This is a genomic window from Nitrosomonas sp. Nm58 (assembly GCF_900107335.1).
Lineage (GTDB): Bacteria > Pseudomonadota > Gammaproteobacteria > Burkholderiales > Nitrosomonadaceae > Nitrosomonas.
Genome location: NZ_FNPQ01000020.1, coordinates 1 through 57487 on the forward strand (window position 1 = coordinate 1; position 57487 = coordinate 57487).

At 46.6% G+C, this 57487-nt stretch carries 49 protein-coding genes, 2 tRNA genes, 1 pseudogene and 1 riboswitch; of the genes and pseudogenes, 28 read left to right on the plus strand and 24 right to left on the minus strand.

The window, feature by feature from the left end:
* The 6 genes from BLW34_RS17380 to BLW34_RS09050 all read left to right on the plus strand — a co-directional run.
* A partial coding sequence (locus BLW34_RS17380; RefSeq protein WP_143037899.1) for a transposase occupies nt 1–283 on the plus strand: 283 nt, incomplete at its 5' end.
* 211 nt (nt 284–494) lie between these two features.
* Complete coding sequence (locus BLW34_RS09030; RefSeq protein WP_177165999.1) at nt 495–1136, plus strand: DUF2459 domain-containing protein; 642 nt, start codon at nt 495–497, stop codon at nt 1134–1136.
* Nucleotides 1137–1673: 537 nt separating this feature from the next.
* Nucleotides 1674–2777, plus strand: coding sequence for a calcium-binding protein (locus BLW34_RS09035; RefSeq protein ID WP_090578507.1), 1104 nt, complete (start codon nt 1674–1676; stop codon nt 2775–2777).
* A gap of 457 nt (nt 2778–3234) precedes the next feature.
* Nucleotides 3235–4347 (plus strand): DUF4214 domain-containing protein, encoded by a 1113-nt coding sequence (locus BLW34_RS09040; RefSeq protein ID WP_090578509.1) that lies wholly within the window; start codon nt 3235–3237, stop codon nt 4345–4347.
* A gap of 128 nt (nt 4348–4475) precedes the next feature.
* Nucleotides 4476–4655 (plus strand): TMEM165/GDT1 family protein, encoded by a 180-nt coding sequence (locus tag BLW34_RS09045; protein WP_218138823.1) that lies wholly within the window; start codon nt 4476–4478, stop codon nt 4653–4655.
* Nucleotides 4656–4798: 143 nt separating this feature from the next.
* Entirely contained in the window at nt 4799–5263 is a 465-nt protein-coding gene (locus tag BLW34_RS09050) for a sodium:proline symporter (protein ID WP_090578512.1), read from the plus strand.
* Nucleotides 5264–5304: 41 nt separating this feature from the next.
* Here BLW34_RS09050 and BLW34_RS09055 read toward each other — a convergent pair whose 3' ends face one another.
* A complete protein-coding gene (locus BLW34_RS09055) occupies nt 5305–6243 on the minus strand; it encodes a LysR family transcriptional regulator (RefSeq protein ID WP_177166000.1) in 939 nt (312 codons plus the stop codon).
* 107 nt (nt 6244–6350) lie between these two features.
* Between BLW34_RS09055 and BLW34_RS09060 the strand changes: the two genes are divergently transcribed.
* The 5 genes from BLW34_RS09060 to BLW34_RS09080 all read left to right on the plus strand — a co-directional run bounded on the left by BLW34_RS09060 (nt 6351) and on the right by BLW34_RS09080 (nt 12002).
* A complete protein-coding gene (locus BLW34_RS09060) occupies nt 6351–6791 on the plus strand; it encodes a DoxX family protein (protein WP_090578518.1) in 441 nt (146 codons plus the stop codon).
* Nucleotides 6792–6817: 26 nt separating this feature from the next.
* Nucleotides 6818–7540, plus strand: coding sequence for a pirin family protein (locus BLW34_RS09065; protein ID WP_090578522.1), 723 nt, complete (start codon nt 6818–6820; stop codon nt 7538–7540).
* Between the two features lie 35 nt (nt 7541–7575).
* Nucleotides 7576–7965 carry an OsmC family protein gene (locus BLW34_RS09070; RefSeq protein ID WP_090578525.1) on the plus strand — a complete coding sequence of 130 codons (390 nt, stop codon included), beginning with the start codon at nt 7576–7578 and terminating at the stop codon, nt 7963–7965.
* Nucleotides 7966–8052: 87 nt separating this feature from the next.
* On the plus strand, nt 8053–8604 hold the full coding sequence (locus BLW34_RS09075) for a RipA family octameric membrane protein (RefSeq protein ID WP_090542726.1): 552 nt from the start codon (nt 8053–8055) through the stop codon (nt 8602–8604).
* Between the two features lie 182 nt (nt 8605–8786).
* Entirely contained in the window at nt 8787–12002 is a 3216-nt protein-coding gene (locus BLW34_RS09080; protein ID WP_090578528.1) for a hypothetical protein, read from the plus strand.
* Between the two features lie 301 nt (nt 12003–12303).
* Here the strand turns inward: BLW34_RS09080 and BLW34_RS09090 are convergent, their stop codons facing one another.
* From BLW34_RS09090 to pyrE, 7 genes are all read right to left on the minus strand, one after another.
* Nucleotides 12304–13170: a YicC/YloC family endoribonuclease gene (locus BLW34_RS09090; protein WP_090578534.1), complete on the minus strand. Its 867-nt coding sequence runs from the start codon at nt 13168–13170 to the stop codon at nt 12304–12306.
* A 172-nt stretch (nt 13171–13342) separates the two neighbouring features.
* Entirely contained in the window at nt 13343–15160 is a 1818-nt protein-coding gene (atzF, locus tag BLW34_RS09095) for an allophanate hydrolase (RefSeq protein ID WP_090578536.1), read from the minus strand.
* 9 nt (nt 15161–15169) lie between these two features.
* On the minus strand, nt 15170–18796 hold the full coding sequence (uca, locus tag BLW34_RS09100) for an urea carboxylase (protein ID WP_090578539.1): 3627 nt from the start codon (nt 18794–18796) through the stop codon (nt 15170–15172).
* Between the two features lie 57 nt (nt 18797–18853).
* On the minus strand, nt 18854–19522 hold the full coding sequence (locus tag BLW34_RS09105; RefSeq protein WP_090541413.1) for an urea amidolyase associated protein UAAP2: 669 nt from the start codon (nt 19520–19522) through the stop codon (nt 18854–18856).
* A complete protein-coding gene (locus tag BLW34_RS09110; RefSeq protein ID WP_090578542.1) occupies nt 19519–20250 on the minus strand; it encodes an urea amidolyase associated protein UAAP1 in 732 nt (243 codons plus the stop codon). The genes BLW34_RS09105 and BLW34_RS09110 overlap by 4 nt, the downstream gene beginning before the upstream one ends.
* Nucleotides 20247–21638 carry an APC family permease gene (locus BLW34_RS09115; RefSeq protein WP_256203711.1) on the minus strand — a complete coding sequence of 464 codons (1392 nt, stop codon included), beginning with the start codon at nt 21636–21638 and terminating at the stop codon, nt 20247–20249. Before BLW34_RS09115 ends, BLW34_RS09110 begins: the two co-directional genes overlap by 4 nt.
* Before the next feature lie 386 nt (nt 21639–22024).
* A riboswitch (guanidine-I (ykkC/yxkD leader) is annotated at nt 22025–22131 on the minus strand.
* A gap of 345 nt (nt 22132–22476) precedes the next feature.
* Nucleotides 22477–23118, minus strand: coding sequence for an orotate phosphoribosyltransferase (gene pyrE, locus BLW34_RS09120; protein WP_090578549.1), 642 nt, complete (start codon nt 23116–23118; stop codon nt 22477–22479).
* A gap of 20 nt (nt 23119–23138) precedes the next feature.
* On the opposite strand from pyrE, the gene BLW34_RS09125 reads away from it, so the two are divergent.
* Both BLW34_RS09125 and BLW34_RS09130 read left to right on the plus strand, forming a co-directional pair.
* Nucleotides 23139–23912, plus strand: a complete 774-nt coding sequence (locus BLW34_RS09125) for an exodeoxyribonuclease III (RefSeq protein ID WP_090578552.1) — start codon at nt 23139–23141, stop codon at nt 23910–23912.
* Complete coding sequence (locus BLW34_RS09130; RefSeq protein ID WP_090578555.1) at nt 23909–25288, plus strand: AmpG family muropeptide MFS transporter; 1380 nt, start codon at nt 23909–23911, stop codon at nt 25286–25288. The genes BLW34_RS09125 and BLW34_RS09130 overlap by 4 nt, the downstream gene beginning before the upstream one ends.
* 28 nt (nt 25289–25316) lie before the next feature.
* On the opposite strand, the gene metW is transcribed toward BLW34_RS09130, so the two are convergent.
* From metW to BLW34_RS09155, 5 genes are all read right to left on the minus strand, one after another.
* Nucleotides 25317–25925 carry a methionine biosynthesis protein MetW gene (metW, locus tag BLW34_RS09135; protein ID WP_090541394.1) on the minus strand — a complete coding sequence of 203 codons (609 nt, stop codon included), beginning with the start codon at nt 25923–25925 and terminating at the stop codon, nt 25317–25319.
* 20 nt (nt 25926–25945) lie between these two features.
* The gene (locus BLW34_RS09140) at nt 25946–27073 is read right to left on the minus strand and encodes a homoserine O-succinyltransferase MetX (RefSeq protein ID WP_177166001.1); all 1128 of its coding nucleotides are present in this window, start codon (nt 27071–27073) and stop codon (nt 25946–25948) included.
* Nucleotides 27074–27202: 129 nt separating this feature from the next.
* Nucleotides 27203–28930, minus strand: a complete 1728-nt coding sequence (ptsP, locus tag BLW34_RS09145; protein WP_090578562.1) for a phosphoenolpyruvate--protein phosphotransferase — start codon at nt 28928–28930, stop codon at nt 27203–27205.
* Complete coding sequence (locus BLW34_RS09150; protein WP_090578565.1) at nt 28927–29196, minus strand: HPr family phosphocarrier protein; 270 nt, start codon at nt 29194–29196, stop codon at nt 28927–28929. Before BLW34_RS09150 ends, ptsP begins: the two co-directional genes overlap by 4 nt.
* A gap of 1 nt (nt 29197) precedes the next feature.
* Nucleotides 29198–29590 (minus strand): PTS sugar transporter subunit IIA, encoded by a 393-nt coding sequence (locus BLW34_RS09155; protein WP_090578569.1) that lies wholly within the window; start codon nt 29588–29590, stop codon nt 29198–29200.
* Between the two features lie 854 nt (nt 29591–30444).
* Here BLW34_RS09155 and BLW34_RS09160 point away from each other — a divergent pair.
* Nucleotides 30445–30720, plus strand: coding sequence for a hypothetical protein (locus BLW34_RS09160; protein WP_090578572.1), 276 nt, complete (start codon nt 30445–30447; stop codon nt 30718–30720).
* Nucleotides 30721–30822: 102 nt separating this feature from the next.
* Here the strand turns inward: BLW34_RS09160 and BLW34_RS09165 are convergent.
* From BLW34_RS09165 to BLW34_RS09175, 3 genes are all read right to left on the minus strand, one after another.
* Nucleotides 30823–30898 (minus strand) — tRNA-Phe (locus tag BLW34_RS09165).
* An 80-nt stretch (nt 30899–30978) separates the two neighbouring features.
* A tRNA-Arg gene (locus BLW34_RS09170) sits at nt 30979–31055 on the minus strand.
* A 317-nt stretch (nt 31056–31372) separates the two neighbouring features.
* Complete coding sequence (locus tag BLW34_RS09175) at nt 31373–31642, minus strand: hypothetical protein (RefSeq protein ID WP_090578575.1); 270 nt, start codon at nt 31640–31642, stop codon at nt 31373–31375.
* Nucleotides 31643–31892: 250 nt separating this feature from the next.
* On the opposite strand from BLW34_RS09175, the gene BLW34_RS09180 reads away from it, so the two are divergent.
* Nucleotides 31893–32561 (plus strand): hypothetical protein, encoded by a 669-nt coding sequence (locus tag BLW34_RS09180; protein WP_090578578.1) that lies wholly within the window; start codon nt 31893–31895, stop codon nt 32559–32561.
* Nucleotides 32562–32618: 57 nt separating this feature from the next.
* On the opposite strand, the gene murA is transcribed toward BLW34_RS09180, so the two are convergent.
* Nucleotides 32619–33872, minus strand: a complete 1254-nt coding sequence (murA, locus tag BLW34_RS09185) for a UDP-N-acetylglucosamine 1-carboxyvinyltransferase (protein WP_090578582.1) — start codon at nt 33870–33872, stop codon at nt 32619–32621.
* Nucleotides 33873–33990: 118 nt separating this feature from the next.
* On the opposite strand from murA, the gene BLW34_RS09190 reads away from it, so the two are divergent.
* Nucleotides 33991–34380 (plus strand): RidA family protein, encoded by a 390-nt coding sequence (locus BLW34_RS09190; RefSeq protein ID WP_090578585.1) that lies wholly within the window; start codon nt 33991–33993, stop codon nt 34378–34380.
* 62 nt (nt 34381–34442) lie between these two features.
* Nucleotides 34443–36509 (plus strand): ATP-dependent DNA helicase RecG, encoded by a 2067-nt coding sequence (recG, locus tag BLW34_RS09195; RefSeq protein WP_090578588.1) that lies wholly within the window; start codon nt 34443–34445, stop codon nt 36507–36509.
* A gap of 143 nt (nt 36510–36652) precedes the next feature.
* Here the strand turns inward: recG and BLW34_RS09200 are convergent, their stop codons facing one another.
* Entirely contained in the window at nt 36653–37432 is a 780-nt protein-coding gene (locus tag BLW34_RS09200; RefSeq protein WP_256203709.1) for a DUF5995 family protein, read from the minus strand.
* Between the two features lie 409 nt (nt 37433–37841).
* Between BLW34_RS09200 and BLW34_RS09205 the strand changes: the two genes are divergently transcribed.
* The 6 genes from BLW34_RS09205 to BLW34_RS17385 all read left to right on the plus strand — a co-directional run bounded on the left by BLW34_RS09205 (nt 37842) and on the right by BLW34_RS17385 (nt 44894).
* Nucleotides 37842–38066, plus strand: coding sequence for an SRPBCC family protein (locus tag BLW34_RS09205; RefSeq protein ID WP_090578591.1), 225 nt, complete (start codon nt 37842–37844; stop codon nt 38064–38066).
* A 15-nt stretch (nt 38067–38081) separates the two neighbouring features.
* Nucleotides 38082–38510: a VOC family protein gene (locus tag BLW34_RS09210; RefSeq protein ID WP_090578593.1), complete on the plus strand. Its 429-nt coding sequence runs from the start codon at nt 38082–38084 to the stop codon at nt 38508–38510.
* A 67-nt stretch (nt 38511–38577) separates the two neighbouring features.
* Nucleotides 38578–40104, plus strand: coding sequence for an efflux transporter outer membrane subunit (locus BLW34_RS09215; RefSeq protein ID WP_256203710.1), 1527 nt, complete (start codon nt 38578–38580; stop codon nt 40102–40104).
* Nucleotides 40105–40225: 121 nt separating this feature from the next.
* Nucleotides 40226–41467: an efflux RND transporter periplasmic adaptor subunit gene (locus BLW34_RS09220; protein WP_090578596.1), complete on the plus strand. Its 1242-nt coding sequence runs from the start codon at nt 40226–40228 to the stop codon at nt 41465–41467.
* Nucleotides 41464–44655 carry a multidrug efflux RND transporter permease subunit gene (locus BLW34_RS09225; protein WP_090578599.1) on the plus strand — a complete coding sequence of 1064 codons (3192 nt, stop codon included), beginning with the start codon at nt 41464–41466 and terminating at the stop codon, nt 44653–44655. Before BLW34_RS09220 ends, BLW34_RS09225 begins: the two co-directional genes overlap by 4 nt.
* A gap of 20 nt (nt 44656–44675) precedes the next feature.
* Entirely contained in the window at nt 44676–44894 is a 219-nt protein-coding gene (locus BLW34_RS17385; RefSeq protein WP_371263928.1) for an MliC family protein, read from the plus strand.
* Nucleotides 44895–44991: 97 nt separating this feature from the next.
* Here BLW34_RS17385 and BLW34_RS09235 read toward each other — a convergent pair whose 3' ends face one another.
* From BLW34_RS09235 to efp, 3 genes are all read right to left on the minus strand, one after another.
* Nucleotides 44992–48966: a translocation/assembly module TamB domain-containing protein gene (locus tag BLW34_RS09235; protein WP_090578605.1), complete on the minus strand. Its 3975-nt coding sequence runs from the start codon at nt 48964–48966 to the stop codon at nt 44992–44994.
* A 12-nt stretch (nt 48967–48978) separates the two neighbouring features.
* Entirely contained in the window at nt 48979–50802 is a 1824-nt protein-coding gene (locus BLW34_RS09240; protein WP_090578608.1) for an autotransporter assembly complex protein TamA, read from the minus strand.
* Between the two features lie 93 nt (nt 50803–50895).
* Nucleotides 50896–51462, minus strand: a complete 567-nt coding sequence (gene efp / locus BLW34_RS09245) for an elongation factor P (protein ID WP_090541344.1) — start codon at nt 51460–51462, stop codon at nt 50896–50898.
* 18 nt (nt 51463–51480) lie between these two features.
* Here efp and BLW34_RS09250 point away from each other — a divergent pair, with 18 nt between their 5' ends.
* The 4 genes from BLW34_RS09250 (at nt 51481) to pgsA (ending at nt 54855) form a co-directional block, all read left to right on the plus strand.
* Complete coding sequence (locus tag BLW34_RS09250) at nt 51481–52161, plus strand: uracil-DNA glycosylase (RefSeq protein WP_090578610.1); 681 nt, start codon at nt 51481–51483, stop codon at nt 52159–52161.
* 24 nt (nt 52162–52185) lie between these two features.
* Nucleotides 52186–52374 carry a tautomerase family protein gene (locus BLW34_RS09255; RefSeq protein WP_090541341.1) on the plus strand — a complete coding sequence of 63 codons (189 nt, stop codon included), beginning with the start codon at nt 52186–52188 and terminating at the stop codon, nt 52372–52374.
* Nucleotides 52375–52389: 15 nt separating this feature from the next.
* Complete coding sequence (gene uvrC, locus BLW34_RS09260; protein WP_090578612.1) at nt 52390–54207, plus strand: excinuclease ABC subunit UvrC; 1818 nt, start codon at nt 52390–52392, stop codon at nt 54205–54207.
* Nucleotides 54208–54279: 72 nt separating this feature from the next.
* Nucleotides 54280–54855, plus strand: coding sequence for a CDP-diacylglycerol--glycerol-3-phosphate 3-phosphatidyltransferase (gene pgsA / locus BLW34_RS09265; protein ID WP_090578615.1), 576 nt, complete (start codon nt 54280–54282; stop codon nt 54853–54855).
* Nucleotides 54856–54877: 22 nt separating this feature from the next.
* On the opposite strand, the gene BLW34_RS09270 is transcribed toward pgsA, so the two are convergent.
* From BLW34_RS09270 to BLW34_RS09280, 3 genes are all read right to left on the minus strand, one after another.
* Nucleotides 54878–55681 carry a carbonic anhydrase gene (locus BLW34_RS09270; RefSeq protein ID WP_090578618.1) on the minus strand — a complete coding sequence of 268 codons (804 nt, stop codon included), beginning with the start codon at nt 55679–55681 and terminating at the stop codon, nt 54878–54880.
* A gap of 122 nt (nt 55682–55803) precedes the next feature.
* On the minus strand, nt 55804–56721 hold the full coding sequence (locus BLW34_RS09275; RefSeq protein WP_090578621.1) for a restriction endonuclease: 918 nt from the start codon (nt 56719–56721) through the stop codon (nt 55804–55806).
* A gap of 159 nt (nt 56722–56880) precedes the next feature.
* On the minus strand, nt 56881–57183 hold the full coding sequence (locus tag BLW34_RS09280) for a hypothetical protein (RefSeq protein ID WP_090578624.1): 303 nt from the start codon (nt 57181–57183) through the stop codon (nt 56881–56883).
* Between the two features lie 221 nt (nt 57184–57404).
* Between BLW34_RS09280 and BLW34_RS15605 the strand changes: the two are divergent.
* Nucleotides 57405–57487: pseudogene (locus BLW34_RS15605) on the plus strand (IS5/IS1182 family transposase); the annotation flags it as partial.

Consider the following 57487-nt stretch of genomic DNA (forward strand, 5'->3'; position numbering starts at 1 on the left):
TGTTGCTGATAAATACCCTTCACTCAGAGCGTTCTCAGGAGATGCCGGCTATCGAGGCACAGCGGTTGATTTTGCAACTAATGGACTAGGCCTGGCCTTGCACATTTCAGAAAAAATCGAAGGTAAATGGGCCGTTTTGCCGAAGCGGTGGGTGGTCGAACGCACGTTCTCCTGGCTAGGCAATTTTCGCCGTTTATCCAAGGACTTCGAGATCCTGCCCGGCACTGCCGAAAATATGATTCGAATCGCCATGATGAAAATAACACTTGCAAAATGCGTCTAATGTTTTACCAGACAGCTTCTAAATTGTGCGCAGTGATGGCTGGTTGCAGTCTTATTTTTGATTATTTTTCAACATCTTGGAATTTGACTTAGATCAGGCTCCGAGTAAGCGCTTTGTTCGCGCTATCGCAATGTGCTTCTCGGTTAACATGCTGCTCTCGGCCTGTGTCTCGCCAGTTGAGGGCTTATGGCCGCCGCCTCCTGATTCTACTATGCGAACCATCTATGTATCGCTCGATGCATGGCATGCAATGATCGCTTTTCCACAGAGTAAGGGACTGGCGACAAATAGCGGACAATCAGAAGGATACCCTCTTCCTCGGGCCTCCTCTTTCCTTAATTATTCACTGCTATCTGCTCCTAATCAGCACTTCGAAGAGTGGGGTTATGCTGAGCGTGCCTGGTATCTGGAAGGTCGCAGAGGAGTAACGGGTGTCATACGGGCACTTTTCTGGCCGACTGAGGGAGTGGTCGAGATTGGGTGGTACGATCAGGTATGGGCAGAGCGCACGCACCAGCCTCCTTCTGATCTTTTTATCTTTCATGTGAGTGAAGAGGGCTATCGGCGGCTGCGTGGTCATCTTCAGGCCACGATAATGCACCATAACCCCGTCGCTGTTTCCGATTCGTCTCTGTTTTATTCCGCAAAACATTCTTACCACGCTTTTCATACCTGCCATCAGTATGCAGCGCAGGCTTTGAGAAAAGCAGGCCTGCCCCTTTCGCCGTTTTGGGCTTTCAACAGATCTTCATTTGCCTGGCAATTGCGCCACGCCGCACAGATCGCAGAGAAACAACCGGCAAACATGCTACTTGAACAGAAGGACGGGACAAGGCAGACAGGGTTGTTTTAAGAATCAACTAAAGAAGTAACCCGGAAAGTGAGGTAAATAACTCACTGGGTTAGCCTGAATATTTCATGAATTCGCGTGATGATCACGCAGGATTTTGATTAATAGGGAAGTTTTGAGAAAGAGTGGTGTAGTGATTCATACACCTGACTGAGCAAAATCTTTCTTATTAATCAAAAGGCAAGTGAGGACACGTGCCAATTTATGAAATATTCGGGCTAGGTGGGAATATAAACATCGTGATTTCAAATCTTGTTTATTCGCCAGCGTTGGGAAAGCCTTGGGATATTTTTGAAGCATCGGGAATAAGCATTATCCTTCCGCGACATAAAGCAGTTACCCACAGCCTTATCCACGGAAATTGTGGATAATAAGGTTTAGCTCATAAAATTTATGCTTATGGTCAGGTCGAGCCTAATTGATGGAACCTTCAAGGCCTGGTATTGCCTTTTGTCAATTTTAGCTTGGCAAGTTTTAGCGGAGTATGTGCGATAGAATTTCTATCGAATTTATGTCCATTCCATTGGCTGGGAGAGTCCTATGTCATTTCATCTATACCGTATTAACGAGCTTTATTCCGACGCTAATGGCGTCATCCAGTTTATAGAAATGTCGGTCGGCGCCGATAATGGGGAATCGTTCTGGATCAATCAGACCATTTTGGTCACGCAAGGCAGCGTTACGCATGCTTTCAGGTTTCCCGTCAATCTTCCCAATACATTCACAGCCAACACGACGGTGCTCATTGCCACACAAGGTTTTGCCAATCTTGGAGTGGTAACGCCGGATTTCATTGTTCCTGATGGATTTTTGTTCACCAGTGGTGGCGCGACTGTCGATTTTGCCAATGTCGACGAGGTGACTTATCCTTCGCTACCGCTCGATGGTATCCACTCGATCGACCACAATGGCACGATCGGAGTTAATTCGCCCAAGAATTTTGCTGGCGTGACTGCAACCATCCATAGTCATTCGATTGCGGGGAGCGATAACGCAGACAATCTCATTGGAACCGCTGGCGATGATACGATTCAGGCTAGGGCGGGTAACGACTTTTTGAACGGACAAGCGGGCAATGATTTACTGGATGGAGGCGCTGACACAGATACCGCGGTCTATAGCGGCAACAGGGCAGAATATGCGATCAACGCAACGGCATCCGGTTTCAGTGTAACCGGCCCGGAGGGCAATGACACGCTGCCTGGCATTGAGCGATTCGATTTTCTGGATAAAAATCTCGCATTTGATCTGGCACAGGGCCAGGCAGCCGGAAATACCGTGCGCCTCATCGGTGCGGCTTTTGATGCCCACAACATCACCCCTGAATTTGTGGCAATCGGGCTGCAATTATTCGATAATGGCCAGTCGATGCTGCAAGTCAGTCAACTGGTCGTCAATACGCCGCTGTTCATTTCGCTAGCAGGCTCATCGAATAATGTCGATTTCGTCAATCTGGTCTACCAAAACGTAGCAGGCGAACCGCCTTCGCCAGCAGAGCGAGATTTCTACGCTGGATTGTTGCAAGGGAGCGGAGGCACCATGATTCAGGCTGAGCTGTTGGTGCTGGCTGCAAACACCAGTGTGAACGAGACCAACATCAATCTCGTCGGGTTATATCAGAGCGGCGTTGAGTACGGTGGTTGAACCGTTCTGCTGCACCCCGCCAACGATTTGTTATCGATTTTGTTAGCAAGGCTGCAAATGATTACTCACACCGTTTGTATCGCTATGTTTAATCTGCACCATACAGCGAGTCTAGGATTTATCGCGATTGGCCGCAGCTCAACAAAATCGTCGCGGTGTTGGTTTGTTTATTCGCCAGTGTTGAGAAAAAGCCTTGGGATCTTTTTAAAGCAGCGGGAATAAGCATTATCCTTCCGCGACATAAAGCAGTTACTCACAGCCTTATCCACGGAAATTGTGGATAATAAGGTTTTGGCTGTATCGCCATCATTCCGCAATCCGGTAAACTGTTGTTCTACATTAACTACATATCATATTGGGTCTTTTTATTCATTAAATTACTATCACTCTCGGAGAATGTGCGATAGAATTTTTTCCCGGTCATTGTTTATCCACTTCATTGGTAAGGAGGGTTTCCATGTCATACCGCATCAACGAGCTTTATACGGACATTAGTGGTAAGATTCAGTTTATAGAAATATCACTTGATCCCGTTAATGGGGAAACATTTCGCATAGATCAGACAATTAGAGTCACTCAAGATGGTTCAACTACAGCTATCAGATTACTCAAAGATCTTCCCAATCCTAATACTGCTGGTGCAACAATACTCGTCGCAACACAAAGCTTCGCTAATCTTGGCATTGTGACTCCGGATTTTATTATTTCTGATGATTTTTTATTTAATTGTGACAGTGCGACCGTCAGTTTAATAAATTCCGACCATTCGACTTCAGACGCAATGACCTATTCCTCGTTGCCGATCGATGGCATGAATGCGATCAATCATGATGGCGTGGTCGGGATCAATTCACCCAAGAATCTCGCTGGCGCGACCGGGACCGTCCCCGGCAATGAAACGGCAGGTGCTACCGATGGCGCAGATAATCTCGTTGGGACCGCTGGGGACGACATTATTCTGGCTAAGGCTGGTAATGATATTTTGAACGGGCTTGCGGGTAATGATAAATTGGATGGTGGTGCCGGTGCGGATACCGTAATCTTTAGTGGTAACAGCTCGGATTATGTGATCAGCGCGCATGGATCCTGTTTTAATGTGAGCGGGCCAGATGGCAACGACGATCTGTACAATATAGAGCGGGGCCACTTTCTCGATAAAAATCTCGCAGCTGATCTTGCCCAGGGCCAGGCTGCAGGAAATACCGTGCGCCTTATCGGTGCGGCCTTTGATGCGAACAATATCATTCCTGAATACGTAGCGATCGGGCTACAGCTATTCGATAGCGGTCAATCGATGCTGCAAGTCAGCCAGATGGTCGTCGATACGCCGTTGTTCATTTCGCTGGCAGGCTCATCGAGTAATGTCGATTTTGTCAACTTTGTCTACCAAAACGTAGTAGGCGAGCAGCCTTCGTCAGCAGTGCGAGATTCTTATGTTGAGATGCTGCAAGGCAGCGGAGGTACCATGACTCAGGCTGAGCTGTTGATACTGGCTGCAAATTCTAGTGTAAACGAGGCCAACATCAATCTCGTCGGATTATATCAGAGCGGCGTTGAGTACAGCGGCTGAAATGCCCAGTCTGTACCCCATTAACGAACAATTTGTGATCCATTTTAAAATGGATCACAAATAATTATTTACCGTTTTTATCACTATAACTTGTCGCAGAGTCAGGAAATAAAAACCGGCTAGCAACCATGCTGTTTGCGGCAGACAAGGGGGAAGCAAGCAAATTGCCCGTATTTATCGGTGCATTGCTGGCATTGATATTGGCTTCGGCCATTGATGTTCTGTTGAGTGATGTGATTTCTCATATATCAGCGCAAAACATTTACCGCTCTATTGCGGGCTTAGGATTGATCGCGATTAGCATGTAGGCCGTGTTGAAAGCTATACTCATCACACTTCAAAATTCGGCAGCTATATCTTCTCCCGCTGGGAGAAGATCGGATGAGAGATTATAAAAACCGAATTTTGAAGTGTGATGAGTATAAAAGAATATCCATTGGGCTAACTTTTTATGGTGACTCAGCCATCAAAATTCTGGTCTGCCGCGCTTTATGCAGGCATTGCTGCGGGGGTATTCTCGACCGTTGTGCAGATCCTGCTCTGGTGGGTATTCTGGGATGCACTGCCTTCGATTTTATATCGGGATGCCCGTTTTGCTGCAGCGATCATATTGGGGCAGGGGGTGTTACCACCGCCAGCGACACTGGATTGGCAGGTTATGTTCATTGCGACAGGGATCCACTCTGGCCTTTCAATCATCTACGCGATAGCCCTCTCCTGGCTGATTCGCCACCTTGACTTAAAAACCTCGCTGATCGCTGGCAGCTTATATGGTTTGGGAGTATTCGTCATTAACATGTACGGCTTTGTCATCATTTTCCCGTGGTTTATTGATACGCGGGATTGGATTACGGCGGCTGCGCATGTCGTATTCGGTGTTTCTGCCGCAGCGGTGTATAAGATATTATCCGAGTGAACGATGGTGAATGGCGCAGTTTATTTTCTGCGCACCTGGGTTTAGCCCAGGTTCAGCAATGGATGTGACAGCAGGCGCTGCGTCATAAAATCGATCAGTGCTTTAACCGCTGCGGGTTGATGTTTACGGGTAGGGTAAACCAGAAACAATTGATCGGTATCGACATCATGTTGTTCAAGAATATTCACCAATTGACCGGTCAGCACCTCAGCATGGCACATAAAAGGTGGCATCAATGCAATGCCAGCGCCCGCCACTGCGGCATCTTTCATCACACTGTAATGATCCACACTCAGCTTGCCATGGAGTTGAATCTCAATGCAGCTGCTTGCTGCTTTTTTGGGGAAGTGGCAGGTAGCTCGAATGGTTTGCTGGTGGCTATAGCGAAACAGGATGCTTTCGTGTTTAATCAGCGCCTGCAATGTATCCGGGCAACCATGCTTGCCCAGATAATAAGGACTCGCATAAAACTTGAGCGGTAATTTACCCAGTTTCTTGGCAACCAGACTCGAATCCTGCAGTATCCCTGCACCCATGCGCAGCGCCAGATCAAATCCTTCCTCGATTAGATTGACCAGGCGTGAGGAGAGATCCACTTGCACATACACTTGTGGATAGAGCTGCATGAAATCGGCAATCAGGCTACCCATGAAAAACATGCCAAACTCTACCGGCATGGTGATTTTCAAATGCCCTTCGGGCTGCTCATGCATATTTCTGATACGGCATAGCGTATCGCCAATTTGTTGCAACGAGGCATTGGCTTGCTGATATAACAGCTCACCTGCTTCCGTCAGCCGTAGGCTACGCGTGGTGCGCTGAATCAGGCGAACGGCGAGATCATCCTCCAGGCGCTGGACTGCCCGGCTGACTGATGCTTTCGGCTGACTCAGCTTGCGCGCGGCTGCGCTGAATCCTCCTGCACGAATGACTTCTTCAAACATGGCCAGGTCGTTGAGGTTGATGTGACTAGGCAGCATTATTGTTCCATTATTAACAACAGTTCTTCTCATTCTAATTGACTTATCTGTTTTATGGAACAGTAGTATCGTATCGACTTTACAAGCTACTTTTGGAGAAAAAAATCATGTTTCAAGTAATTCACAGTTCTGTAACCCGTTTCTTGACCCAACCCACTATTGCCAGTGTACTATTTCCATTGGCGCGAGTACTGACAGCATTCATTTTTGTCATGGCTGGTTATAACAAGCTGGGTACGGGCTATGAAGGGACAGCGCAGTATATGGTCAACATGGGGGTGCCGGGATTTTTACTACCCTTAGCCATCGCACTGGAAATAGGCGGCGGTCTAGCCTTGATACTCGGTTGGCAAACACGCGTTGCAGCCCTCTTGCTGGCTGGATTTTCGGTGGTTACAGGTATTATTTTTCATAGCGGCTCAGCCGATTCAATCCAGCAAGTCATGTTGATGAAAAATATCAGCATAGCAGGAGGCTTGCTGGTGCTTGCGCTGACTGGCGCTGGGCGCTTGTCGTTAGATCGCAAGCTCTACGGCGATGGTGTTTAATTTTTTACAGGAAATAGGAGATCATCATGTTAGAAGTCAGAGCAGCTAACGCACGTGGCATCGCCAATCTGGGATGGTTATATTCTCAGCATACGTTTTCGTTCGGTGATTATCACGATCCTAACCAAATGGGTTTTTCGGATTTACGGGTAATCAACGATGACTGCGTGCAGCCCGCACAGGGTTTTGGTACTCATCCTCACCATGATATGGAGATTTTCTCCTATGTACTCGAAGGCGCGCTCGAGCATCGCGATTCAATGGGAACTGGCTCAGTTATTCGTCCCGGTGATGTGCAAATGATGAGTGCTGGAAGCGGCGTTACTCACAGCGAATATAATCCTTCAGCGCATGAGCTGGCTCACTTTCTGCAGATCTGGATTGTGCCCAATCGGCTGGGAGTGCAACCTCGCTATCAGCAACGCCATTTCGATGTGGCTGAGAAACGCGGCTGTCTGCGTTTGATTATTTCACCCAATGGTGAAAATGGATCGCTCTCGGTATATCAGGATGTGCGTGTCTATGCGGGACTATTTGACGGCGATGAGGCATTTACCTTGAATCTGCCAGAAAACCGTCATGCTTATGTGCATGTAGCACGTGGATCACTTGTACTGAACGGCCAGTATTTGAGTGCAGGCGATGGTGCACGGCTACGTGACGAACGTGAACTTAGCTTTAACCACGGTTTGGATGCTGAAGTGCTGGTATTCGATTTAAGGCCAAAAGAGTTGCCAAATCAGGAATAATAACGATTCAATGAACACACAAAAAGGAAATGAATATGAGTCTAACCGTGAGCTGGTCAGCTGCAAATGACGATACCCCCTGTTTAATACAGGATGGCGATTTGTCATGGACATCCGATATCGGGCGAGAGTCAGGAGGATCGGGTGATTTTCCTGATCCACACCAGTTGCTCGATTCCGCATTGGGTGCGTGTACGGCGCTCACCCTGCAATTGTACGCCAAGCGTAAAGCTATCCCGCTTGAGGCTATTCAAATCACCATCACTCATCAGGAAGAGCCTGGATTGTATCAATTAAGGCGTGGCATTCACCTGGCGGGTAATTTAACCGAAGAACAACGCGCCGATTTGCTGCGTATAGCCAACAAATGCCCGATCCACAAAGTGCTCTCAGGTCAGATCGCGCTGACCACAGAACTAGCCTGATTAATAAGCAGAAAGGTATCGTCCTTCTTCACCGGACAATGTTCGTAAAATTTCTTTCCATCCTGATGATTGATACTCTTGGAGTTTATGGATAGTGACAAAACCAGAACGCCCCCTCGACAACCCTCTCTGAGAGCCACCTATGAGCATTTGCTTACACTCTGGACTTCCGGGAGTCGCGATTACCATAACATGCTGTCGGCCTATTTGACGGCTAATTCGATCTTTGTTGCGGTGATTGGTGTGATGGTTTCACGGGAGTCGTTGGCGCTGCCGTTTACAATATTGATTATCCTGCTCTCCGTATTCGGGATATTACTTTGCTGGCAAATGGCAATTGTCCTGGGTCGATTTTCCAGACGGAATGCGCTCTGGGAATGGCAATTAAGAGGAATTGAGCAAGCGCCGGAATGGCAAGAACGGCAACTCATCAGTGATCTCTATCGGCTGCATGAAATGCAACTACCCATCGAGGATCTACGCAACGAGCCATCCGTATTCAGGCCAAACTGGGCTTTCCGGCAACGCCGACAATGGTGGGCCCACCGGGCTGTCAGCTTTCCATGGTTCTTTGGTTGTGTTTATGGGTTGTTCCTGTTGTGGGCCGCAACTCAATTGGTGCAACAACTTATAAGTTAAACAGGCTTCGATTTTACTCTGGCGTGAATAGCTTCAAAACCTTCACTCGCGCGTAACGAGATATACTGTTAAAAACAGAACTCCCAGAATTTTGTTGGGGGTATACTTATACCCACAATACACATAATTCGAGCAAACGCTAATTATCGTGATATTAGCCATTCAGTAAGGGGAGAAGCTGGATGATACATACGATACATACACAAAAAGAACCAGACCTGGCATTTGCTGGACTGGCATTGCTCATCTTGTTTGGAATCTTGATCTGGCACGACAATCCGATTGAGAGCGCCCGTCCTCCCGATCCTTCAGCCATACAGCCACAATATACACCTGTTATAGGCCATGCTACTTACGAAAGCTGGTTATGGCAGGACCCTTTTGGTCAAAACCATCATGCTGAAGAGAGTTCTAAAAATGAAAAAGTGAATTCTGCAGATGATAGAAAGAGTCGGTGCTATCCGCAAGTTGATAAAGGGATTGTATCCATTATAAAAGAAGACAAGCCTGTAAAATTGCTGGCCTCAATAGTAAAAGTTCGGCCTAATACCATAGAAAATAAAGAACTTCGCATCAGGCATCGCTACGCCATGGTTGCAGGGCTGATTGAATCGGGTTACAAAGCCTCAGAACCTCACCGCTTGCATTTTTGCTCAATTCAAAATCAAGGTGATGACAATAAAAAATATGATTTTCGTTGGGAGCGTTTTACCGACAAAAACAAAGAGAGACCAGATGTAATCTTGATTTGGGTAGATAGCGATGCGGTTACTAGCAGTGAATCTCTTAGGATGTTTGTACCGGATTATCTTTTTCAGGAAAATAAAATTTCTGCGAATAGAGTGAATTTATTTGTTTTTGATTGGGCCAACTCAATAAAGAATAAGGAAGAAATTGAGAATAATTATCAAAACATAAAAATTAAGAAACCTATTGGCGAAACGGATGGGGCAACTGAGAAGATCGATCAACCGATCAAAAAGCCTATTGGCGAAACGGATGGGGTAGCTAAGAAGCTAATCAATCAACTGGTGCGTGAGCTTAAAGAACGCAATATTAAAAAATCATCTGAAATAGCCATCATTACTGAACATGATTTAAATGATACTGATACGCGCGATCTGCCAGAAAAATTCTGGGGTTCATTTTTTGATAAAATAGAACGAGAATGCAAGAATCAAACTGTCCAAGAAGCTCTTGACAAATCCCGTGGCGACGCTAATGCTCGATGTAAGAAACAAAATTTTTTCTATTTAAAGGGTCTGGATGCCATTCAGCAAATAATCGATAAGAAAAATAAAAATGAGGATTATCAAAAGGGTAAGAAATTGAATGATCCATTTTCTATTGTTGATTTGCATAATCCACCCATAGGTCCGACGCAATTTGATTACGTATATCGCTTAGCCAGGCAAATTAAAAAAAACCGTGATGGTGTCGATTTAGAAGAACGCATTAAAGGTGTAAAAGCTGTAATCATTTTTGGCAGTGATTTTTATGACAAGCTGGTCATTCTCCAAGCTTTGCGCACGGAAATGCCTCATATTCCCGTATTCACAACTGATCTGGATGCGCGGATGTTTCATCCGCAGCATTGGCGCTGGACCCGAAACCTGGTTGTTGCCTCGCACTTTGACCTGCGGCTTGCTGAGACATATCAGAAACACATTCCTGCCTTTCGGGATAGTCAGCAAACAGACATTTACTACAATACAATCAAAATTTTAAAAAGTAATGAACCTAAGAAATCGTCAGAGAATACAGAAATTCCACCTTTGCCAGAGCATGCAGCTATTTCGCCTTTGATTTTTGAAATTGGCCGAAATGGCCCCGTCCGTATGGAGCAGGAGCATTTGCCTACAGATGAAATAAAGAATATTCACCCAGGTGACAATAGCCTAGAGCAGGCAAAAAATAGATACTGGCTCTTACTTGGAATTACAGTCGTGCTCATCTTTTTACTCATGGCAGTTCGCCATCATTCGTTCGCTGTATTTTCATGGTTATTACTTACTTCCATTGCAGTATTTGGCTTTGCTTGGCTAGCCATAGCTGAATTTGGCGAATCACTCAGCTTTACAGAAGGTATCAGTCTGTGGCCTACCATTTTTATACGGATCATCGCAATCTCACTGGCAATTTTCTATATTGTTAATGCAGTACGCATACTTGAAAGCAATTTTTACCGCTTGAACAAAAAACACTTTGGGGAAGACTTAAAAACTTTATGGGATGACCGTGAGCCTATGTCCTTGAAAGAAGGTCCTAAAAAGATAGCCAGCTTCATTAAAAATATTTTCTGTAAAAATTGGAATAACAAGGGTTATCCTTTTTTCTCAATTTTATTTATTTCTGTTTTGAGTGGTCTCTTTTATGCAATAAACGATTTAAATCCTGCTGGTTTTCCTATCGAATTGTGCCTTTTATTGCTTATAGTTTTATACATTTGGATGGCATGTCTAGGGAAAAAGAAAAAGTATGATTTAAAACCAACTGTAAAGTGGATAGAAAAGGATAATTGCTATCAGCAAGAGACAAATCAAGTCGATGAAAAAAATCAAGCTCAAGATTTATGCCGCAAATTCATTAAGTTGGAAACTTGTAATGATAAAAAAGGATTGTGGCAGGAGTATTACGAGCACGGCCGGCTGAAGTATCGTTCAGCTCGAGTGCTTGGAATGTGGCTGTACTTTGCGATCATGGAGACCATGCTTTTTTATCTGTTACCTTCATGGCCACAGCCATGCCGAGGCGAATCTGCATGTGTTCTCGATTGGTCGGTAGGGATTATCAGTTTTATAGTAATTATGCTTTTAACATTTTTTGTGCTGGATGCCGTAAGGCTTAACTTTTATTGGATAAGGAAGCTGCGCAAAAAACATCTCTTGCTCGTTGATAAATCACTTCTATCTCCAGATGACAAGAAAGATGGCGAGTTTGAAAGAATAAGAAGCCCTGGAAGAAAGCCACTTGAAGCACTTGATAAGATGATTGATTTAGTTGCAGAGAGAACGTACGAAGTAGACAAACTCATTTACTATCCGCTAATTTGTATTATGTTGATGCTGTTTGCCGGAACCACTTATTTTGATAATCAGGACTTTCCTCTTAGTAAAGGTATTACTTTTGCTGCAAGTATTTCCCTGCTCATTTTTTCAGGCTTCATGATTAGATATGAAGCAAGAATGCTCAAGCTTGCTGTCGTTAAGAGCGCTGAAAACCTAGCTAAAGACTATAATTTTAATAAAACAGAAGTAGATGCAGTGATTGAAAAAATAAATAACCATGATAATGGCGTTTTTCAACCCATGCTGGAGCAACCCGTAATGAGAGCATTATTATTAATAGTGGCTTCTCTTGGTCTTTTTGCAGGAGAGTATATAAAGATGTTTGGGTAAGCTATGCTGCATGCGATAACGGAAACGCCATACAGGAACAGCGTAATCCTTACGAAAGTCAAGGTATAACCTATTACCCGTAGCGCGGCCTTCAAATCGCCCCCTGGCAGCAATCCAGTTACGAATTTCCATATCTGCCAGCTTACTCGTGGCATACATAAGAAAGCGGCAATTTTTTAAGGTGTTATGTATACGACAATCCTAACTTCTTTGAAATAGGTTGCAGCGGCTTGAAATGAAAAAACCGCATGGTTAGCGGTTTTTGGTGGTCTTATGAAACGAGCTGATTCAGGATAAAATGTTACTCAATATTCTGAACTTGTTCGCGCATTTGTTCGATCAACACTTTTAGTTCTACGGAAATTTTCGAAACTTCCGCGTCTACAGATTTGGAGCCGACAGTATTAGCTTCCCGGTTAAGTTCTTGCATTAAAAAATCGAGGCGCTTGCCAGCACGGCCGCCCTTAAGCAGCGTGTGTTCCACCTCATCCAGATGAGTTTGTAAGCGTGATAATTCCTCATCTATATCTATCTTGCTTGCAAATAGTATTAACTCTTGTCGAATGCGCTCATCATTACCATCTATTTTCGCTTCCTGTAAACGCGCCACTAATTTTTCCTGGAAATTTGCAAGTAACATTGGGATGCGCGGTGACAGTTCCGTGGTCAACTGACGTAATTGGCGCAAGCGTTCGAGTAGTGCATTTTTAAGTTTCTCTCCTTCACGCACCCGTGTAGCGGTAAATTCATTCAAAGTAGCTTGCAGTAATTCCATACAAGATTCATGCAATACTGTAGTTGATAAGGTATCACTACTCAGTATGCCAGGCCAGCGCAGAATGTCTGCTACAGTCAGACTCTTCGCATCCGAAAGAGCTGATTTAACCGCATTGTTTAATTCCAGTAATTTGTTTAGTAACTGCTCATTGAATTTTTGTGGCAGATCTGTATTTGCGTAGGGTATGAAGGTTAAGCGGCAATCAACCTTTCCGCGTTTTAACTGAGTATTCAAAAGCTCTCGCATTGCGGGTTCCAGTAAGCGGAATTCATCAGGTAAGCGGAACTGAATATCGAGATAGCGATTATTGACTGAACGTAATTCTAGCGTTAAGGAGCCTTCCGGGATCTCCCTGGACATAACGGCATAACCTGTCATGCTGGCTATCATAGGTATTTCCTTCCCTTGAAAATAGTTTCGACTAGAGATTAGAAATATGAGTGAGTATAGTGGGTTAGTCAATTGAAAGCCATGAATCTTTTGAGGTGTTTCTCAGGTACTCAGTTATGGCTGACGCAGAACTTTGACCGTAAGTTTAACCCGAATATTTCATAAATTCGGGTTAGGGATTGGCTAGTTGTTGGAGGTAGCCGCGCCACCCGCCAAAATAACTGATATCTTTTGCATTTTCGATAGCGTAATGCTCGCAGAGAAAACCTTGCACTGTTTCACCATTTGCCAGAGTTAGGGTGCCGATTCCTAGCGGTGCTGGAATATTGGCCACAAAACTGCCCAATTCGTGCATCGGCAGTTCCCAGACCTCCACCTCGATCGCAACACCTTGCTCATTTGGATTGACTCGAATTAGCCCAGGGCGTTGCGGTGGTTCTCCTGGCAAAGCATAGAGTCTATAGTCTGCTGAGGTAGTGGTGCGTGCCACTAATCGCCCCTGGCGGCTGGTCAATTGCCGATTTAATGGCAAGCCAGATAAATGTGCGCCACAGACGGCTATTTGTACCTGACCAGACCGGGATGCGGCAGGAAAGGGAATGTTCTGAGGTAGTGCAATGCCTGTCGCACCCAGCGTGAGCAAATAAGCTTGCTGCAGCCGATGAGCAAGATGCAGCAACGGTTCGTCCTGGTGAGCCGGTGTTACCAGTGTGATACCAAAAGGCAACCCATCATTCTGGAAGCCAGCAGGAACGGCAACCGCAGCATAGTCGAGCAGATTCATGAAATTGGTGTAGTAGCCCAAGTTGGTATTGAGGCGTATGGGATCTTGCTGTATGGCTTGAATGGGATAGATCGTCCCGGCAGTGGGTGTCAGCAGGCAATCAACATCTGCCCAAATCTGGTCTGTCTGTTGTTTGATTTGGCGTAATTGATAGCACCCATTGAAGGCGTCCGCGGCAGAGTGCCGTTTCGCAGTCGCGATGATTTCACGTACCGGTGCAATGACCTGTTCGCTGTGCGACTCGAAGAATGATTGAATCGCTGCATAACGCTCGGCTACCCAGGGCCCTTCGTAAAGGAGGCGGGCAGCTTCGAGAAAGGGCTCAAAATCTATCTCGGTCGCTTCTCCACCCAGCACTTGCATGCGGGCTATTGCATCGTTAAACAAGCGTTCACTTTCACGATTACCAAAAAATTGCAGTTGCTGTTTACGCGGAATACCAAAGCGGAAATGCGGGGCAGCGCCAAAATCGAGGCCGTGTTCTTCTCTTTTCCTTGAATAGATATCCGCTGCGTCATAAGCAGCACAAATTGTCAGGACGCGCGCCGCATCCGCAGCAGTATATGCGAAGATGGATACTGTATCGAGAGAGCGGCAAGCCGGTACCATGCCATGCGCCGAAAGCCAACCTTTCGTGGGCTTATATCCGATCAGATTATTAAAAGCGGCGGGAACTCTGCCGGAACCTGCAGTATCGGTGCCGAGGCTGAAACATACCTGCCCCTTGGCGACAGCAACAGCCGAACCTGAGCTGGAGCCGCCGGAAATATAAACGGGATTGAATGCATTGCGGCAAGCCCCATAGGGAGACCGTGTGCCATTCAGTCCGGTGGCGAACTGATCAAGATTGGTTTTGCCGATGGGGATCGCACCGGCATCGATCAGTCTCTGCACAACAGTTGCGTTGCACGATGGCGTGTAGGCAAAAGCTGGGCAAGCTGCCGTGGTTGGTATGTCTGCCAGATCAATATTGTCTTTGATGGCGAAGGGTACGCCATACAGCGGCAATGATGCCATCCCTTGTGCTTCCACCTTGCGAGCGTAACCTTGTAATGACTCAAGTGAAAGTGTGGCAATCCAAACATGATCCGGGTCATTTTGAATCTCGGCATGAATGGCTTCGACCATTTGGGTCGGGGAGAGTTTACCGCTCGCATAGCGTTGCAGCAAAGATGAAATGTCACCCAGCGGGAGAAGTTTTTGCATAGTTACTCCTTACTCCTGTTCCTGGATGATGAGCAGCACCTGCCCGGCAGATACATATCCGCCTTGTTTACAGAATAATTGCCGCACTGTGCCGGTGACAGAGGAATCTACCGAGAATTCCATTTTCATGGATTCGATCATGATGACAGGCTTGCCTGCTTCCACATGGTCGCCTTCCGTGACGAGTAACTTCCAAACCGTACCCGTTACTTGGGAACTGACAGCTTGTGCGCCTTCTGGCAAGTCCAGTTCACACTGTGTGTCTGCTTCATCCAGTGTATCTTCACTGACATAATGGGTCAGATTATTGGCTTGCCAGCGTTGCCGCTCAGCTTCGAAGGCAGCCTGTTGTCTGGCTTTGAATACATCAATGCTGGCAGCATGTTGTTGCAGGAAGGTATGGTATTGTTTCAGGCTTAAAACAGTCTCTTCCGTACGCAGCTTGAAGCGCCCGGCAATGAAATCTTTGCGCAGTTTGAGCAGCTCGCTTTCACTGACCGGATAGAAACGGATTTGATCGAAGAAGCGCAATAACCACGGTTGGCCATCCTTGAAATCGGCTGTCTGGCGGTAATGATTCCACATTTGTATGGTACGGCCAACAAATTGATAACCTCCCGGACCTTCCATACCATACACGCAGAGATAGGCGCCACCGATCCCGACGGCATTTTCGGGTGTCCAGGTGCGTGCCGGATTGTATTTGGTGGTGACCAGGCGATGACGCGGATCGAGGGGGGTTGCCACGGGCGCGCCCAGATAGACATCGCCCAATCCCATAACCAGATAACTGGCTGCAAATACAATATGCTGAACCTCCTCAATGCTTTCCAGCCCGTTAATGCGGCGGATAAATTCGATATTGCTTGGGCACCAGGGGGCGTCGCTGCGTACCGATTGCATGTATTTTTCGATGGCTAATCGCGTGGCGGCATCATCCCAGGATAAAGGCAAGTGGATGATGCGGGACGGGACTTCCATGTCATCGATCGCTGGCAGCTTGCTTTCACTTGCGATTAGAAGATCCAGCAAAGTATCGCGCGCCAGCCGGCGTGAATCAAAATGAATCTGCAGGGAACGAATGCCAGGGGTCAAATCCAGAATACCGGCAAGCTCGCCGCCGTTAATGCGCTGCTGCAGCCATGTCATCAGTGCATGGGCACGAAAGCGCAAATTCAGATCGAGTACGGGCGCTCCATACTCGATTAATAGGTATTTATCACCGGATTGACGGTAAGTCACCTGCACACGCTCTTTGCTCTCGGGAATGCAATGCAAAATAGGATTTTCTAGTTTTGCAGGTTGAGAATAGGTTGACGAGCTTCCATCAGCACCCAGATGCTGGACCAATTGATTCTGTTGTTCTTCCAGTTTAAGCGCATCTTCCATCGATATCGGATGAAAGCGAATGCTATCACCGGGTTTGAGTTGTCCAATTTTCCACAACTCCGCATGAGCAATGGTGGCCGGACAGACGAAGCCACCTAGACTAGGGCCATCGGGGCCAAGGATGATCGGCATATCCCCGGTAAAATCGACTGCGCCAACTGCATAAGCATTATCGTGAATATTGGAGGGATGCAAACCAGCCTCACCGCCATCGGGACGCGCCCACTGGGGTTTAGGGCCAATCAAGCGTACCCCCGTTCGGCTGGAGTTATGATGGACTTTCCACTCAGCGGCAAAAAATTGTTCGATATCAGCTGCGGTAAAGAAATCAGGCGCGCCATGGGGTCCATACAATACTGCGATTTCCCAGCGATCCGTGTAATGAGGAATCGACTGCTGGGGTAGATATTGAGGTGCTGGGTGCTGGAAAGGCTGAATGGGTTGGATATGCAGCACATCCCCGGCACGCAGTACACGTCCTGCATGCCCGCCGAACTGACCTAGCGTAAAGGTAGATTTACTGCCAAGATAATCAGGTACCTGAAAACCACCGTGCACGGCTAAGTAAACCCGGTTGCCGGATTGTTTAACTTTACCAAACTGCAAGAGCGCACCCGCTTTGACGAAATGAGATTGCCACTGGGACAACGGTTCACTGTCCAGCAATATATCGATGGGCGCGCCGCAGATTGCAATGATGCCATCGCAATTAAAACGCAGCGTCGGACCTGCCACGGTGATTTCCAGCCCAGCGCTATCTTCGGTATTATTTACCAGCCGGTTGGCAAGACGAAAGGCCAGGCTATCCATTGGCCCAGAAGGGGGAACACCTACGTTCCAGTAACCAATCCGTCCCGGATAATCCTGTATCATGGTTTGCACCCCAGCATTCAGGATATCGATACTGTCCGCCAGATAATGAAATCCATTGAGGAATTGCGTGTTCGGTTGCCCACTACAGAACGCAGTGCTTTGCAGAATTTGTTTGAGGTAAGCTAAGTTGGTTTCAATTCCATGCAATGAAGTGTTATCCAGTGCGGCGAGTAAGGTTGCGATGGCTTTTTCTCGATCAGGCGCATGCACGATGATTTTAGCCAGCATGGGATCATAAAATGCTGAAACCTCGATGCCGCGCTCGATCCAAGTTTCAATACGGGCTGCCGCAGGAAATTCTGCCGCAGTCAGTGTGCCGCTGGAAGGTTGGAAGTCCTTTGCAGGATTTTCCGCATACACCCGAGCCTGGATGGAGGCACCGCTGGGTTTGATCGTGAAAGAATCGAGGGGAGGGAGATCCCCAGCCGCCTGACGCACCATCCATTCCACTAGATCAATGCCGGTGACTTCCTCAGTCACGCCATGTTCCACCTGCAGGCGGGTATTGACTTCGAGAAAATAAAACTGACCATTGGCGGCATCGAAAATATATTCAACCGTACCAGCGGATTGATAGTTGACGGCTTTGCCAAGGCGTACCGCCGTCTCAAGCAGTGCCTGGCGCAGATGCGGTGCAAGGTTGGGAGCAGGCGTTTCCTCGATGACTTTCTGGTTACGCCGTTGCATGGAACAATCACGCTCACCTAATGCGACAACCTGGCCTTTACCATCACCAAAAATCTGTACCTCAATATGGCGGGCCCGGTCGACATATTTTTCCAGAAAGAGACCGGCATCCTTGAAATTATTTTGTGCGAGCGTTTTGACAGATTCATAAGCGCCGATCAGCTCATCTTGATTCCAGCAGAGGCGCATGCCTATGCCACCACCTCCGGCGGTGCTTTTCAGCATGACGGGATAACCAATATGTTTGGCTTGATGGCAAGCCGCTTCAACATTTTCCAGTAAGTCGGTTCCTGGCAGGAGCGGCACCTGATTTTCCAGCGCCAAGGCCCGTGCAGTATGTTTCAAGCCAAAGTTGCGCATTTGCTGCGGCGTAGGGCCGATAAAACAAATCCCATGCGCAGCGCATTGCTCGGCAAAATCGGCTTTTTCACTGAGAAAGCCATAACCGGGATGGATCGCTTGTGCACCGGTTTGCTGAGCAATCTCTAATATTTTGTCTGCGCGCAGATAACTTTCGGCTGCGAGACCGCTGCCGATGCAGTAAGCCTCGTCTGCATCGGTGACATGTCGCGATAGGGCGTCGGCTTCCGTGTAAACTGCCACGCTTGTGACGTTCATGCGGCGGAGCGTACGGATAATCCGGCAGGCAATGGCGCCGCGGTTGGCAATCAGGATTTTATCGAACATAGCGTTATCCTCTTCCTAAGTGAAATGATCAGCCGAATTTAATTGCGCAGGGTATTGTCATTGCTGAGAATCCCAGATCAGTAAACGGATCGGTGTCGGGTTATAGGCATTACAGGGGTTGTTCAGCTGCGGACAATTCGAGATCAATACCAGCACATCCATTTCAGCTCGCATTTCAACATATTTGCCGGGGGCGGAAATGCCGTCGACAAATTCCAGGTTACCTTCCGCAGTGACAGGAACATTCATAAAGAAATTGATGTTGCTCGGTATATCGCGCTTGCTCATGCCGAGCTGCTCGCAAGCAGCCTCGTGAGCCAGCGCATGAAGGAAGCTATCCCGACAACTGTGCATGGGATATTTCTCCAGTGCATAACGTACCGTATTGCTTTCTGCTGCACAGGCACCCCCGAGTGTGTCATGACGCCCGCAGGTATCCGCGATGATCGTGAGCATGGCATTACCCAGATTGGAGCAGAGCTTGCTGCCGGTGGTCAGATACAGCTTATTCTGGGCACGTATCGTATCGGTTACGCTATACCGCTCCAATGCGTGGTTGGCATTAAAAAATAGCGTATCGACAGCTTGATTGCCTTCCAGATCGACAATGCGGAAAATTTGCCCTTGTTTAACGATCTTGACCCAAGGCTCACCTGCCGCACAAATTTCATCGATGATGGCGAGATCGGGATTGAGTTTGCTTTCTATCAATAGAGACGTATTCATAATGCACCTCCACAGGGGTGATATAACCGATGAGTATTGTGTAATCCCCGTACGTTCTCAGCAATCTGCTGGCATTCCGAAACTGTTGCGACCGGTGTAGTAAATGCTACCAGATGGATATCGCCGGGTTGATAGGTTGTACTGGTATCAAGCGGATGAGGTGCAGCGGAAAGGATAACCAACGTATCCATTTCAAAACTCAGATTAACATAGTCGCCCGCTTTACTATGGTTACGATGAAACGTTAATTCACCCGAAGCGTTTGCGGATACTTTGCTGAAGAAATTAATGTTGGAGACGATGTCACGCATTCCCAATCCCCATTTACCGAGTTCGATGAGCATCCCATCCAGGCCACTGCGATACATTTGATTGCGATGCTCCTGGTAGCGGGCGGTGCCATATTTTTGCTGGATCAGTTTGCGATCGCTCAGACCGCATGCGGTATCATGCCAACCTACCGTATCGGCAGTAATACAGCAGAATATTCGTCCCATATCGGAATAACAGGCATGCCCTTTAGTCAAACGGAAGGTATGCTGCGCCTTCAAGGTATCGGCCATGTTATAGCGCTCCAGTTTTTCTTCCTGGTTGAAAAACAAGACCGCAGCGTTAGCACCGCCGGCGACATCAGCTAAGCGTAAGGTTAGGCCACGGCGTATAATTCCTGACCAATGGCATCCGCCCGGGATATGTTCTTCCCACAGAAATACGTTATTTTGATTCATTTGCTCCTCCTTATCAGAATGGTCAATGTAGTTACTCCCAGAATGCTTCCCAAAACCAGTGGCACAGCCCAGAGCTGCCACCAGGGTGCATCAGGTGAAGCCAAATAGGCACGCGGCCAGGCTATGTTGATCAACTCAAACAATGACCAGAGAAAGGCGGCAATGTTGATGATCAGACCCCATACCCCTAATCTCAGCTCACCGAGTGCCGGATCCCAGCGACCCGTCAGTCGAGTATATAAACCGACTCCCGTAGTCATGGAAAACATAGCATAGAGTCCTCCTGTACCAAAGGCGATGATGGTCGCGACGGCTTCATTATTCAGTCCAAACAACAGTCCCAGTCCTGCCAGAAATACTGTACAAAGAATCGCATTCCGGGGTGCTTTAGCAGCGGTTACGCGACTGAGCGATACAGGCATATTGCCTTCACGTGCCATGGAAAACACGATGCGCGAGGTATATTTGACGACGGACGCACCGCAAGCAAGAAAAGCGATTACGACAATCGCCAGAAAGGGCTTCTCGAACCAATCTCCAATATGCGTTGTAATTAGAGGAGTGATTGGATCAAACGTAGCACTGGTTTTTGCCAAGGTAGCATGATCAAATGACAATGTCAGTGCAGCAGAGTTGAAAACAACCACGGTGCCTACCGCGCATAACGAGAAGAAAATTGCCCGTGGCACCATGCGTGTGGGTTGATGTGTTTCCTCTGAAGTCGTTGAACAAGCATCAAATCCGATGAATGCCCAACCGGCAATGGCAAGTGCAGCGAGAAAAGCAGATAGCTCATCTGGCGCTGTACCGGTACCCAGGTGCTGGAATAATTCAGAGAATGGATGTTCTCTAAAGAACAGGAAAAGTAGGAGAGCCATGCCGAACGATCCAATGATTTCGGCATATACACCGAGGGCAATCACCGACTTAAACACATTCACATGAGCAAGATTGAGCAGCATGCAAATGAGCAGAAAAACCGCACCCCAAAGTACCATCATAGCGCCTGTTTCACTTGGAGAATCAAATAGAATGGCAAGCCAGATTCCCCCGGTGTAAGCGGTTGTTGTCAGCATAGCGATGGTTGAACTGATATAAATCGCGCCAGCATACTGGCCTAAAATGGTTCCACCGAGTTGACGCGCCCATTTGTAAGCGCCGCCAGCAATGGGAAATTGGGAAGATAATTCGGCATAGACGGTTGCAACCAGTAATTGCATGATTAAACAGCTTACGAGAGCTGGGAACCAGCCTCCACCAGTCACATTGGTTTGCACCCCCACAATGGCATAAAGTCCAACTACTGGAGAAACCACTGCAAAGCCAAGCGTAAAACTATTCCAGATACCCATGCTACGGTTAAGCATACCGGGATCAGCTGATTTCATTTCAGATGAAAAGCTTTTGGGATTTTGAGCGGTTGACATGTTATACCTCGTGAATGTAATGAAAGATTATTCAACCCAAGTCAAAACTTGCTGTTAACTGAGAACCTGATGGTCACTAAATGGCTTAGTCTTTATTGCCAGTGTTTCACAGGCATGAGGATAGTACGAGGAAAATTGATCGGTCAGGCACCGCTTATTGTTTCCTGACGAGCCATTAGTGCTGATTCGTATGAATAACCTATAAGCGGAAAATGTTAGCGCTTTTCCAGTGATACCGAGGGGAAGGTAGAAAAGAAATGAATATAAGATTTGCGCGTCCATAACGAAGTCTCCTTTAAGTCATCAGGTCAAGTACCGAGAGTTGTAATGTGCTGACACATTACACAATCTCCCGGGCTTTTATCCCTCCGTGGAGCTTCGTTATTACCGAAGCCAGAAACTCTTGGACCAGACACTCCTTATATAAGAAGTCGGAACCCTAGTTTGCTATTACATCAGTTGTATAGATCTATACAACTCAGTGACGCCTCTCAATAGTTAATAATACTAAGAAACGATTTCATAAATAAAACTAACATATCTTTTCTAGAAAAACAAATTTATATTGTCAAAAGGTATCTTATGAAGCTATAAGGGATAGCATGTTTTGGCATGATGATTACTTTCTTTATCTTGCTGAAGTGCAATGTTTCTAATGAAATAGCATTAGTGAAGAACGGAAATTTGTTGAATCAATACAGGGTTCTTTTGCATTAAAGCGATCACTTGATGAAGGATTAAAACCGGATTCTTCAATTGACCGCTCCTCACATAATATGCTCAACCAGATAGATAAAGGTTAAGCAACACCATACTGTGCACGATAGCGTTTAATTGCCAGTAAATTATGCGCCATATCACTTCTGGTCTCTAGATAATCCGTAATATTATCTAGATTGATAATGCTGATGACTGGAATACCGTGCGCCTGCTCAACCTCTTGTATGGCAGATGCCAGATGGCGACCTCGCTCCATACGGTCAAGTGCTACAACGACACCACAGGGTGTCGCCGCAGCAGCACGGATAAGATTGACGGATTCTTGTATCGATGTTCCAGCAGTGATGACATCATCGACTATCAGGACACGACCTGTCAGTGGCGCCCCTACGATATTGCCACCTTCGCCATGATCTTTAATTTCTTTACGATTAAAGCAGAAGGGGTGATTATGGTCGGTTTCAGCCAGTGCGATAGCAATAGCGCTGACGAGCGGAATGCCTTTGTATGCCGGGCCAAACAACATATCAAACGGAAGCTGGGCAGCCAAGATGGCTTTCACGTAGAATTGCCCGAGTTTATGTAATGAATTGCCATCATTAAATAATCCCGCATTAAAAAAATAGGGCGAAAGACGTCCTGCTTTGGTGATGAATTCACCAAACCGGAGTACGTTGCGTTCAATGGCGAATTCAATAAAAGCTTGCTTAAAATCTAACATGGTTCTAATAACTCATAAAAATGCGAATTATAACGGCTAACTTGAATGGTATACGTGCTGCAGCTAATAAAGGTTTTTTTCAATGGATGCCTACGCAGCAGGCTGATATCGTGTGCGTTCAGGAACTGAAAGCTCAACCTGATGATATGACGAGTGAAATGAAAGTCCCAGATGGTTATCACGGTTACTTTCATTGCGCAGATAAAAAAGGCTACAGTGGAGTGGGATTGTATTCTCGTCATGAGCCTGACAAAATCATTGAAGGCGTAGGAATCCCGGAAATCGATTCAGAAGGACGATATTTACGTGCCGATTTTGGTGATTTGAGCATCATATCGATTTATCTTCCTTCAGGGTCGAGTGGTGAACACCGGCAGGCTATCAAATTCTTTTTTATGGAGCGATTTTTCCCGATTTTGCAGGCACTGGCTCACAGTGGCAGGGAGATTATTTTGTGTGGAGACTGGAATATCGCCCACAAGGAAATTGATCTGAAGAACTGGCGCGCCAACCAAAAGCATTCTGGTTTCCTGCCGGAAGAACGTGCCTGGTTGACAACAGTTTTTGAAGAATTGAAATTCATTGATGTGTTCCGGAAAATTGATCAATCACCGGAGCAATATACCTGGTGGTCAAATCGCGGGCAGGCATGGGCTAAAAATGTAGGGTGGCGTATCGATTACCAGATTGCTACACCCTCGATTGCCGACAAAGCGACCAGCGTTTCCATTTACAAGCAGGAACGCTTCTCGGATCATGCTCCGTTAATTATTGATTACGATCATCATCTATGATTAATACCACCGTTGCTAGCTGGTTGAGCATATGCCGTATCTATGCCCACCCCAGAGTGGTTGGAATGTTGGCATTAGGTTTTTCAGCCGGATTGCCCTTGTTACTGATACTGGGTACCTTATCCTTCTGGCTAAGAGAGGCAGGTATCGATCGTGCCACCATAGGTCATTTGAGCTGGATTGGTCTTGCTTATGGTTTTAAATGGATGTGGTCGCCCTTGGTTGACCGTCTGCCATTGCCGCTACTGACGCGGTTATTGGGTCGACGCCGTGCCTGGTTGCTGCTTTCGCAGATCACGATAGCGATCGCATTGGTAGGTATGGCCAGTACTGATCCACTCGAGAATCTATCACACATGGTTTTTTTTGCATTGGCAGTGGCTTTTGCCTCCGCCACACAAGACATTGCACTAGATGCTTATCGGATCGAAGCCGTTGAATTAAGGCTGCAAGGCGCAATGGCGGCTACTTACCAAGGAGGTTATCGTTTAGCGATGATACTGGCTTCAGCAGGTGTGCTGTGGATTGCGGCATCGCTGGATGCTTCCCCAACTGATTATGACTATCAATCATGGCAGATTGCCTATCTGATCATGGCTGCCTGTATGGCGATTGGCATCATTACTACATTGATTATTCAAGAGCCTGATGTTCCAATTAATCACCTTGCCGCAGAAAATGAAAGGCAGGCTAGTCAAATGATTACCCGTTGGAATTTGAATGCGCGCCTTACGCGATTACTGACCTGGCTATATAGCGCAATGATTGCACCTTTCCAAAACTTTATCGTGCGGCACGGCTATCATGCCTTCTTGATACTGACACTGATTGCTGTTTACCGTATCTCGGATGTAGTAATGGGCGTGATGAGCAACCCCTTCTATGTTGATATGGGGTATACCAAGGATGAAGTGGCAACTGTTTCCAAAGTATACGGTGTCATCATGACACTTTTAGGCGCGGCAGTAGGGGGGGTATTGACCGCCAGGTTTGGTGTGATTAAAACTCTATTCCTTGGTGCAGTCTTATCCGCAGCGACGAATTTGTTATTTGTCTGGCTATCTCTGCGAGGACACGATATCGTTGGATTAATATTTACTATTTCCGCAGATAATCTTTCTGCTGGCATTGCTTCTTCAGCTTTCATCGCCTATCTTTCAGGATTGACCAATTCTGCCTATTCAGCGACGCAATACGCGTTATTTAGTTCAGTGATGTTGCTGTTACCCAAATTTATTGCCGGCTTTAGTGGGCAATTTGTAGATGCCTATGGGTATGCACTATTTTTTATGGGAACTGCATTACTCGGCTTACCGGTGCTGATTTTGGTATGGATGGTGGGGCGAATCGAATTTAAAACACCTGTCTCATCGTAAGCGTGATCTATATCATTCCTTAGGCAAATTACCTTCGGGTAAAGCGATAAAATGCAAGCATTCCAAAAAGATTGGGGGCAAGGGTAATTTGCCGGTTACCACTCATAACCCGTCGTTCCAGGATATGCACCTCATGCTGATGACAAAATTGTTCAAAATCACCTAAGGTACATAAGTGAATATTGGGCGTATCAAACCACTCATAAGGCAAGGTTTGTGAAACGGGCATATGACCCAATAAAACTTGCAATCTATTTTTCCAGTAGCCAAAATTAGGAAAGGTGACGATACCTTCTTTGCCTGCACGGAGCATTTCCTGAATGATATTTTCCGTGTTTTTCATCGCTTGCAATGTTTGCGACAGAATAACGTAATCAAATGAATCTGATTCAAAACCTGATAAACCCGATTCCAAGTCGCTCTGGATGACATTAATTCCATTATTGAGGCACGCTAGTACATTGGCATCATCAATTTCCACGCCATAACCATGCACACCTAGCGTCTCTTGCAAATATTGGAGCAATGTGCCATCACCGCACCCAAGATCGAGCACTTTCGATCCTGGTCTGATCCAGGCAGCAATGGTAGCAAAGTCAGGTCGCGAGAGGGAAAGGGAAGAGAGTATTTTAACCATTGAGTTTCCGTTGAAAGATTTTATATGATGATTTTGTTCATATAAGCCCGTACCAATTGGTGGTAGTGCTCATCTTTCATGAGAAAGGAATCGTGACCATGCCTGGTGTGTATTTCTGCGTAACTCACGTTAAGTTTATTATCCAGTAATGCCTTAACAATACTGCGTGAGCGCTCAGGTGAGAAACGCCAATCAGAACTAAATGAAAGCACTAGAAAGTTCGCCTTGGCACAATGAAAGGCTGCACTTAAATTGTCATCATAATCTCGTGCGGGATCAAAATAATCCAATGCTTTCGTCATGAGTAAATAAGTATTAGCATCAAACTGATCTGCAAATTTGTCTCCTTGATAGCGCAAATAAGATTCAATCTGAAATTCAACATCAAAATTGAAGCTAAGCGATCCTGTTCGCAACTCGCGTCCGAATTTCTCCGCCATGGAATCATTGGATAAATAAGTAATGTGCCCCAGCATGCGAGCAAGGCGCAGCCCCCTGCGCGGTAGTGTGCCATGAGAATAATAATCACCACCGTGAAAATCGGGATCGGTAATGATCGCTTGACGTGCAACATCATTGAATGCGATATTTTGTGCCGTCAATTTGGCTGCAGCAGCAATAACGATAGCATGCCGAATTCTTTCAGGCGCATGGAGTGCTAACTGCATAACCGACATACCCCCAAGACTCCCACCAACAACTGCTGCAAATTGGTCAATGCCAAGCTTCTCAGCCAATCGCACATAAGTTTCAGCCCAATCTATCGTTGTCACCATGGGAAAATCGGCACCATAATGCTTATCCGTTTTTTTATTGATACTCGCGGGACCGGTTGAGCCATGGCAACCACCTATGTTGTTTACACCAATCACAAAAAATTTACGTGTATCAATAGGTTTTCCAGGACCAATCATGTTATTCCACCAACCTACATTCTTTGGATTATCAGCATAAACACCCGCAACATGATGATTACCAGAGAGTGCATGGCAAATTAATACAGCATTGGATCCGGTTGCATTCAATTCACCATAGGTTTCATAGACTTGCTCGTAATTATCCAATATTGCGCCGCTTTCCAAACTAAGTGGTGTGTCGAAGCAAACCCGTTGTGGTGTAACGATGCCGATAGAGTCTGAATCATGCATGAAGATGAGAAGATTTTAGGAAGTTCTATGTAAAATTATCAAATACTTATGTCAAGTAAGCATTATATCGTCAAAAATCCTTATAGGATTTAGCATTTTTAACGTCGTGATTATTTTAAAATAAAAAAGCTAATTATTTAACTTTGATAATAATCCATGAATTTTTTCAGATTCATCAGTTCTAAGAATTTTTTGGATTATCGGCATGATGCTTGGTAAATGACTTTTCAGAATCTCATGCTTAACATTTAGGATTTGTGCCGGATACATGGAGAGTTGTTGTAATCCCAGTCCTAGCAGTAATCGAGTGTATTGAATATCACCTGCTATCTCTCCACAGATGGAAACAGGCATATTGGCGCGATTGGCAGTATAAATAATTCGTGCCAATAGCCAAAGTATAGAGGGATGCAATGGATCATAAAGATGAGCAACAGTGTCATCCGCTCGATCAATAGCCAGCGTATATTGGATCAAATCATTAGTACCAATGGATAAAAAATCCAGTTTACGTATGAACATTTCAAGGCATAGTGCTGCAGCTGGAATTTCAATCATTCCTCCGATCTTAATATTCTCATCGAAAGCTTTTTTTTCATCATGCAAGCTTTGTTTGGCATGCTCGATATGCTGTAAAGTCTGATTGATTTCATAATCGCTTGAGAGCATTGGGATTAGAATGCGAATCTGACCATGGGCAGAAGCTCTCAATATGGCGCGTAATTGAGTTAGAAACATGGCTTGCTCTACTAAGCTCAGTCTAATTGCACGTAATCCCAGCGCAGGATTGATTGCAGATCGATAGCTATTTTTAAGATTCTTATCAGCACCTAGATCGAAGGTGCGTATCGTAACTGGCAATCCACGCATACTTTGTGCGACAGTGGAATAAGCTTCAAACTGCTCATCCTCGCTGGGTAAATCATCTCGATTGAGAAAAAGAAATTCACTGCGAAATAAACCAATACCTGTGGCACCACTCTCTTTGACCTGCTCAACATCTTGAGGTAACTCAATATTGGCATGTAATTCTATAAAAGTACCATCGAGCGTCGTAGTGGGAATAGATCTGAGGCGTTTGAGCTTACGTTTTTCCAGATCCAGCTGGTTCTGCTTTAAACGGTATTCGGTAAGCACATATTTATCAGGATTAACAATTACAATTCCTTGACCGCCATCTACTATTAAATTGTCATTATTGTAAATAAGTTGGCGTGCATGCTGCATTGCTACGATTGAAGGAATATTTAGGCTGCGAGCTATGATTGCAGTATGAGAAGTCACCCCTCCTAAATCAGTAAGAAAAGCAGCAAATTGATGCTGTTTATATTGCATGACATCTGCCGGGCTTAGATCATGGGCAACCAGGATACTGTTACCATCATGCTTTAGGGGAGGGGGAATGTAACCCGGGTGCCCCAATAAAACTTTTAATACCCGTTCGACAACCTGAATAACATCAGTTTTGCGCTCTCGTAAATAAGCATCTTCAACTTCTTCAAACTGAGCAAGTAATACTTCCATCTGCTGAGTAACAGCCCATTCTGCATTACACTGTGTCTGAGCAATACAAGTGATTGCTGCAGAACTAAGTGTTGGATCATCCAGAATCATATGATGCAATTCAAGAAAAGCATTGAATTCAGCAAATGCGGGTCCTTGATTTGCCGACGATTGTAGTTTCTCCAGTTCTTTGCGTACAGTTGCGAACGCATTGGTCAATCGTGCTATTTCTTTGTCTATTTGGTTCTTAGGGATTAAATAATGTGCTACATCAAGTGCGGCAGGAGAAGCAAGATGCGCATGTCCAATAGCAATACCGTCGGAGGCGCCTACGCCATGCAATATGAAGCTCATTCGCCTTCCCCAAAGTAATCATTGATGAGGGCAATCAATGCCTGCATGGCCTCAGCCTCGTCAGTTCCGGTTATTTCAATTTCAACTGCCGATCCTTTATTTGCAGCGAGTGTCATCACACCCATAATACTTTTTGCATTGACTCTACGACCGTTACGTATGAGCCATACCTCACTTTGGAATTGACTTGCTAAACGTGTAAGTTTTGCAGAAGCACGAGCATGCAGACCGAGTTTATTAATAATGGTAATTTCTTTAAGTAGCATCTCAGCATCCACGGAAAATATGCATGACCCCTTCTTTACCTCCAGCAAGTGCTTTCTCCACAACAACTGAAAGTGACTCATGCCGATAATTTAATGCGCGAACAAGCATGGGTAAGTTCATACCTGTAAGGCACTCTACTTTTCCAGATTGAATCAATCGACTAGCGATATTACAGGGAGTTGCGCCATAAATATCCGTCATTACCAATACACCATCACCTTGATCAAGCTCCTTAATTAATTCCTTAGCTTGAGTAACAACTTCATCAGGTTCATCTTGAATGGAAATAGCTTGATATATCAGTTTCTGTGGTTCTTCTCCCATAATATGAGTTGCGCAGTGAGTAAAACTTTCACCCAGCTTATCATGAGAAATAATTAAAATTCCGATCATCCAACCTTTTTATTTATGTCTAAAATTTAGAAACCAAGTTTTGAATTTTATCATTGCCGAGATTATCCTATTCCGTCTTTAACCCGAATATTTCATAAATTCGCGTGATGATCACGCAGGATTTTGATTAATAGGGAAGTTTTGAGAAGGAGTGGTGTGGTGACTCATACACCCGACTGAGCAAAATCTTTCTTATGAATCAAAAGGCAAGTGAGGACACGTGCCAATTTATGAAATATTCGGGTTTAACATACCAAAAATTTTTATTTTTATATGGAGCGACAAGGTGCAGCCAGAAATAGTCAAACGGATAACTAACCACGCGGCATAAGCATTACGCATATAGCAACGGCCATCTTATGAATCAGTCAGCCAATACGAGGTGCTTATTACCAGAGATTGTGCGCTTGTTTCGATAAAGTACGCAACCTTGCTTGCCTGATCTATTCGATATTAGCGAAGCTGCTGCAAAGCAGTATATAAAGATGATCATTAATTTAATTGCTTATGATTATACTTAAAGGTATTCCTTTCAGGGTGGGATCTACAATCATTTCTAGTGTTGGCAGGAGAAGGAAGCGGTGTAACCTGTTGGCAACGATCTCGCCAGATCAACCACCAATAGAAGGAACCCACCACTATGACAGATAGTAATCTTTTTAAGCTGGGTAAACCAAATGTGCATGATCTCCTGCAGAGAAATTCTGCGGGAAGGAGCCTGCAAGATACTGGCTGTGGCCATTGAAGTTAAGTTAACGTGAGTTCGACGCAAGAAAACCTGTAAAAGGAATCGGAATTCCTTATGATGAAACGATTTTGGGAAAGAGCTTCATCACTAGAGGATTCAGGTTCCGATGGATACTATAGCGATTTTTTGTGCGATAGACGACTTTTGCCAGGAGTTTGAGTCGTGGTGGGAGCAGCGCTTGCTGGAATCCTCGCTAAAGCCGCGTCAGCGACGAGGGGAACTGTGTCTTAGTGAAGTCATGGCGATCGTGGTGGGGTTTCATCTGCCCGGATGCCGGACTAAGGACTATTACCTGAATCAGGTATTGAGGAATGAGCGGTCTTATTTTCCAGGGCTGGCGAGTTACAATCGCTTTGAAGAGGTAATCAGCAGGACCAAATAAAGCGAAAAACAATACCAAATAGTGTGAGAATTTACACCTACTAAGTAGGGCGATTGCGGAGCAAATAACAGATTGGATTCATATGTAACATATTGTTTTTATTGGTGGCCAAGGGCGGAATTGAACCACCGACACAAGGATTTTCAGTCCTCTGCTCTACCAACTGAGCTACTTGGCCTCTCTTACCTAATGCTACTATACAATAAAAATATAATATATTTCCTTATGACTATAACTAGTTAGGAAAAAAGCAAAAAGTGGCGCGCCCGGCAGGATTCGAACCCACGACCCCTTGGTTCGTAGCCAAGTACTCTATCCAACTGAGCTACGGGCGCTACTATACTAGTTTCCCTAACATGTTTCTACTGCTGCTCTTACGACTAGTTAACAGAACATCATTATATCAAACCATTAGTAAAAAATTAAAACATCCACCTTTAAAATTCTTTACCAGGCGATTCTTCGCAACAAGCCGGGCATGATGTTACATTTAGTTTTTTTTGTCAAGAAATAGCTCCTCGCCTTCAATGTACAATGGAGCCACAATAATGACACCAAAATACTAAAGAATGAGTCGCTAAAGGTCGTCATCCTGAGAGTTGCAATTAAATTAGTTTAAATGGAGCTATAGTCGAATCTGGTGTATGGAAACTCAAGCGACTACCTGTTTCTGATCTCCTGTTTGTTTAATGCTGTCAACAAATTTAACGCTGGAGATGGCCTCAGTTAACAGCTTATAGACTTTTAACCGAAACCTTTCTTTCTGCGCTGTTTCCATTAATTTGAATGCCATAGCCAACAAGGAAGCTCTGTCTTTGTCCAGACACTCCATTGCTTTTGGCAGCTTTTCCAATATATTGGCAGTCTTATGCACCGAGTAACGCTGCTGATCAGTTCCAGGCCAGAAGGCTTGGCTATACAAGCTTTCCAACCCAGCGTACCATCACCGACAGCCCATTTGGGTTATAAGATAAGAGCATAAATTTTCACCTTAGCAAGTTTTCTGTAATTTAATCTTTTATTTCGTTATTTATCGATTAGAACAAAATAATTTAATTTACAGCATACTTTGCGCATACATACAAAATATAATGAACTTTTCTTTTCCTTCAATCCGGAATAGTGGATAATTGGAGCCTTTCTTTCCTGTCACATCAACAAGGAGCTATTTCATGACAGATCAGTACAAACAAAATGAAGGCGATCAAAACGAAAAAAGCAAAATTGAGTGGGCTAAACCTGCTTCACTATTTAATATACTGAGCGAGAAATTTGCTCCCATCGCTAAAATTCAGCATATACAATTGCCAGCATGGTCGCTTTTGGTTTTTCTAGGGATACTATTATTAGTTTTCGCATGGAAACAAATCTCAGTTAATCAAGCTGAATCCCGTTTGGAAAAAGAGCGTGCCGAAATGACTCAGAGCCTTGAGACTGAGCGTTCAATATTGATTAGAAAAGCACGCGAGTATGCTGACAGTCAATATAACAAGGAAGAAACCCGTTTTGGTCAAGTTTTATCATGGGCAGTGCGCGGTGAATTGATTCGCAACAATCTTGATCAGGTCAGTCAATATTTGAATGAACTGGTTAAACTAAAAGATACGGAGCGCGTTGTTTTAATCAGTGATGAAGGTAAATTACTGGTATCGACAGATAAAAAGCTGGAAGAAGCAGAAGGGAAAGATCTCTATCCGGCCGATGTACTTCAACAACGTAAAATTACTGTCATGTCGGATGTTAATGGTAAGAAATTGCTGATTGTTCCAGTTATGGGATTGAATGCCCGCTTAGCTACAGTAGTTATTAGCTATAAGCACGCTCCATTATCTGGCAGCTAATACGTTTACTTCAAATTTTAAGAATCTAACCCCAGTAATTGATTTACTGGGGTTTTTTTAGTTTATGCGTTCTATCTGCGCACCCAGCTGCGATAATTTTTCCTCGATTCGCTCATAACCTCGATCAAGGTGATAAATACGGTCAATGACCGTTTCACCTTGTGCAATCAATCCTGCGATAACCAGACTGGCTGATGCCCGCAAATCAGTCGCCATGACACCCGCTCCATCAAGCCGAGGGATACCGTGCACGATAGCAGTATTGCCTTCTACCGTGATATCCGCATTCATGCGTTTCAATTCTTGAACATGCATGAAGCGGTTTTCAAAAATTGTCTCAGTAATGATGGCAGTCCCGTCAGCCACACTGTTGAGCACCATGAACTGAGCCTGCATATCCGTTGGAAAAGCAGGGTAGGGTGCTGTGCGCAAATTCACAGATTTGGGCGGCTTGTTCATGTTGAGATGAATCCAGTTTTCTCCTGAATTGATGATGGCCCCCGCTTCGAGCAATTTATCGATAACTGCGTCCAGTGTATCTGCCCGCGCACCTTTAAGATGGATTTCTCCGCTACTGGCAGTTACTGCGGTCAGGAAGGTGCCTGTTTCAATACGATCAGGCATGACATCATGCGTGCAACCATGCAATGCCTTGACCCCTTGAATGGTGATGATATCTGTTCCTGCCCCTTCAATTTTTGCACCCATTTTAATCAGACACTGCGCCAGATCGACGATCTCAGGCTCACGCGCAGCGTTTTCCAGTATCGTCACACCAGAAGCGAGGCTGGCTGCCATCATAAGATTCTCGGTTCCGGTTACAGTCACGATATCCATGACAATACGTGTTCCAGTCAACTTTTTTGCTTTGGCATGGATATAACCATGCTCGATCATGATTTCTGCACCCATGGCTTGCAAACCTTTAATATGCTGGTCTACAGGACGCAGACCGATGGCACAGCCTCCAGGCAAGGAAATCATCGCTTCCCCCTTATGGGCAAGTAATGGTCCAAGTACAAGAATGGCAGCGCGCATGGTTTTAACCATTTCATAAGGAGCGGTTGGATTGGTAAGATGGACAGCTGATAATTCTGTTTCTGACTGGTCATTTGCTAAGATGGATACGCCCATTTGTTTTAACAAACTCAACATGGTCGAAACATCTTTGAGATCGGGGACATTTCTGAGCTTTAGCGTGTCATTTGTCAGCAATGAAGCGCATAGAGTAGGTAATGCTGCATTTTTTGCGCCAGAAATGTTAATTTCACCACAAAGTGGCTTACCACCGTGAATAACGAGTTTTTGCATGAATTTGTTTGAGTAATCAGAATTGCTGTAATAAAGAATGATTCATTGAAATATGATCAAGCATCTCAGTGAAAATTATTAACTGAAGTTATATTATCTTAATATTTGAGGAGATAGAATGAATAAACAAATTATCCAGACGACTGACGCACCGCAGGCTATTGGTACTTATTCTCAGGCAATACGCGTGAGTGGAGGAGAGACGGTCTATCTTTCCGGGCAAATTGGACTGGATCCATCGACTATGCAAATGGTAGAAGGCGTCGAATCACAAATTGTACGTGTCATACTCAATATGAAAGCAGTTGCAGTAGCAAGCGGTGGTGGCCTGAGTGATGTCGTTAAACTAAACGTTTATTTAACAGACCTTGCCAATTTTGCCAAGGTTAACGAAATCATGGCCAATCATTTTAGTCAGCCCTATCCAGCACGGGCAGCGATTGGTGTGGCAGCCCTTCCACGAGGTGCACTGGTGGAAATGGATGCGGTGATGGTGTTACCTAAGTAATAAGGCGATAGTGCAACCATCCAGGCAGACAGGGAATAACAAAGAACAATCAAGCAACTCACTTGAATACGCCCGAAAGTAATCTCTTTTCTTGTATCAATCAGCAACTGCAGCAAAAGCTTCTCAAGCTGGGTATTCGTGATGAATTAGATCTGATTCTGCATTTACCTCTTCGCTATGAAGATGAGACAAGGCTTTATCCCATCAAGGATATCCCTGATGGGAAGACTGTTCAGGTCGAAGGGGTGATTATTCATTGTGAGATCATCACGCGTCCACGACGGCAACTGGTATGCCAGATAAAGGATTCCACTGGAATCCTTTATATCCGCTTCCTTAATTTTTATCCTAGTCAGGTGAAAGCCTATTCGGTAGGAACTCGGGTAAGGGTGTTTGGCGAGGTACGCAGCGGTTTCTTTGGGTCAGAAATGATTCATCCCAAGTGTCGGATTGTTCATGAGCAAGCACTTCTGGCTGACACATTGACACCTGTCTATCCAACAACAGCCGGGGTTACGCAAACAACCCTCGTCAAACTGATTCAGCAAGCGCTGAAGAATAATCATGGCGCCGAATGCCTGGCAGAAACACTTCCGGAAACAGTACTGGCACAATATCGGCTGTCAGGATTTAAAGAGAGTGTCTGGTTGCTGCATCAGCCTGCTCCCGATGCCGCCATGACTTTACTGCAATCTCGCACTCATCCAGCCTGGCGTCGAATCAAGTTCGATGAGTTATTAGCGCAGCAATTATCCATGCGCATGCATTATCGTCAGCGACGAAGTTACCAGGCACCTGCTTTGCAGGAGAAAAATCATTTGACGCAAACCTTACTCGCATCGCTTGCTTTCAGCCTGACTGATGCGCAGAAAAAAGTGCTTGCGGAGATCAAGCACGATCTTGCGACTGCAAATCCGATGCAACGCCTATTACAAGGCGATGTGGGCAGTGGTAAAACGATCGTAGCTGCCTTGGCGGCGTTGCAGGTAATCGAAAACGGCTATCAAGTCGCCATTATGGCGCCAACCGAGATTCTTGCTGAGCAGCATTATCAAAAATTTCTGTCCTGGCTTACTTCACTCGGTATTACCGTCTCATGGCTATCCGGCAGCCAGAAAAAGAAGCAGCGTGAGCACGAACTGGCGGAAATTGCTTCGGGTAATGCCATGCTGGTTGTGGGCACGCACGCCTTGTTTCAGGAGCAAGTCCAGTTTCTCCGATTGGGGTTAGTAATTGTCGATGAGCAGCACCGCTTCGGCGTTCATCAGCGATTATCTTTGCGGCTCAAAGGAAATCAGGCAAACTGGCTTCCCCATCAATTGATGATGAGTGCAACTCCCATTCCGCGTACGCTTTCGATGAGTTATTACGCTGATCTGGATGTATCAGTCATCGATCAATTACCACCGGGCAGATCCCCCGTCATCACTAAGCTGATCGATGAAAGCCGGCGTAATGAAGTGATTGCACGCGTTCGAGAAGCGTGCCATGCGGGAAAGCAGGCTTATTGGGTCTGTCCGTTGATCGAAGAATCTGAAGTATTGCAGCTTAAAACGGCCGTTGAAACCTATGAAGTACTCAGCCAGACTTTTCCTGATTTAAAGATTAGTCTGGTACACGGGCGACTGAATGCCCAGGATAAATCAGCCATCATGACTGCATTCAACCAGGGAGAGCTTCAGCTACTGGTTGCGACTACCGTGATAGAAGTCGGGGTGGATGTGCCGAATGCTTCGCTGATGGTGATTGAGCACGCAGAGCGCATGGGATTGTCACAGCTCCATCAGCTGCGTGGCCGGATTGGCCGTGGCAGTGAGGCAGGGATATGTGTGCTGTTGTATCAGAAACCATTGTCTCAAATTGCGCGTGAACGGTTGCGCATCATTTTTGAGCATACCGATGGCTTTGAGATTGCCAGGCAAGATCTCAAACTGCGGGGTCCAGGAGAATTTCTCGGCACCCGCCAGAGCGGCATTCCGATGCTGCGTTTTGCCGACCTCCAGAAGGATATGGAGTTACTGGAAGCGGCGCGGGCTGCTGCTGAACATCTGTTGCGTCATCATTCTGAAGCTGCGCAACGCCATCTTCAGCGCTGGCTGGGGGAGAAAAAGGAGTATCTGCGGGTATGAACTTTAAGAGGACCTGAATAATAGCGGCGAACATAATTTGCTCTAGCTGTGCGAACGGATTATGTTTATCAGAACCCATAATTTTACAGATGATGAGATATCCAATCGTTTTTTTTTACCCTAAATTCTTCCAGCTTAATGAATTACTCCAGTATCTCAATACGTTGACGGATTGTTCCCTTCTCACCCAGACGGATAATTTTGTTGACTAATGAGCCGGTAAAGCCGGGATGAGAAATCACGTTGGAAAACAAGGCAATCCCTGTATCCTTCCCCGCAATTTCCTGCCGACGCTGTTCCGTGGATAAAGGCGACAATGTCTTGGCAAATAACCAGGCGGCATCCCGTGCTTTTTCCATGCTGAAATTGATAATGGTTGTTTCCACGCTACCAAGATAACGGTTCAACAATCCCAGCAATGACCATATCTCAGCCAGTTCGTTCTGAACGCCGCCCACCAGGCTGGCCAGTATCTGATTGATTTTGTCAAAATCGTCTTTCAGGTCGGGTAATTCTTCGGGCGGCACCGTTTCTGCAACGGCTATGCCCAGATCAAGGTTGATATGAGCGTTCATGCCCATTAATAGATGCTGCAAGACGATGGGCCACCAATGTTTGGTTTCATCAAAGGCGCGTGCCCAGGACTGGGTTGGCGTCTGTCCTGCCTGATATTGATAACAGGCGTGAAGATAGCGGTTGGCGAAAATCACAACCAGACGCGCCATGCGCGGCCCATCATCAAAAAAACCTTGCTCGATTCCTTTTTTAGTCTGGAAAATGACTTTGCGATAGAGCGCCGCAAAATAACCCATGCGGGAATTATTTTGTTTTGACCATTCAATAATCGCGATTAATTGATGAGCGACATCATCGATCGTTTCTGCGGGTGTTGCAATTGAAGCCGGAAAACGTGTGTCAGACATATCGCCTCTCTTTAACCTTCATCAGGTATTGGCTTTAAAAATTGACAAGTTGGTTACCTGTAGGTAGCCTTGCTGACTTCATAACGGAATTTACCCGATTCTCCTGCCGAAGTCTGTTTAACCTGCCTGTCCTATTTTATGGATAAGCGAAGGATTCAGTCTATATATGCAAAAAGCACAACGTATTGCGCCAGGATTGACTACGCAGTTATGACACGATACCTTTGAATCGTTATCAGCTTGCAACTCAGGGAGAAAAGTTAGATCATTTCGGTTTCAAAACGCCATGCGCGATCCAGATGGCAATGAATATCCAAACTGAGGCGTCTATCTTAGAGTGGTCAAGAACGAGCGCCCTGGTAGTTACCAACATCTATGCCCACGCATGGCGCTATCGGCGAAGCCATGCATGACGGTAATCTTGACTTTTGAGAACGGGGATGGCAAGTCAGAATACACGGCATGGGTCTGGCATGGAACGATTGCTGATTGTGAGCAGTACGAAAAAATGGGTTTTTATGAAGGCTGGGCGCAATACCTGATCAGCGGACGGTTCTCCTGGCGCAGCTGTAATTTCGTTAGGCAGGTTGGAGGAACTCACCTGCCGAACCAGGTATTATTTGATGAATCTTAAATTTAAGGAGCTACCATGCCAAACACTGTCATCCAACCTTATCTATTTTTCGGTGGGCGCTGCGAAGAGGCGCTCGATTTCTACGGTACAGCGCTCGGTGCACAGGTGGAGATACTTTTGCGCCACAAAGACAGCCCTGAATCTCCCCCGCCCGGCATGCTTCAACCAGACTTTGAAAACAAAATCATGCATACTACTTTCCGTATCGGTGAGAGTACACTGATGGCTTCCGACGGATGCCGGGAAGGTTCGAATTTTAGTGGCTTTTCCCTGTCGCTTACCGTGCCCACGGAAGCCGAAGCTGACCGTATTTTTACTGTACTTGCCGATGATGGTGAAGTGCAGATGCCGTTGACCAAAACGTTCTGGTCACCGCGTTTCGGCATGCTCACCGACCGCTTTGGCATCAGCTGGATGATTAACGTTGCTGCTGAGTCGTCTTAATCAGGTATGTGAACTAGGACATAACTCAGTTTTTTACACTTTCCAAGAGGCAGAAATAGGAAATGGCATGTTGTTGCAATTAAGGCATTCTCGTCTGATGGGGGTAGTTGCTTCAGTTGTGAATCTTAAGCAGGTTGATATAGTCAGTATGGCTTTTGCTCGATCCGGAAAAGCGTCATTAATGGCTTGTTTATCAAGGATGAAACGCTATCACTGTTGGCTTCGTATGGTGTGGTTACTTCCGAGCTTATTGATGGTATCCTGCGCCATGGGACCCGATTATTCACGGCCTCGTCTCGATATCGCCGATAATTTTCGTATGACCCGGACGGAAGGACATTCCATCGCCAATCTTCCCTGGTGGGAACTCCTCCATGATGAAGAACTGCAGCGGCTCATCAACCAGGCTTTACAGGAGAATAAAGATCTCAAACAGGCCGTGGCGAGTGTTGAGGAGCTTCAGGCCCGTTTAAATACTGCGCGCATGGATTTTCTTCCCAAAATAGACATACAAGCCAATGCTCCTGCAGCGGGCACACTCGGAGGATTCTCCGTTCCTGGATTTCCGACACCTTACAATTATTACGGACAGACAACCCTAAACTGGGAGTTGGATATCTGGGGCAGGATCCGTCGTTCCAATGAGGCCGCTCGTGCCGATCTACTTGCGCGTGAGGAAAACCGCCGTGCAGTCATTCTGACGTTAGTCAGTGCAGTGGCGCAGGCTTATTTTGATCTTTTGCAATTTGATATGCAGCTGGATATCGCCCGGCGCGCATTGTTTTCGTGGGAAGAATCGGTGGCCATTTCCCGGGCGCAGTTGCAAGAAGGAGTTATTTCCCGCCTCGATCTGGATCAATCCGAAGCAGAGCGTGCGAATGCTGCCGCGCGGGTAGCCGAACTCAAGCGACTCATGATTCAGAAGGAAAATGAACTCAGTGTGTTGCTGGGAAGGAATCCGGCGTCGATCGTGCGCGGCTATCCCCTGACAGAGCAGCTGATACCACCCGAAGTGCCGGCGGGTTTGCCTTCCGAGTTGTTGCAACGGCGTCCCGATATCCTTCAGGCCGAACAAACCTTGGCAGCTGCCACTGCCAGAATCGGCGTGGCCAAAGCGGAACGATTTCCCAAGTTTTCGCTGACAGGTTTTCTGGGAGTGGCCAGCCCGGAGTTATCCAATCTATTACTTTCTGATAGCGAGTTCGGTGTGGGTGGAATTGGGCTGGCCGGGCCACTACTGAACGCACAAAGCCTGGGTTTTGAACAACGGGCTGCGGAAGCGCGAGCGAAGCAGGCGCTGGCACAATACGAACAAACCATTCTTGTGGCGTTCAAGGAAGTGGAAGATGCGCTGGTAGCCATTGGTACCGCCAACGATCAGCGTAAAGCGCAGCAAGAACAGGTCGAGTCGTTACACTCAGCCTTGCGTGTAGCTGACCTTCGTTACGAAGGAGGAATTACTAGTTATGTGGATGTGCTCCTTGCCAAGCGCACGCTATTCGATGCCGAATTCGCGCTCATGGCAACGCACCGTCTTCATTTGGTATCGGTCGTTCAGCTTTATAAAGCCTTGGGTGGCGGATGGATGCCGTGATGATAGGGAGTAGCCGAGTTGAGCTTTACCAGAGGCTGATATTTTCGACAGATATTTGATTATCATATAACCTGTCTTTCAAAGATCTTTTCTTTTTCAAGAATAACTAAGAGTTGAATCTATGCATCAAACTATCCAATGGCTAACCGCATTAACCGCTCGAATAGGGCGTGCCATAACAAGCATGATTATCGGGTTGTTCCTGGTTCTGCTTGCTGGTTGCTCAGAGAAGGCTTCTACAAGCGCATCCCCACCTGCTCCTCAAGTGGGGGTCATTACTGTGGCTGCCCGGGAGATTGAAGATGAAGCGGAATTTATCGGGCAGACTGAAGCTTTTCGCCCGGTGGAGATTCGCTCGCAGGTCAGTGGCATCATCAAACAAGTTTATTTTACCGAGGGCCGGAATATAAAAAAAGGAGACCGGCTGTACCTGATTGACCCCGTGCCATTTAAAGCCATTTACCTCAGTAGCAAAGCCAAAGTGGCCGAGGCTCAGGCCCGACTGACTCAAGCTAAACAAGATTTGGCGCGTGTGAAACCGCTGCTTGAGAAACAGGCTGTCAGCAAAAAAAATGTTGATGATGCTCAGGCGGAAGTGCTGGCAGCCAAAGCTGCTCTGGAGGCTGCACAAAATGATCTGATCAAGGCAAAATTCGATCTGGACAATACCATGATCTCTGCGCCGGTGAACGGCCGCATCGGCAGGAGCCATTTCTACGAAGGGCGATTGATCTCTGCCCAGACTACCCTTTTAGCCACGATCGATCAGCTCGATCCCATGTATGTCAATGTGAGCGTTCCTGAAAGCTATCTCCTGCGGCGCCGTCGCGAACTTGCTGAACTTAAAGTCCAGAGGCCCGATCTCTTTCAATTACGCGGGGTGATGACTTTTTCGGATGGGAGCGTGTATCCAGAGGAAGGAGTGCTGGATTTCTCGGATGTTGCCTTGCGGCCTGAAACGGGTACCCTGCAAGGGCGATTCAAATTTCCCAATCCAGAAGGAGCAAAAGAACCTGGACAGTCCTATTTTTACCCTGGCCAATTCGTCAAGATTCGTATCAAGGGCTACATTCGGAGCAACGCTATTCTCATTCCTCAGCGCGCCGTTCAACAGGGAACGAGTGGTTCATTTGTCTATGTGATTGACGAGGAAGAGAAAGCAGAACTCCGGCCGATTCAGGCTAGCGCGTGGCATAGTAACGAATGGTTGATCGAAGCGGGGCTGTATGTAGGAGAGCGGGTAGTAGTAGATGGGTTTCATCGAATTCTGCCAGGAACGCGAGTAAACGCTATTCAATATCAGAGAGAAAAGACTTCCTCCCTTATTCATACTGAAAAACCAATCACGCATAACGTGTCATGAGCTCACATTTTTTCATTGACCGGCCTATTTTTGCATCGGTCTTATCGATCATCATTGTCGTAATGGGTCTGGTTGCGTTGCAGGCGTTACCCATCGCGCAGTTTCCGCAAATTACCCCGCCCATGGTGCAAATCGATGCAGATTATCCCGGTGCCAGTGCAGAAGTGGTCGCAGAAGCCGTAGCGCGCCCAATTGAGGTGCAACTGCCTGGTATCGATAACCTTCTGTATTACGAATCGACCAGTACGAACGATGGGCACATGACAATGAAGCTCACGTTCGAGATCGGAACGGATGTGGACATTGCCCAAGTGCAAACGCAGAACCGACAGCGTCTTGCCGAGCCTCAACTGCCGGATGAAGTCATTCGTCAGGGCATTACGGTAAAAAAGACATCGCCTGATTTGCTGGCGGTCATTGCGTTGAGCTCCACCGATCCTAAGCATGATACTGTTTATCTGTCGAATTATGGGCTGCTGCGAATTCTCGATAACGTTAAACGGCTGCCTGGCGTCGGCGACGCCATTATTTTTGGTGGTCAGAATTATTCCATGCGGTTAATTCTCGATCCTATTCGTATGGCGCAGCTTAATCTCACACCGACTGAAATTGCGGCTGTCGTTCGAGAGCAAAATCGGGATTTCCCGGCTGGCAGGATAGGCCGTGAACCTACGCCACAAGGGACAGAACTTACTATCCCGGTTATTACGCGCGGCCGGATGAGCGAGGTCAAGGAATTTGAAGACATGATTATTCGCGCTTATCCGGATGGCTCCATGGTGCGAATGCGCGATGTCGCGCGGGTGGAGCTGGGGGCGCAATCCTATGATCTTGCAGGACGGTGGAATGGAAAACCCAATACGTTTATTTTGACTTTTCTTTCCCCGGGCGCTAATGCGCTCGATACCGTTCAGCGAGTCCGCCAGGAAATGGACAAGCTAACTAAAAGTTTTCCGGCAGGCGTGTCCTACGACATCCCCTACGACACTACTGCATTCGTTGATGTTTCCATCAAAGAGGTCGTGAAGACCCTCAGTGAGGCGTTGCTCTTAGTCATCCTGGTCGTCTTTCTTTTTTTGCAGAGTTGGCGTGCGACGCTCATTCCGGCTCTTGCCGTTCCTGTTTCGCTGATTGGAACGCTCGCGGGTATGGAAGCGCTGGGGTTTTCTATTAATACGCTTACTCTGTTCGGTATGGTCCTGGCCATTGGTATCGTGGTGGACGATGCGATTGTGGTAGTCGAGAATGTTGAGCGGCATATGGCCAAGAGTGGGCTATCGCCAAAGGATGCAGCAAAAAAAGCGATGGGGGAGGTGACCGGTCCGGTGATTGCGATCGTTCTGGTGCTGACTGCTGTGTTTGTACCCGCCGCCTTTTTGGGAGGAATTACCGGTGAATTGTATAAACAATTTGCGATTACCATTGCGTTGTCCGTTGCGATTTCCGGGCTCGTGGCGCTAACCCTCAGTCCTGCTCTGTGCGCCTTGGTTCTCAAGCCGAGCCATGGTTCCCCCAATCGGTTCTGGGAAATATTTAATCGGTCATTTGATTGGATGCAAACACGCTATGTCGGGGCTGTCAGCATCATCCTTAAGCGGTCGGTGATGTCGATAGCCATCTTTTTGGTATTGATATTCATTATCCTTGGCCTATTCAGAACCATTCCAGGCAGTTTTCTTCCGGAAGAAGACCAAGGTTATTTTATTACCATCGTCCAGTTGCCAGACGGTGCTTCTTTGACGCGAACCACTGAAGTACTGAGTAAGATAGAAGGCTACTTCCAATCGATTCCGGCAGTGCATTCAACGGATACGCTGGCTGGTCAGAATTTTGTGTTCGGAACCCGTGGAACCAATCAGGCAACGATGTTCATCCCATTAAATCATTGGGATACCCGCAAAAATGCGCATGAGCAGGTCCCCAGTCTGATTGCGGCCGCTTTTCAGGAGTTTGCCAAAATCCCTGAGGCCTTGATCCTGGCCTTTAATGCGCCCTCGATCAGTGGGCTGGGTTCTACTGGAGGTTTCTCGGTTCAATTGCAAGATCCGAGTGGGGGTGATTTTTCCGAATTTGCTGCGGTCGCTCAGGAATTTGTGACTAAAGCCATGGAACATCCTGCGATCGCCGTTGCCAGCACCAATTTTCGTGTAAGCGCCCCCAGGCTTTACGCTCAGGTAGACCGGGAACGGGCCAAAGCATTGGGCGTACCTATTTCTGAAGTTTTCGATACTATGCAGGCTTATTTTGGAAATCTGTATATCAATGATTTTGTGAAATTTGGCCGCATCTACCGGGTGCAAACGGAAGCATTGCCCGAATACCGGTCTAACCCGGATGACATTAGTAAAATCTATGTACGCGCCCAGGATGGCACGACAAGCACCATGATCCCGCTGAGTTCCGTTGTAACCACTGAGTTTAACAGCGGGTCAGACCCGGTGACCCATTTCAACGGATTCAATTCAGCGCTCGTGCTGGGGGGCGCGGCACCCGGTTATAGTTCAGGGCAAGCGCTTGATGCACTGGAGCAGGTAGCGAATGAAATTCTGACTCCAAAGGGCTACACGCTTGATTGGAGCGGGATATCCTTCCAGGAGCGCAAAGCTGGGGGGCAATCTGTGCTGGTATTTTCTTTTGCGCTACTCATGGTTTTTTTGGTGTTGGCTGCTTTATACGAAAGCTGGTCTATTCCATTTGCGGTTATTCTTGCGATACCTTTTGGGATTTTTGGAGCGCTGCTGGCTATCTGGACGCGAGAACTGAGCAATGATATTTATTTTCAAATCGGCTTAGTCACCCTGATCGGACTGGCTGCTAAAAATGCAATCCTGATCGTCGAGTTTGCCAATCAACGCTATGCCGAAGGTGTATCCCTAGTCGACGCAGCGCTTGAGGCGGCACGCCTCCGTTTCCGGCCTATCATCATGACCTCCATGGCCTTCATTCTCGGTGTGTTTCCGCTGGTGATCGCATCGGGAGCGGGCGCAGCGAGCCGGAATTCCATCGGAACGGGCGTATTCGGCGGTATGTTGGCCGCCACATTTCTAGCGATCTTTTTTGTGCCGCTATTTTTCGTATTGATTGGAAAAATCAAGCGACGAGCTGAACATCCCGTGTCTGAAGCAGTATCTGAAACCAAACAAATTGAGGCCGATGATTCCTTTTCTGCAAAAGAAAAATCAGAGTAGTTATTTTTCAAAAAGTGATTGTGACCACCTTCTTCCAGACTGATCCTCCTACGCTGATTGCTGAGCGCGGTGATCAGGTATCGCTGATGTATCTGCAGCCGAGTGCCAGCGGCTCGAAGTATCAGGGCCGTAACGAGTCCCTATGGGAGCATAAGGGGGGCGCTCATCATTTCAGGAGCATATGCACAAAACAGATAGAAAAAACTTCGCAGTCAGAGTATTACTTCTGTTCTGAGTAGTCGTTGGTTGGATTCATGAATAAATATCACAAATAATCTTGGAGCGAACAGGTAAAGTTAATCGAGGACTGTCGAAGTCGATCTACTCTCGTTTTGCTCAATCATACTGAAAGGTATAGTACAGATCGATTGCATTATCGTCACCTGCGCGGGTCACTAGAGTAATATTTCGTGTCAGGCTGTAGGTGAGTTTGGTGATACCCGCGGCTGCGGTGGTGAGTCCTCGTTCATAACTAAGATAGGCACGCGAGCTAAGACGCTTACCGACGACGCCGATCTGGCTGCTTAATGCGCTGTCGGTTGTACTCCCGGTCGCCTGCTGTTGTCTAATCGAAAACTCATCGACACCCAGCGCTTGACCGATCTGATCAATCACACCCCCGCCGGATTGCCCACCTAGAATAGAGCTAGCAGCAGCGATCAGCAATGAAGTATCCACGCCGCTGGCATCAGGCGCACGTCCCAATACGATCCAGGATAGCTTTTCAGAATCGGGGACGTTGGGGGTGGATACCAGCTTAATAATCGGATGGCGTACCGTACCCGTGACTTGAACACCGGCTTCCACAGCCAGATCCTTGCGGGCTGACAGTGCGTTGAGCCCGGGGCTATCAGAGCTGGCGATGCTGCCTGCGCCCAAGCGTCGATCATAATAGGCGCTAGCATCTGCGTTCACGGGTAAATCCTTGCGGACTGCCAGTACGTTCAGTGCTGGATCGTCGAGGGGGCCATCAAAGCTGACGATACCGCGTTGCACCGTTAAGCGTTGGCCATAAGCATTAAAGAGCGTATCACGAGCAGCAATCGTTCCGATTGCATGCAGTGCTCGTCCAGGTTTGCTGCTTAAATGCAATTGCCCGGCTAATCGGCCTTCTAACCCAGACGCGCGCAAGTAGAAATGTTCCCCTAAATCCAATGTAGCGCCCAGATTTACCAGAAGCTTCTGAGAATTGGCAGGGGGAGCAGACTGCCCAATGATGATCACATCATCGGATAATTGCGGCTGTCCAGCTTCAGGCTGGAGTAAAAAACCGGCATCGGTTGTCAATTTGCCATCGATCGTGAGTTGTTGCTTGTTTAAGCTCACCTGGCCATTTCCAGAAGCCACGATCCACCGATCAGGCTGTTGCGCTAAGGGGAGGTGATCTAGGTCGATCGTTAAATGACTGCGTTGGTCTTGATAATCGATGGCCCCCATTACCGTAAGTTTTCCTGACTCTTTGGGCAATTTTATTTTGGATAAGAGGGGATCGCCGGGTGGAGATTGATGGGGTGCAACGAAAGTAAGGGTGCTGATTTGCAATGAGGTTTGATTGAAATGGGCTTTGAGGCTTCCTTGTTGTAGATGCATACCTTGATCCAGTAGGGCAATCGCCAGTTCTTCTCCAAGGATAGTGCCGTCTAGGCGAGGGTGATTAAACGTGCCGGCTACATTGGCTTGGATGGAAAATCGACCATTACTTTTCAGGTTACTGTTTACTATTGGCCCAATCCAGGATAAATCTGCAACATTGACGTTTATTTTGCCACTCAGCGGCAGGTCATGAGCTATTTGCCAGACGCCATCTTTATAGACTAAAGGGATAATTCCGTTTGCCACTGTTTCCCCAATTCGTTCACCATGAATTATCAAATCTGCTGACAAGCTACCATCCTGGGCACGCGCATCGAATTGAAATTGCTGCAAGCCCAGTTGAAGGGGAGAGTCTTCGAGCAAGAATGCCCAGTCGCCCCTTTCGCGAGCGATGCGTAGATGACCCCTCAACTGCTTGCTGGCGGTGATATCCCATTCACCTCCCATTTGCAGTGCTTGAACGCTTTGAGGCAGTGCATTTTCCGATTTCAGGGTAATACCCGCTAATGTTCCACGGGTTGACCATTGCTGTGGGGTCCAATGGGTGTCGAGTATGTTGATTTCACCTTCAGCAACAGAAATTCTGGTTGGCCCCAAGGCAATCCGCTTTTGACTGATGCTGAGTGTGGGCTGGTTTAAGAAGTGAAAGGGCAGCAAGCCAGTCGCCGATAATTTTTCCAGTTCGCCATTCCATTGAAAATGCTGTGGGTTTTCTGTAGGAAGAGCGAGTTTTCCTGTAGTCTGAAATGCAAGATGTGAATCCTTTGGTAAACCCGTTTCTATGCTTAGCGTATGCCGGGCCTTATTGCCGGACAATGTGATCGCTAAGCTTTTCAGATAATCTTCGGTATCCAAACGATAGTTTGCAGCTTTGATATCGAGTGCCACGGCTGTTTCGTGCAGATTTCCTGTGATGGTAAAATTCGATAGGTGGTGGTTGCTAATCATCAAGCGCTTCGCGCTGCTTTCAATGAGTAGCCGGGGAGAATCTAAGGTATCGGCCAGAGTTACCTGTGCATTGAGATCGCCTTCCAGCCCTAACCCCAACTGTGCTAGTGCGGGTGCGGCAATATTCAGTAATAACCGATCCCCTTTGTTACCAAAAGCACCTTGAGTGCTGAGTTGATTGCTGCCAATTTGTAAGCTGACTTCGCTTTTGATTCGCTTGGTATCATCAAACGCTAGCTGACCTTTACCTATGACTGGCTGCTGGGCGAACTGGCTTTTCGTCACGGTGAAACTCGCGACGCCACTGATTTGTGGGGCAAGTTTTCCCGAAAATTTGAGTGTTGCGTTCAAATTTGAGGGCGGCGCCTGCATGAACGAAGCCAAATTAAACTGACCGAGCATACCTTCAAAATGAAAAGATTGAGATTCTTTCAGATTCAGTTGACCTCGCCCAGTCAGCGTAGAAGTATCATGGCGCAGCGTCAATTTTTCCAGACTGACGGCAGCTTCTGTGCGAGTTAGACTCGCTTCAAGGGATAGTGCCTTATCGCGGAGAGAGATCATCCCTTGCTGCGTTGCGGTATCACCCGCGAGTTTGAGAGAGCCATTGATTTTTGCAGCTTTCAGTCGTGTATCCAGTGCGGCGGGATTGAGCTGATTGACTTTGAGATCCGCAGATCCTGTCGCTTGAGCTATTTGCCAGGCGAAATGACCAGTAATACTGGCATTATCGGCTAATTTCAGCAGTATACCGTCAAGCTGGATTTCCTCCATCGAAATGGAAGACTGCGCGCGTACTTCCATCACAGGCAGGCCATCCTGATCAAGTGGTAGTGGAAGACTATTTTTGATGATCATGCTTCCCTGCAGCTTTCCGGCAGTATTCTCAAGCAAATGGGCATCAATGGACAGATTGGCTTTGGGCATATCAACCCAAAAGGCTTGAGGATTCAGTTTGTCTAGCGATAGCTGAAGGTTGGCAAGCGGCATGGTTGCAAACGGGCGCACTACAAATTCTCCCTTACCTTGAGCACCTGCGCTCATTCCGGTGATGGTTCCATTGATTTCTTCCAGGTTGCCGATCAGATTGATTGAGACAGAGGCTTCAGGTATAGCGCTATTGGCAGTGTGTTGCTGATTATCGAGCGTAATCTGGGCATTCAGATTAAAAGGTCGATCTGGGCTCAGCTGAACTGACCCAGTCAGTTTTCCAAGTTCCAGATCAAGCGAAATTTTCTGCAGGAGATGGCGGTGAGCATCACTTTCGACGCTTGCTGCTATATTTGTGACCGTCAAGTCCGGCGTCTCTTTTCCGATGGTCAATATCTGCAAAACGCCAATTTCCAGCTTCTGGATGGCTATTGAGAGAGGCAGCCGCAAACTTTCCGGCAAAACCGATGGTTCTGTGGAGGGCGAAGACTGCAACTCAATCGCGTTGACTGCCAGCATATCGATCGATAATTGCTTGGAGAATAATAACTGAGGTTGCCAATGTAGTTCGATGTCGTCAATGGTGGAGCGCAAATCGTCACTGGTATAGCTAATCTTTTTTATGCTCAAAGCACGTAATGTGCCATTAACGTCCTCAAATATAATACGCTCACCACTGAGATGGGACACCGTAGACAGCAGGAATCTTAGGCCAGTGGTGCTGGTGGTTACCCAAATGCTGCTTGCTGCCAGAGTAAGCGTCAACGAGAGAAAAAAAATGAATAACCAGGATCTTTTGCTATTTTTCCTTGGTTTCGGATTGGCATCATTATTCTGCATTTTTTCAATTAACTAGAAAGCTACCGCAATCGAGAAATGTACCCGCAGCGTGCCGGTGTCATGTCGTCTGGCTAAATCGAGCGCTAGCGGGCCAGCGGGACTGCGCCAGCGGATACCGCTACCATAGCCGAGTGATGGTTTGAAAGACCGCCAAGAGTCTGCCGCATCACCCACATCCGCGAACAAGGCGGTGCCCCAATTCTCAGTAAACCAGCGCACATATTCGAGTGTCCCCGTGCCCAGTGTGCGTCCACCCACAATGGCATCCCCTTCACGTACCCCCAGGCTTAGAAAATCATATCCCCGTACTGATTGAATGCCGCCCGCACGAAATAAATATTCCTGAGGAATGCCGTCACGTGATGAAGCCAGGGTATAACCCACTTCAGCACGTAGAAACAGCACGTCACGCGCTCCAATTGGCCACCAGTGCTGATGTCGTGCGTACGTGCGCACAAAATCCCGTTTTGAAAGCAGATATTGGCTGCCACCGCCAATGCGCATTTCTGTAATATGGCCACGTCTGGCATGTAGAGGGTTATCTACATTATGATAACGCCACCATGTGTCAAGTGCTAATGCATGGGCTGTGGTATCGGGCGCGCCTACCGGCTGCCTTTCTTCCCTTTGCCAAGCGATACCGAGCTGTGTTCGCATTTTTTCCATAGTCCGGTCTCGGGTGAGGCTGACTTTTTGATTGAATGTTCTTAGATCCTCGATGTCGGTCCGCTCGACTCGCGCTCCCAGGCTATAGAGATAATTATTTTCGTCTGGGACCGTATCGATTTTTGCCGAGAAGATCTGCCGCTTTTGTTCATAACGGAGTAGGCTGCTCATATTCAATGCTCGATTCAGGAAATTGTAATTACGATAATTGATTTCTCCTCGAGCGCCAGTGTTGGTGCTATACCCAGCGCCTATAGCGATCCGCCGGGAATGCGCTTCGGTCAGTATGACTTCTACCGGAATAGCCTGGTGATACGCAATATCGGGACGGATACTGACTGAGGCAGAGCTAAGGTGAGGGATATTCTGTAACGCGGCCTGGAAAGCGAGCAGTTTATCCCGGTGATAAGGATCACCCTTTTGGAAAGAAGCATAGTTGCTTATCAGGCTTTGATCGTATCGTTCCAGCCCAGTAATCTGTAAGTCACCGAAGTAGAATACTGGTCCGGAATCGATCACTATGCGCAATTTTGCACTTGCTGCCGCAGGATCAACTTCAGCCTGACTGCTGACAATTTGGGCAGCCGCATATTCACGTTCGGCTACGCTGGATAACAAGGCTGCTTTGGCTTCTTCCCAGGCAGAACTACGAAAAAATTTGCGTGGTGTTAATAGCCAGCTAGCGCGTAACTGCTCGATTCGCTGGTGATGCTCAGGTGCCTCTACTGCCAAATCCCCCTGAAATTCAATCGTTACTTCAGTCACTCTAGTGCGCGGCCCAGGAACCACTTTCAGGGTGGGTTTTTCTCCAGTTAAATGATCTTCTAGTGTAACAGTAGAAGTGAAATAGCCTTCAGTTGCTAGTAATTCTTTGATCTCCTGCCTTATCTTGCGAACAAAAGCTGCCTGCGCAATGTCATGGGCAAAGGGTTCCTCAGGAAGGGAGATGTGTTTTTTTATGAGCTTCTTGACGGACTTCGGCGCAGAGAGTTCGACTACGGCAGCCGATTCTGATTCGCTGTTTGAGTTTTGATTGGCTTGGGCTGCGATAACGACAGGACTAAGCGCGCATAAGCATAAGACAGCAAACAGCGTAATAAATAGCCAACATACACCATAAAAGGAGATCGGGAAGCTAACAGGAGATTGGGTCGGATAATCGATCGCCATTTATAAAGGGTGGCAATTCAATATCGATCGAATTTAATCTCCAATTGTTCATGTCAATCCAGATAACTTAATGTTTCAGTTTGTTAAATCGTTTCAGACACGTTCGATATATTCGCCATTATCAGTGTTGACTTTAATCTTTTCGCCTTGAGTTACAAAAGAGGGTACCATGACGACCAATCCGGTTTCCAGAGTTGCAGGTTTATAGGAACTGGTAGCCGTTGCACCTTTGAGATTGGGCTCGGTATCCACGATGGTGAGTATGACACTCGGGGGAAGTTGCACACCAATCGGGCGATCATGATGGAAGTTAACCAGCACATCGGTATTGGGAAGCAGATACTCGCTTTGTCCTTCAAGGAAATCTTGCGACAAACTCATTTGTTCGTAGGTTTGCTTGTCCATGAAAATGTAGTCGTTCCCTTCCTGATAAAGAAAGGTCATTTCCCGTGGTTCGATAATGGCACATTCGACTTTATCTTCAGTGCGAATGCGCTGATTGGTTTTAGTACCGGCCTCGATATCCTTCATTTCAACCTGCATAAAGGCACCGCCACGACCGCCGACATGAACATGGTAACATTTCAGTACACGCCAGATCCGTTTGTCCCATTCGATCAAATGGCCAACACGAATTTCAGTTGCAAGAACTTTTGCCATTGCTTTTTTCTTATAAAAATGACCATTCTACATCAAAAAGCTTGTAATCCCACACCCGCTTCTTTTCTTGAGAAGTGCCGGCAGTGTACTCGCCTGGCTGAATTTCTGGATACGGTCAGAATCCAATATCCAGACTACCATGCCAAACCGGTACCGGCATTCGGTGATTTATCCCCTAAGCTGCTGATCATTGGTCTCGCCCCAGGTATGCATGGTGCAAACCGTACGGGCAGGCCTTTTACTGGTGATTTTGCCGGTATCCTGCTTTACCAAACGCTTTATAAGTTGGGCTTGGCCAGTCATTGCGAGTCGATTTCAGTGGATGATGATTTACGTTTGCTCAACTGCCGTATTACCAATGCTGTCAAATGCTTGCCACCTGCAAACAAGCCGCAACCCAGCGAGGTACGGCAATGTAATGCCTATTTGTCGGCTGAAATAGCCGAGTTTGCAGCGCATGGCGGACAGGGCATCCTGGCTTTGGGTAATGTGGCTCATCAGGCGGGATTGATGGCGCAAGGATATAAAATAAAAGACTTTCCTTTCAGTCATGGGGCTGTACACAGTCTGCCCAATGGATTGAGACTCTATGACAGCTATCACTGTAGTCGTTACAATACACAAACCAAACGCTTGACAGCGGAAATGTTCGAGCAAGTCATTGCCAGAGTGTGTGCAGATCTGGCATTACCAACCTGATCAATTTATTTTGGAGAAACTGAGATGCCCTATGTCAATATCCGTATTGCCGGCACATGGAGCCGAGAACAGAAAAAGCAGATTGCCGAGGAAATTACCGATACTCTGGAGCGTGTAGGCAATAAACCCAAGTCTTATACCTATATTTCTTTTGATGAAATGCCCCATGAAAACTGGGCGATTGGCGGAACTTTGCTCGGTGATGATGAATAACAGGAAATAAGCGTTTTGTCAGTAACAGCATTTGACGGCAAGGTCTTCTCATCGACTTTGCCCGCTCTGCCGGGCGTGTACCGTATGCTGAACGCAGCCGGGGAAGTTATTTATGTCGGTAAGGCGATTGATCTTAGGAAACGAGTGTCGTCTTATTTTCAGAAATCCAATCTGAGTCCGCGTATCCAGCTCATGGTTTCGCACATTACGGGAATCGAAACGACCGTGACGCGTTCGGAGTCGGAAGCCTTGCTGCTTGAGAACAATCTGATCAAGAGCCTGGCGCCTCGCTACAATATCTTATTCAGGGATGACAAGTCTTATCCCTATTTAATGCTGAGCCAGCATGCTTATCCCCGATTGGCCTTTTATCGGGGCGCGCTGGATAATCAGCATCAGTATTTCGGTCCTTTTCCCAATGCGGGCGTTGTCAGAGAAAGCGTTCATCTTTTGCAGAAAGTGTTTCGCTTGCGCACCTGCGAAGATAGCGTGTTCAATCACCGTACTCGACCTTGCCTGCTTTATCAGATCAAGCGTTGTAGTGGACCTTGCGTCAACCTTATTTCACCAGAAGATTATTGTGAAGACGTCAAAAGTGCCTCGCTTTTTTTACAAGGCAAGCAAAATGAGGTACTGAAAGATATCGCTGAAAAAATGCAGATCGCATCCGATCTTACGGAATACGAGCAAGCTGCAATTTTCCGCGATCAGATGCAGGCACTGCGAAAAATACAAGAAAAACAGTTTGTGGATAGCGGCAAGGCATTGGATGCGGATGTCATCGCCTGCACTTCCCTGCATGATGGTGCTGAGGAAGTTTGCGTCAATCTGGTCATGATCAGAGGGGGGCGGCATTTGGGCGATAAGAGCTTTTTCCCACAAAATGTGCAGGGCTATGAGCTACCGGATGTCCTGGAAGCGTTCATTACACAGCACTATCTCAATCGACATGTTCCACCATTGATTGTAATCGGTGAAAAAATCCACTTGGATATTCTGCAACCTTTGCTGTCCGAGCAGGCCGGCCGTAAGATAGCGATCGTGCTCAACCCAGTCAGCGAGCGGCGTGTATGGCTAAATATGGCGACTGAGAATGCTCGGTTAGCGCTGAAGCAGAGGCTGCAAAGGCAAGCCAGTCAGGAAGAGCGCTTGCAAGCTTTACAGCTTGCCTTGAATTTGCCGAGCCTGGCCCGTATCGAGTGTTTCGATATCAGTCATACCATGGGTGAAGCAACGGTGGCTTCCTGTGTGGTTTATGACAATTTCTCTCTACGCAATAATGAGTATCGCCGTTACAATATCGCTGACATCATGCCTGGTGATGATTATGGGGCGATGCGGCAGGTGCTTCTACGGCGCTATGCAAAAATGGCTGAGGAGGAGGGCAAGCTACCGGATCTGATTCTGATCGATGGTGGAAAGGGGCAGGTAAGTGTGGCGCAGGAAGTATTGATTGAGCTGGGACTCAATGACATACCCTTTCTTGGCGTAGCTAAAGGGGAGGGACGTAAACCCGGTTTGGAGCAATTGATTTTTCCGTCGACTGAAAAGCCGTTAAAATTACCGGCAGATCATGCTGGTTTACATCTGATTCAGCAGATTCGCGATGAAGCACATCGCTTTGCCATTCAGGGGCATCGCGCCAGACGTAATAAATCACGTACTGTTTCAAGCCTGGAACAGATTTCTGGCATTGGTGCAAAACGGCGCCAGAGCTTGCTGGGGCGATTCGGAGGACTAAAAGGCGTACTGACTGCAAGCGTTGAAGAGTTGCAACAGACAGAGGGCATCAGCCGGGCGCTGGCAGAGAAGATTTACCGTGAACTCCATTGAGCTTGCCCCTAAAATAAACGTAGTGAAATGGCTGCTGCATATTAAATAACAGAACTGATATTTTTATATTTTATGCCAATGAATCTTCCTAATCTGCTGACATGGCTACGGATACTCGCGATCCCCTTATTTGTCGGGATTTTTTATTTGCCGCCGACCTGGTTATCGCCGTTTGGCCAGAATCTGATTGCTACCATCATTTTTAGCGGGGCAGCCATCACTGACTGGCTGGATGGCTATCTAGCCCGTACCCTTAATCAGATGTCAGCCTTTGGCGCTTTTCTTGATCCGGTCGCAGATAAATTAATGGTCGCAGCCGCCTTGATTGTGCTGGTGCATCTGGAAAGGCTGGATGCGCCGATTGCACTGATCATCATTGGCCGGGAAATTACCGTCTCGGCCTTACGTGAATGGATGGCACATATCGGTAAAGCCAAAAGCGTAGCCGTTTCCTTCCTGGGAAAAATAAAAACAGCTTCGCAAATGATTGCGATTCCGCTATTGCTCTATCACGAAAAAATCGGAGATCATTTTGATTCGCAGGTCATCGGTACCTGGCTTATTTACCTGGCTGCAATCTTGACGCTGTGGTCGATGATTTATTACTTGAAAGCGGCTATTCCGCAAGCGCTGAAGCATTCCCCCTAGAAATCGACCATCATTGCCCTATTCAGGCGATGAGCTCGACCCTGCCCGTTTTAAGATGGTAAAACCCGCCCACGATGCGTATTTTTTTGTGATCATGATAATAATCCAGTATGGGCGTTTTGGTTCTCAGCTTTTCGACCGTCATGATGACATTGGCTTTGATCACATTGACCAGGCGGCTGCTGGAAGTATCGGACACCGCTCTGACGGTAGGCGCGATCGCACTCGCCAGTAACTGGATGTGACCAGGAAAGTCCTGGTGATGATCGACCGCATCGATTGCCGCTTTGACTGCGCCACAACTTTCGTGACCGAGCACCATGATCAAAGGGGTTTTCAGCACTGCGACTGAATATTCCAACGTGGCCAGATTATCGTGCGTCAGATAGTTGCCTGCGACACGCGCGACAAAGAGATCGCCGAGTGCCTCATCGAAACAATGCTCGGGACTAACTCTCGAATCGGAGCAGCCTAAAATGGAGGCATAAGGGTTCTGTCCTTTGGTGAGCGAGGTTTCCACATCATGAAAATCCAATGGCTCCGATTTGCCCGAGACAAAGCGTTCATTGCCAGCTATCAATCGTTCCAGCGCTTGATCAGGTGTTAGGATGTTTTCAGGTTTGGGGATTAACGGGGTAGGGGCCTCGGAGATAGTTTTATCTTTGTCACCGGCAAGACCTGCACTTGCGAAACCCAAACTCAGCGCAGTGACGGCGGCTTGTTTCAAAAATAAGCGTTTGCTCGGGTCTTTCTGTACATAATGAATTTGATCATGATGGCTTTTTTTGAGATTACGAGACGTTACAGAGTGGCATTCTTTACACATGCTGATAATTCTCCTCAATTCAGATCAAATAGTGGCTAGAAGAAAGTTAGACGTATTCAATTTTACTCGCTGCGGGATGAACATAGCAGAAAGGGGCTGCCATTCTGATACCGGTTACCCGATTAGGCATTATCTGTACTTTCTTTTCTTCTAGCCCACCTAGCATGTATCTTCTTTGTATCTGGGTCTTGAACTACATTGAAATCAATTACTGAACCGTCTGCATCAAAATGCCTTCCGGTTGAAACCATTTTTTCATTAAAGACATGATGAGTTTGTTCGACATTCATCGATTTACGAACTCCGGTAATAACATATTTTATTTTCGTCAACTCTTTCCTGCTTCCATCAGCATCAAGTACAAATATTCCAGGCCAGCTGTATTCACTTTCCACTAACAAAATTTTCTCTACATCTGCTCTTGTTTTGAAAATCTCTAAAAAGTGGCTTTTTTTATACTCATTAATGCATGGCACGATATTTTCTTGGAAAAAATACTCAATAAGGCTTTTAAAATCGCCAACAATCTCGCCATTTACCTCCACATTACTTTCAAGACCTAGGGTTGTTACAGGAACAAAACTCTCGCCGTCTTTATAAAGAACATCGTGAATTTGATAAATATCATCCGTTATCACGATAACTCCTGGTTTTATGGGGTATTTAACCCAGTCAATTTCCTCTGCTTTTTCTAGCGTCAATGTTTCGATGCCATTTTTCTGTGCTTTTCTTTTCGCACTTGAAGCAAAGCCTTTACTTGAAACTGCAATAACCTTATTTACGTTAAGCGATTTGGTTTTACCAACTAAGCCATCTATCCATTCAACAGTTTCACTTCTTGAACGGTCCCTGCATTCAACAACAAAGCTGAAATCATGTCCGGCGTATTTGTATTCAACTAAAATATCAACTTCCCGCAAGATTTCAGCTTCTTTATCGAAAACCATGCTTGATTCCGTTACTTTCCCACCAAAATCATGCACGATCTGTTCGTAAATTGTTTTTATTAGCGATTGAAAATCGTTTGTTCTTTTTGGCATCGTATTTTTCGACCAAGGACCATGCATCACCGGAAACGACCAAAGGAAGCGCTTCGGTGCGTATATTAGTTATTAGTTGGGCACTCAAAATTCATAATTAAGGACTTTAACATCCCACTGGAATTTTTAAGCAAGGGTGTCAATATACGAGGTCCAGAATCAAGAATTCTTGTTCTTGCGAACAATAGCCCCAATCGTTGTTGGGTGCAATTGATAAAACGCTCCGATTTCTCGCTGGCTGTATGCATCTGTTTTGTAAGCAGCAATGATTGCCGTTTTGCGGTCTTTGTATTGCGCTGCAATTTCAGACAAAGGCTTTGCCATCGGCCGTTTTTGCTGCTTGGGTATAGCTAAATCGTCTTTTTCTTTCCCAATTCTTTTCTGCATTTCAGTGACGAAAGCTTCATCCTCTAAATAAATTTGACCTTTCAAATTTGACCATATTTCAGCTTGATGCTGCATGCTTTCTTATAGCCAATGAATGAACCTTTTTGGAGAATCTGTCGATAGCAGAAAATTTTAGTCCCTTTCCTCCATTCAAAACAAATCGAACCAATTTAAAATAGGCTTCTCTTAGAAAGCTGTTTCACGAAAAATATTTAGCTTTACGCAGACTGACATGAGCGATCTTAGAACCTGTTCAAAGTCTTTTCGTTTGACAGAAAAAGTGTGATATTTGCAGGATGAGAACAAGTTATCCAAGTGATATCAGTCGCGAACAGTTCGAGCAGATCCGCCCACTGCTGGAAAGTGCGCGCAAGAAGAC

Bases quoted from the DNA above. Each gene is read 5' to 3' on its own strand.
- BLW34_RS09030 (WP_177165999.1), top strand. From the start codon at position 495: ATGCGAACCATCTATGTATCGCTCGATGCATGGCATGCAATGATCGCT.
- BLW34_RS09035 (WP_090578507.1), top strand. From the start codon at position 1,674: ATGTCATTTCATCTATACCGTATTAACGAGCTTTATTCCGACGCTAAT.
- BLW34_RS09040 (WP_090578509.1), top strand. From the start codon at position 3,235: ATGTCATACCGCATCAACGAGCTTTATACGGACATTAGTGGTAAGATT.
- BLW34_RS09045 (WP_218138823.1), top strand. From the start codon at position 4,476: ATGCTGTTTGCGGCAGACAAGGGGGAAGCAAGCAAATTGCCCGTATTT.
- BLW34_RS09050 (WP_090578512.1), top strand. From the start codon at position 4,799: ATGGTGACTCAGCCATCAAAATTCTGGTCTGCCGCGCTTTATGCAGGC.
- BLW34_RS09055 (WP_177166000.1), bottom strand. From the start codon at position 6,243: ATGCTGCCTAGTCACATCAACCTCAACGACCTGGCCATGTTTGAAGAA.
- BLW34_RS09060 (WP_090578518.1), top strand. From the start codon at position 6,351: ATGTTTCAAGTAATTCACAGTTCTGTAACCCGTTTCTTGACCCAACCC.
- BLW34_RS09065 (WP_090578522.1), top strand. From the start codon at position 6,818: ATGTTAGAAGTCAGAGCAGCTAACGCACGTGGCATCGCCAATCTGGGA.
- BLW34_RS09070 (WP_090578525.1), top strand. From the start codon at position 7,576: ATGAGTCTAACCGTGAGCTGGTCAGCTGCAAATGACGATACCCCCTGT.
- BLW34_RS09075 (WP_090542726.1), top strand. From the start codon at position 8,053: ATGGATAGTGACAAAACCAGAACGCCCCCTCGACAACCCTCTCTGAGA.
- BLW34_RS09080 (WP_090578528.1), top strand. From the start codon at position 8,787: ATGATACATACGATACATACACAAAAAGAACCAGACCTGGCATTTGCT.
- BLW34_RS09090 (WP_090578534.1), bottom strand. From the start codon at position 13,170: ATGATAGCCAGCATGACAGGTTATGCCGTTATGTCCAGGGAGATCCCG.
- atzF (WP_090578536.1), bottom strand. From the start codon at position 15,160: ATGCAAAAACTTCTCCCGCTGGGTGACATTTCATCTTTGCTGCAACGC.
- uca (WP_090578539.1), bottom strand. From the start codon at position 18,796: ATGTTCGATAAAATCCTGATTGCCAACCGCGGCGCCATTGCCTGCCGG.
- BLW34_RS09105 (WP_090541413.1), bottom strand. From the start codon at position 19,522: ATGAATACGTCTCTATTGATAGAAAGCAAACTCAATCCCGATCTCGCC.
- BLW34_RS09110 (WP_090578542.1), bottom strand. From the start codon at position 20,250: ATGAATCAAAATAACGTATTTCTGTGGGAAGAACATATCCCGGGCGGA.
- BLW34_RS09115 (WP_256203711.1), bottom strand. From the start codon at position 21,638: ATGAAATCAGCTGATCCCGGTATGCTTAACCGTAGCATGGGTATCTGG.
- pyrE (WP_090578549.1), bottom strand. From the start codon at position 23,118: ATGTTAGATTTTAAGCAAGCTTTTATTGAATTCGCCATTGAACGCAAC.
- BLW34_RS09125 (WP_090578552.1), top strand. From the start codon at position 23,139: ATGCGAATTATAACGGCTAACTTGAATGGTATACGTGCTGCAGCTAAT.
- BLW34_RS09130 (WP_090578555.1), top strand. From the start codon at position 23,909: ATGATTAATACCACCGTTGCTAGCTGGTTGAGCATATGCCGTATCTAT.
- metW (WP_090541394.1), bottom strand. From the start codon at position 25,925: ATGGTTAAAATACTCTCTTCCCTTTCCCTCTCGCGACCTGACTTTGCT.
- BLW34_RS09140 (WP_177166001.1), bottom strand. From the start codon at position 27,073: ATGCATGATTCAGACTCTATCGGCATCGTTACACCACAACGGGTTTGC.
- ptsP (WP_090578562.1), bottom strand. From the start codon at position 28,930: ATGAGCTTCATATTGCATGGCGTAGGCGCCTCCGACGGTATTGCTATT.
- BLW34_RS09150 (WP_090578565.1), bottom strand. From the start codon at position 29,196: ATGCTACTTAAAGAAATTACCATTATTAATAAACTCGGTCTGCATGCT.
- BLW34_RS09155 (WP_090578569.1), bottom strand. From the start codon at position 29,590: ATGATCGGAATTTTAATTATTTCTCATGATAAGCTGGGTGAAAGTTTT.
- BLW34_RS09160 (WP_090578572.1), top strand. From the start codon at position 30,445: ATGGATACTATAGCGATTTTTTGTGCGATAGACGACTTTTGCCAGGAG.
- BLW34_RS09180 (WP_090578578.1), top strand. From the start codon at position 31,893: ATGACAGATCAGTACAAACAAAATGAAGGCGATCAAAACGAAAAAAGC.
- murA (WP_090578582.1), bottom strand. From the start codon at position 33,872: ATGCAAAAACTCGTTATTCACGGTGGTAAGCCACTTTGTGGTGAAATT.
- BLW34_RS09190 (WP_090578585.1), top strand. From the start codon at position 33,991: ATGAATAAACAAATTATCCAGACGACTGACGCACCGCAGGCTATTGGT.
- BLW34_RS09200 (WP_256203709.1), bottom strand. From the start codon at position 37,432: ATGTCTGACACACGTTTTCCGGCTTCAATTGCAACACCCGCAGAAACG.
- BLW34_RS09205 (WP_090578591.1), top strand. From the start codon at position 37,842: ATGACGGTAATCTTGACTTTTGAGAACGGGGATGGCAAGTCAGAATAC.
- BLW34_RS09210 (WP_090578593.1), top strand. From the start codon at position 38,082: ATGCCAAACACTGTCATCCAACCTTATCTATTTTTCGGTGGGCGCTGC.
- BLW34_RS09215 (WP_256203710.1), top strand. From the start codon at position 38,578: ATGTTGTTGCAATTAAGGCATTCTCGTCTGATGGGGGTAGTTGCTTCA.
- BLW34_RS09220 (WP_090578596.1), top strand. From the start codon at position 40,226: ATGCATCAAACTATCCAATGGCTAACCGCATTAACCGCTCGAATAGGG.
- BLW34_RS09225 (WP_090578599.1), top strand. From the start codon at position 41,464: ATGAGCTCACATTTTTTCATTGACCGGCCTATTTTTGCATCGGTCTTA.
- BLW34_RS09235 (WP_090578605.1), bottom strand. From the start codon at position 48,966: ATGCAGAATAATGATGCCAATCCGAAACCAAGGAAAAATAGCAAAAGA.
- BLW34_RS09240 (WP_090578608.1), bottom strand. From the start codon at position 50,802: ATGGCGATCGATTATCCGACCCAATCTCCTGTTAGCTTCCCGATCTCC.
- efp (WP_090541344.1), bottom strand. From the start codon at position 51,462: ATGGCAAAAGTTCTTGCAACTGAAATTCGTGTTGGCCATTTGATCGAA.
- BLW34_RS09250 (WP_090578610.1), top strand. From the start codon at position 51,481: ATGACCATTCTACATCAAAAAGCTTGTAATCCCACACCCGCTTCTTTT.
- BLW34_RS09255 (WP_090541341.1), top strand. From the start codon at position 52,186: ATGCCCTATGTCAATATCCGTATTGCCGGCACATGGAGCCGAGAACAG.
- pgsA (WP_090578615.1), top strand. From the start codon at position 54,280: ATGCCAATGAATCTTCCTAATCTGCTGACATGGCTACGGATACTCGCG.
- BLW34_RS09270 (WP_090578618.1), bottom strand. From the start codon at position 55,681: ATGTGTAAAGAATGCCACTCTGTAACGTCTCGTAATCTCAAAAAAAGC.
- BLW34_RS09275 (WP_090578621.1), bottom strand. From the start codon at position 56,721: ATGCCAAAAAGAACAAACGATTTTCAATCGCTAATAAAAACAATTTAC.
- BLW34_RS09280 (WP_090578624.1), bottom strand. From the start codon at position 57,183: ATGCAGCATCAAGCTGAAATATGGTCAAATTTGAAAGGTCAAATTTAT.